This window comes from Acinetobacter sp. CFCC 11171, assembly GCF_003268405.1.
Classification (GTDB): Bacteria; Pseudomonadota; Gammaproteobacteria; order Pseudomonadales; family Moraxellaceae; genus Acinetobacter; species Acinetobacter amyesii.
Genome location: NZ_LQXP01000022.1, coordinates 1 through 57,671, shown reverse-complemented (window position 1 = coordinate 57,671; position 57,671 = coordinate 1). Strand labels below are relative to the sequence as shown.

General features: G+C 40.9%; 54 protein-coding genes, 2 tRNA genes, 2 pseudogenes and 1 riboswitch (1 of these 59 running past the window's edge). Of the genes and pseudogenes, 35 read left to right on the top strand and 23 right to left on the bottom strand.

Annotated elements, in window-relative coordinates; genetic code table 11:
• Both AVJ20_RS11530 and AVJ20_RS11525 read left to right on the top strand, forming a co-directional pair.
• On the top strand, nt 1-807 hold the 3' portion of the coding sequence (locus AVJ20_RS11530; RefSeq protein ID WP_111885311.1) for an outer membrane protein assembly factor BamD. It extends 231 nt beyond the left edge of the window; the window shows 807 of its 1,038 coding nt (coding positions 232-1,038); its start codon lies beyond the left edge, outside the window; its stop codon occupies nt 805-807.
• A 168-nt stretch (nt 808-975) separates the two neighbouring features.
• Complete coding sequence (locus AVJ20_RS11525) at nt 976-2,904, top strand: DNA primase (RefSeq protein WP_078192175.1); 1,929 nt, start codon at nt 976-978, stop codon at nt 2,902-2,904.
• 55 nt (nt 2,905-2,959) lie between these two features.
• Here AVJ20_RS11525 and hemA read toward each other — a convergent pair whose 3' ends face one another.
• Nucleotides 2,960-4,243 carry a glutamyl-tRNA reductase gene (gene hemA / locus AVJ20_RS11520; RefSeq protein WP_111885310.1) on the bottom strand — a complete coding sequence of 428 codons (1,284 nt, stop codon included), beginning with the start codon at nt 4,241-4,243 and terminating at the stop codon, nt 2,960-2,962.
• Between the two features lie 78 nt (nt 4,244-4,321).
• Between hemA and AVJ20_RS11515 the strand changes: the two are divergent.
• The 9 genes and pseudogenes from AVJ20_RS11515 to panD all read left to right on the top strand — a co-directional run bounded on the left by AVJ20_RS11515 (nt 4,322) and on the right by panD (nt 10,248).
• Nucleotides 4,322-6,035 (top strand): annotated as a pseudogene (locus AVJ20_RS11515) (hypothetical protein).
• Between the two features lie 9 nt (nt 6,036-6,044).
• Nucleotides 6,045-6,623, top strand: coding sequence for a lipoprotein insertase outer membrane protein LolB (gene lolB / locus AVJ20_RS11510; RefSeq protein ID WP_111885309.1), 579 nt, complete (start codon nt 6,045-6,047; stop codon nt 6,621-6,623).
• Between the two features lie 28 nt (nt 6,624-6,651).
• Nucleotides 6,652-7,491: a 4-(cytidine 5'-diphospho)-2-C-methyl-D-erythritol kinase gene (gene ispE, locus AVJ20_RS11505; RefSeq protein ID WP_111885317.1), complete on the top strand. Its 840-nt coding sequence runs from the start codon at nt 6,652-6,654 to the stop codon at nt 7,489-7,491.
• 3 nt (nt 7,492-7,494) lie between these two features.
• Nucleotides 7,495-7,569: transfer RNA gene (locus AVJ20_RS11500), tRNA-Gln, on the top strand.
• Nucleotides 7,570-7,660: 91 nt separating this feature from the next.
• A tRNA-Gln gene (locus AVJ20_RS11495) sits at nt 7,661-7,735 on the top strand.
• A gap of 37 nt (nt 7,736-7,772) precedes the next feature.
• Complete coding sequence (locus AVJ20_RS11490; RefSeq protein ID WP_078191360.1) at nt 7,773-8,726, top strand: ribose-phosphate pyrophosphokinase; 954 nt, start codon at nt 7,773-7,775, stop codon at nt 8,724-8,726.
• Between the two features lie 98 nt (nt 8,727-8,824).
• Nucleotides 8,825-9,121, top strand: coding sequence for a 50S ribosomal protein L25 (rplY, locus tag AVJ20_RS11485; RefSeq protein WP_078192179.1), 297 nt, complete (start codon nt 8,825-8,827; stop codon nt 9,119-9,121).
• A gap of 20 nt (nt 9,122-9,141) precedes the next feature.
• Nucleotides 9,142-9,717 carry an aminoacyl-tRNA hydrolase gene (gene pth, locus AVJ20_RS11480; RefSeq protein ID WP_078192180.1) on the top strand — a complete coding sequence of 192 codons (576 nt, stop codon included), beginning with the start codon at nt 9,142-9,144 and terminating at the stop codon, nt 9,715-9,717.
• A 150-nt stretch (nt 9,718-9,867) separates the two neighbouring features.
• Nucleotides 9,868-10,248 carry an aspartate 1-decarboxylase gene (gene panD / locus AVJ20_RS11475; protein WP_078192181.1) on the top strand — a complete coding sequence of 127 codons (381 nt, stop codon included), beginning with the start codon at nt 9,868-9,870 and terminating at the stop codon, nt 10,246-10,248.
• A 133-nt stretch (nt 10,249-10,381) separates the two neighbouring features.
• Here panD and AVJ20_RS11470 read toward each other — a convergent pair whose 3' ends face one another.
• Nucleotides 10,382-10,993 carry a GDYXXLXY domain-containing protein gene (locus AVJ20_RS11470; RefSeq protein WP_111885308.1) on the bottom strand — a complete coding sequence of 204 codons (612 nt, stop codon included), beginning with the start codon at nt 10,991-10,993 and terminating at the stop codon, nt 10,382-10,384.
• Nucleotides 10,993-12,834, bottom strand: a complete 1,842-nt coding sequence (locus AVJ20_RS11465) for a DUF2157 domain-containing protein (protein WP_111885307.1) — start codon at nt 12,832-12,834, stop codon at nt 10,993-10,995. The genes AVJ20_RS11470 and AVJ20_RS11465 overlap by 1 nt, the downstream gene beginning before the upstream one ends.
• Nucleotides 12,835-13,004: 170 nt before the next feature.
• Nucleotides 13,005-13,158: riboswitch (FMN riboswitch) on the top strand.
• 103 nt (nt 13,159-13,261) lie between these two features.
• On the opposite strand from AVJ20_RS11465, the gene ribB reads away from it, so the two are divergent.
• Nucleotides 13,262-13,921 carry a 3,4-dihydroxy-2-butanone-4-phosphate synthase gene (gene ribB, locus AVJ20_RS11460; protein ID WP_078191365.1) on the top strand — a complete coding sequence of 220 codons (660 nt, stop codon included), beginning with the start codon at nt 13,262-13,264 and terminating at the stop codon, nt 13,919-13,921.
• Between the two features lie 87 nt (nt 13,922-14,008).
• Here the strand turns inward: ribB and AVJ20_RS11455 are convergent, their stop codons facing one another.
• Both AVJ20_RS11455 and AVJ20_RS11450 read right to left on the bottom strand, forming a co-directional pair.
• Nucleotides 14,009-14,575, bottom strand: coding sequence for a LysE family translocator (locus tag AVJ20_RS11455; protein WP_111885316.1), 567 nt, complete (start codon nt 14,573-14,575; stop codon nt 14,009-14,011).
• A gap of 107 nt (nt 14,576-14,682) precedes the next feature.
• Nucleotides 14,683-15,171: a DUF1289 domain-containing protein gene (locus AVJ20_RS11450; protein ID WP_111885315.1), complete on the bottom strand. Its 489-nt coding sequence runs from the start codon at nt 15,169-15,171 to the stop codon at nt 14,683-14,685.
• Between the two features lie 188 nt (nt 15,172-15,359).
• Here AVJ20_RS11450 and AVJ20_RS11445 point away from each other — a divergent pair, with 188 nt between their 5' ends.
• The 5 genes from AVJ20_RS11445 to AVJ20_RS11425 all read left to right on the top strand — a co-directional run bounded on the left by AVJ20_RS11445 (nt 15,360) and on the right by AVJ20_RS11425 (nt 18,732).
• On the top strand, nt 15,360-16,292 hold the full coding sequence (locus AVJ20_RS11445) for a rhodanese-related sulfurtransferase (RefSeq protein WP_111885306.1): 933 nt from the start codon (nt 15,360-15,362) through the stop codon (nt 16,290-16,292).
• Nucleotides 16,293-16,486: 194 nt separating this feature from the next.
• Nucleotides 16,487-16,783 (top strand): hypothetical protein, encoded by a 297-nt coding sequence (locus AVJ20_RS11440; RefSeq protein ID WP_078192186.1) that lies wholly within the window; start codon nt 16,487-16,489, stop codon nt 16,781-16,783.
• Nucleotides 16,784-17,147: 364 nt separating this feature from the next.
• Entirely contained in the window at nt 17,148-17,759 is a 612-nt protein-coding gene (locus AVJ20_RS11435; protein WP_111885305.1) for a DedA family protein, read from the top strand.
• A 21-nt stretch (nt 17,760-17,780) separates the two neighbouring features.
• Entirely contained in the window at nt 17,781-18,191 is a 411-nt protein-coding gene (locus AVJ20_RS11430) for an ABZJ_00895 family protein (protein ID WP_111885304.1), read from the top strand.
• 124 nt (nt 18,192-18,315) lie between these two features.
• A complete protein-coding gene (locus AVJ20_RS11425; protein ID WP_111885303.1) occupies nt 18,316-18,732 on the top strand; it encodes an ABZJ_00895 family protein in 417 nt (138 codons plus the stop codon).
• Between the two features lie 80 nt (nt 18,733-18,812).
• Here the strand turns inward: AVJ20_RS11425 and AVJ20_RS11420 are convergent, their stop codons facing one another.
• Complete coding sequence (locus AVJ20_RS11420) at nt 18,813-19,337, bottom strand: YecA family protein (protein ID WP_078191372.1); 525 nt, start codon at nt 19,335-19,337, stop codon at nt 18,813-18,815.
• A gap of 67 nt (nt 19,338-19,404) precedes the next feature.
• Nucleotides 19,405-19,614 carry a PA3496 family putative envelope integrity protein gene (locus AVJ20_RS11415; RefSeq protein WP_078191373.1) on the bottom strand — a complete coding sequence of 70 codons (210 nt, stop codon included), beginning with the start codon at nt 19,612-19,614 and terminating at the stop codon, nt 19,405-19,407.
• Nucleotides 19,615-20,014: 400 nt separating this feature from the next.
• Between AVJ20_RS11415 and rpoD the strand changes: the two genes are divergently transcribed.
• The 6 genes from rpoD (at nt 20,015) to AVJ20_RS11380 (ending at nt 26,581) form a co-directional block, all read left to right on the top strand.
• Nucleotides 20,015-21,904 carry an RNA polymerase sigma factor RpoD gene (gene rpoD, locus AVJ20_RS11410; RefSeq protein ID WP_111885302.1) on the top strand — a complete coding sequence of 630 codons (1,890 nt, stop codon included), beginning with the start codon at nt 20,015-20,017 and terminating at the stop codon, nt 21,902-21,904.
• Between the two features lie 127 nt (nt 21,905-22,031).
• On the top strand, nt 22,032-22,319 hold the full coding sequence (locus AVJ20_RS11405) for a YbeD family protein (protein WP_078192402.1): 288 nt from the start codon (nt 22,032-22,034) through the stop codon (nt 22,317-22,319).
• A 142-nt stretch (nt 22,320-22,461) separates the two neighbouring features.
• Complete coding sequence (gene lipB, locus AVJ20_RS11400) at nt 22,462-23,121, top strand: lipoyl(octanoyl) transferase LipB (RefSeq protein ID WP_111885301.1); 660 nt, start codon at nt 22,462-22,464, stop codon at nt 23,119-23,121.
• 75 nt (nt 23,122-23,196) lie between these two features.
• The gene (locus tag AVJ20_RS11395; RefSeq protein ID WP_111885300.1) at nt 23,197-23,730 is read left to right on the top strand and encodes a hypothetical protein; all 534 of its coding nucleotides are present in this window, start codon (nt 23,197-23,199) and stop codon (nt 23,728-23,730) included.
• Nucleotides 23,731-23,733: 3 nt separating this feature from the next.
• Nucleotides 23,734-24,918 carry an iron-containing alcohol dehydrogenase gene (locus tag AVJ20_RS11390; RefSeq protein ID WP_111885299.1) on the top strand — a complete coding sequence of 395 codons (1,185 nt, stop codon included), beginning with the start codon at nt 23,734-23,736 and terminating at the stop codon, nt 24,916-24,918.
• A gap of 265 nt (nt 24,919-25,183) precedes the next feature.
• On the top strand, nt 25,184-26,581 hold the full coding sequence (locus tag AVJ20_RS11380) for an APC family permease (RefSeq protein ID WP_111885298.1): 1,398 nt from the start codon (nt 25,184-25,186) through the stop codon (nt 26,579-26,581).
• A 64-nt stretch (nt 26,582-26,645) separates the two neighbouring features.
• Here the strand turns inward: AVJ20_RS11380 and AVJ20_RS11375 are convergent, their stop codons facing one another.
• From AVJ20_RS11375 to AVJ20_RS11365, 3 genes are all read right to left on the bottom strand, one after another.
• On the bottom strand, nt 26,646-27,284 hold the full coding sequence (locus AVJ20_RS11375) for a hypothetical protein (RefSeq protein ID WP_078192196.1): 639 nt from the start codon (nt 27,282-27,284) through the stop codon (nt 26,646-26,648).
• Nucleotides 27,262-28,074, bottom strand: a complete 813-nt coding sequence (locus AVJ20_RS11370) for a DUF6502 family protein (protein ID WP_111885314.1) — start codon at nt 28,072-28,074, stop codon at nt 27,262-27,264. The genes AVJ20_RS11375 and AVJ20_RS11370 overlap by 23 nt, the downstream gene beginning before the upstream one ends.
• 66 nt (nt 28,075-28,140) lie before the next feature.
• Nucleotides 28,141-29,337, bottom strand: coding sequence for a cupin-like domain-containing protein (locus AVJ20_RS11365; protein WP_162689762.1), 1,197 nt, complete (start codon nt 29,335-29,337; stop codon nt 28,141-28,143).
• Nucleotides 29,338-29,489: 152 nt separating this feature from the next.
• Here AVJ20_RS11365 and AVJ20_RS11360 point away from each other — a divergent pair, with 152 nt between their 5' ends.
• Nucleotides 29,490-29,885: a hypothetical protein gene (locus AVJ20_RS11360; RefSeq protein ID WP_078192198.1), complete on the top strand. Its 396-nt coding sequence runs from the start codon at nt 29,490-29,492 to the stop codon at nt 29,883-29,885.
• Between the two features lie 70 nt (nt 29,886-29,955).
• Complete coding sequence (locus tag AVJ20_RS11355) at nt 29,956-31,521, top strand: PT dipeptide repeat lipoprotein (protein WP_162689761.1); 1,566 nt, start codon at nt 29,956-29,958, stop codon at nt 31,519-31,521.
• Nucleotides 31,522-31,613: 92 nt separating this feature from the next.
• Here the strand turns inward: AVJ20_RS11355 and AVJ20_RS11350 are convergent, their stop codons facing one another.
• The 10 genes from AVJ20_RS11350 to rplU form a co-directional block, all read right to left on the bottom strand.
• Nucleotides 31,614-32,114, bottom strand: coding sequence for a hypothetical protein (locus tag AVJ20_RS11350; protein ID WP_078192201.1), 501 nt, complete (start codon nt 32,112-32,114; stop codon nt 31,614-31,616).
• A gap of 168 nt (nt 32,115-32,282) precedes the next feature.
• A complete protein-coding gene (locus AVJ20_RS11345) occupies nt 32,283-32,762 on the bottom strand; it encodes a tRNA (cytidine(34)-2'-O)-methyltransferase (protein ID WP_111885295.1) in 480 nt (159 codons plus the stop codon).
• Nucleotides 32,763-32,800: 38 nt separating this feature from the next.
• On the bottom strand, nt 32,801-33,505 hold the full coding sequence (locus AVJ20_RS11340; protein WP_111885294.1) for a hypothetical protein: 705 nt from the start codon (nt 33,503-33,505) through the stop codon (nt 32,801-32,803).
• 3 nt (nt 33,506-33,508) lie between these two features.
• Nucleotides 33,509-34,903: a siroheme synthase CysG gene (gene cysG, locus AVJ20_RS11335; protein ID WP_111885293.1), complete on the bottom strand. Its 1,395-nt coding sequence runs from the start codon at nt 34,901-34,903 to the stop codon at nt 33,509-33,511.
• A gap of 72 nt (nt 34,904-34,975) precedes the next feature.
• Nucleotides 34,976-36,247 carry a serine--tRNA ligase gene (serS, locus tag AVJ20_RS11330; RefSeq protein WP_078192204.1) on the bottom strand — a complete coding sequence of 424 codons (1,272 nt, stop codon included), beginning with the start codon at nt 36,245-36,247 and terminating at the stop codon, nt 34,976-34,978.
• Nucleotides 36,248-36,364: 117 nt separating this feature from the next.
• Complete coding sequence (locus tag AVJ20_RS11325) at nt 36,365-37,156, bottom strand: RsiV family protein (RefSeq protein WP_111885292.1); 792 nt, start codon at nt 37,154-37,156, stop codon at nt 36,365-36,367.
• 161 nt (nt 37,157-37,317) lie between these two features.
• On the bottom strand, nt 37,318-38,013 hold the full coding sequence (gene lolA / locus AVJ20_RS11320) for an outer membrane lipoprotein chaperone LolA (RefSeq protein ID WP_111885313.1): 696 nt from the start codon (nt 38,011-38,013) through the stop codon (nt 37,318-37,320).
• A gap of 232 nt (nt 38,014-38,245) precedes the next feature.
• Nucleotides 38,246-39,637 (bottom strand): YadA family autotransporter adhesin, encoded by a 1,392-nt coding sequence (locus tag AVJ20_RS18890; RefSeq protein WP_111885291.1) that lies wholly within the window; start codon nt 39,635-39,637, stop codon nt 38,246-38,248.
• A gap of 179 nt (nt 39,638-39,816) precedes the next feature.
• Entirely contained in the window at nt 39,817-40,071 is a 255-nt protein-coding gene (gene rpmA, locus AVJ20_RS11310; protein ID WP_067764378.1) for a 50S ribosomal protein L27, read from the bottom strand.
• A 19-nt stretch (nt 40,072-40,090) separates the two neighbouring features.
• Entirely contained in the window at nt 40,091-40,402 is a 312-nt protein-coding gene (gene rplU / locus AVJ20_RS11305) for a 50S ribosomal protein L21 (RefSeq protein WP_078191390.1), read from the bottom strand.
• A 461-nt stretch (nt 40,403-40,863) separates the two neighbouring features.
• On the opposite strand from rplU, the gene sdsA reads away from it, so the two are divergent.
• The 8 genes from sdsA to AVJ20_RS11265 all read left to right on the top strand — a co-directional run bounded on the left by sdsA (nt 40,864) and on the right by AVJ20_RS11265 (nt 51,581).
• A complete protein-coding gene (gene sdsA / locus AVJ20_RS11300; RefSeq protein ID WP_111885290.1) occupies nt 40,864-41,841 on the top strand; it encodes an All-trans-nonaprenyl-diphosphate synthase in 978 nt (325 codons plus the stop codon).
• Between the two features lie 31 nt (nt 41,842-41,872).
• Complete coding sequence (locus AVJ20_RS11295; protein WP_078192207.1) at nt 41,873-43,924, top strand: site-specific recombinase; 2,052 nt, start codon at nt 41,873-41,875, stop codon at nt 43,922-43,924.
• A gap of 152 nt (nt 43,925-44,076) precedes the next feature.
• Complete coding sequence (locus tag AVJ20_RS11290; protein ID WP_111885289.1) at nt 44,077-44,673, top strand: phosphatase PAP2 family protein; 597 nt, start codon at nt 44,077-44,079, stop codon at nt 44,671-44,673.
• Between the two features lie 42 nt (nt 44,674-44,715).
• Nucleotides 44,716-45,981, top strand: a complete 1,266-nt coding sequence (locus tag AVJ20_RS11285) for an efflux RND transporter periplasmic adaptor subunit (RefSeq protein WP_111885288.1) — start codon at nt 44,716-44,718, stop codon at nt 45,979-45,981.
• Nucleotides 45,982-45,993: 12 nt separating this feature from the next.
• Nucleotides 45,994-49,173: an efflux RND transporter permease subunit gene (locus AVJ20_RS11280; protein WP_111885287.1), complete on the top strand. Its 3,180-nt coding sequence runs from the start codon at nt 45,994-45,996 to the stop codon at nt 49,171-49,173.
• Entirely contained in the window at nt 49,173-50,627 is a 1,455-nt protein-coding gene (gene adeK / locus AVJ20_RS11275) for a multidrug efflux RND transporter AdeIJK outer membrane channel subunit AdeK (protein ID WP_111885286.1), read from the top strand. Before AVJ20_RS11280 ends, adeK begins: the two co-directional genes overlap by 1 nt.
• A 150-nt stretch (nt 50,628-50,777) precedes the next feature.
• Nucleotides 50,778-51,134: a YbjQ family protein gene (locus AVJ20_RS11270; protein WP_078192212.1), complete on the top strand. Its 357-nt coding sequence runs from the start codon at nt 50,778-50,780 to the stop codon at nt 51,132-51,134.
• Between the two features lie 3 nt (nt 51,135-51,137).
• On the top strand, nt 51,138-51,581 hold the full coding sequence (locus tag AVJ20_RS11265) for a YbjQ family protein (protein ID WP_111885285.1): 444 nt from the start codon (nt 51,138-51,140) through the stop codon (nt 51,579-51,581).
• Between the two features lie 33 nt (nt 51,582-51,614).
• On the opposite strand, the gene AVJ20_RS11260 is transcribed toward AVJ20_RS11265, so the two are convergent.
• From AVJ20_RS11260 to AVJ20_RS11250, 3 genes and pseudogenes are all read right to left on the bottom strand, one after another.
• Nucleotides 51,615-52,631 carry a hypothetical protein gene (locus tag AVJ20_RS11260; RefSeq protein WP_111885284.1) on the bottom strand — a complete coding sequence of 339 codons (1,017 nt, stop codon included), beginning with the start codon at nt 52,629-52,631 and terminating at the stop codon, nt 51,615-51,617.
• Nucleotides 52,632-52,705: 74 nt separating this feature from the next.
• Nucleotides 52,706-53,512, bottom strand: a complete 807-nt coding sequence (locus AVJ20_RS11255) for an SDR family oxidoreductase (RefSeq protein ID WP_111885283.1) — start codon at nt 53,510-53,512, stop codon at nt 52,706-52,708.
• 44 nt (nt 53,513-53,556) lie between these two features.
• Nucleotides 53,557-54,229, bottom strand: a pseudogene (locus tag AVJ20_RS11250) (hypothetical protein).
• Nucleotides 54,230-54,413: 184 nt separating this feature from the next.
• Here AVJ20_RS11250 and AVJ20_RS11245 point away from each other — a divergent pair.
• Together AVJ20_RS11245 and AVJ20_RS11240 are read left to right on the top strand one after the other, a co-directional pair.
• Nucleotides 54,414-57,308 (top strand): valine--tRNA ligase, encoded by a 2,895-nt coding sequence (locus AVJ20_RS11245; protein WP_111885282.1) that lies wholly within the window; start codon nt 54,414-54,416, stop codon nt 57,306-57,308.
• A 95-nt stretch (nt 57,309-57,403) separates the two neighbouring features.
• The coding region (locus tag AVJ20_RS11240) for an AAA family ATPase (protein WP_162689760.1) at nt 57,404-57,671 on the top strand (268 nt) is incomplete at its 3' end.

Below are 57,671 nucleotides of genomic sequence, written 5' to 3'. Positions count from 1 at the left end.
CAGCAAGCACAACTTGAACTATTGTATGTAAAGTTTCAGCAAAAAGACTATGAAGGTGCGATTGCACTTGCAGACCGTTTTATTCGTATGAACCCACAACATCCGCAAGTTGATTATGCGTACTACGTGCGTGGTGTTTCAAACATGGAGCAAAACTACAACGGTTTGCTTCGCTATACTTCTTTAAAGCAATCGCATCGTGATGTGAGCTATCTCAAAGTGGCTTATCAAAACTTTGTCGATTTTATCCGTCGCTATCCATCGAGCGAATATGCAGTCGATGCCGCACAACGTATGAAGTTCATCAGTCAAGAATTGGCTGAAAGCGAAATGAATGCGGCACGTTTTAATGTGAAGCGTAAAGCATGGTTAGCTGCTGTTGAACGTTCACTTTGGGTGATCGAACATTATCCTCAAGCACCACAAGTTCCAGAAGCTCTAGCGACGGTTGCCTATGGTTATGACAAACTTGGTGATAAAACCACGTCTCAGCAATACATCGAAGTGCTTAAGCTAAACTATCCAAAACTTGTGAAGTCAGACGGTACAGTCAATATGCGTGCTGCACGTAGTGAAGGCAGCTTCCTTAACCGTGCAACTTTGGGTATTTTCGGTAAAGAAGCACAGACGATGTCTGAGCAAACCTCTACAGACGCGGTTGAAACTGATGAAGAAAAACGTAGTTTAACTAATCGTTTAAGCTTTGGCTTATTGGATCGTCCTCATAGCGAAAAAAAACTGAGTCGTCAGAATCAGCTGAATAATATAGTCGCAACGAAGGTCGATTTTTCACAAAGGGCAAGTTAGAATACTTGCCCTTTTATCTTTTCAGGATCTACAGATTCGGTTAGATTAAAAGGTATACAATAGTTCGATGGACGATGCTGTACTGCATCCCCACTGAACTTACAGCATTGCTGATTTCAACATATTTCACGAACTGCCCAAATTCAATAGATAGACAGATAAAACAGCATGGCCATTCCTCAACATACAATTGATCAAATTTTAGATCGCACCGATATTGTCGATGTGATTGGTCAATTTGTGAAATTGAAAAAGACTGGACGCACCTACTCAGGATGCTGCCCATTCCATCAGGAAAAATCGCCATCTTTCCATGTCTATCGTGATAAACAATATTTTCACTGCTTTGGTTGTCAGGCCAATGGTAATGCCATCCGTTTTTTAATGGATATTGGTAGCCGTAACTTCATCGAAGTAATGAAGGATTTATCTAGCCAAACGGGTATTGAACTACCGAAAGACAATAACGATTCCAATAAACTCAAATATAAACGCGAATCTAAACCCAAACCTGTACAAAAACCTCCAATCGAAGCAAAAGCTCTGCCGCCCAAAACAGGCGAAACCGACACAAATCCTGCTGCAGTAAATTTCGAACACGACCCATTTGCTGAGTTTCAAAATAACGAAGATGCGTTTTATGGGAACGATCCCTTTGCTCACTTTGACCAAGTTACCAATGGTTTTGAAGATGTGCCGCAAGACGGAAACTTATATGACTTGCTGGAAAATGTCGCACAGTTTTATGAGCAACAACTACCACTCAGTCCAATCGGGCAAGCTTATTTTAAACAACGGGGTCTCAGTGCAGACACCATCGCCTATTGGCGTTTAGGCTATGCCCCCGAAGATTGGCAACATCTGGAAAAAGCCTTTCCACAAGATATCGAAGGACTCAAACTCCTCGGTTTGATTCGCACCAGTGATAGTGGTCGTGACTTTGACTTACTGCGTGAGCGGGTGATTTTCCCGATTCGAGATGCGAAAGGTCGTGTGGTCGGTTTTGGTGGTCGTGCCCTAAATGATGAAATCAAACCGAAGTACATCAACTCCCCAGACTCTGAAGTTTTCCATAAAAACCAGTTACTTTATGGTTTATATGAAGGCCGTAAACAAAAAGCCCAAGATTGGTTAATGGTCGAAGGTTATATGGATGTTATTGCCCTACAGCAATATGGCATTCATGGCGCTGTAGCGACTTTAGGGACTGCCAGTAATACTGAACATTTAAACATTTTATTTAAGCAAAATAGCCGCATTACCATTGCATTTGATGGTGATGCCGCAGGTCAAAAAGCAGCTCGTCGTACGCTCGAAATTGCCCTTCCATTACTGAATGATGGACGTGAACTTAAATTCTTTGTATTGCCGAATGACCATGACCCAGATTCATTGATCCGTCGTGAAGGTATTGAAAATTTTCGACGGTTACTGCACACCTCACCGCTTCTTTCTGAATTTGTTTTTGCACATTTAACGCAAAATCATAATGTCAGTTCACCTGAGGGTAAAAGTCAGGTGATGGGTGAACTCAGACAGCTCACTGAACTGTTGCCGAAAGGTGGTTCATATCGTTATTTGCTACAACAATATTTCCGTGAAAAATTAGGGTTCAGCCGAAAGTGGCAGCCTCAAGTCAATAATGATGCATCATTGAGCTTTAGTACAAAAATTGATGCTGAAGAATATGTGATTGCGATTTTGATCAATCATCCTTATCTTTACATTCACTTTGAGCCTTTACGTGCCTTAGTGTCACAAGATCTCTTGCTTTATCACGTTTTAAATATTTTCAATGTGATTTTTGATGAATTACCTGATGACCCAGAGTTATCGACCTATTATGTACTCGGTGCATGTGCAGCACATCATCATGAATTACAACATATTTTAGAGCATGCCAATATCAGTGACTATACGTCATCACCTGAACAAGCAGATAAACTTGCGGCAGATTTATCGACAAAATTGCAATATCAATTCTTACAACTCAAGATCAAGTCGAATAAGTTTTCAAGCCTTGCAGAAATGCGTAATTTAAAACAACGTATTTATGATATTGATAAAAAAAGATCGCTCACACTCCTTGAAGATTAAGTTTTAACTTCAAGTTCAAGCTGTGAACAATATACTATTCAATGAATCAGCTTATTTATTTCTTTGGTTTACGGCGATTTTCAGCCACATTAACTAAATCTTGTTCTAACATTTCAAAATAAGCAGGGTCTTCCGCCATCGCTGCATTACGCAGCACGATAGAGGTCGGATGCAATAGTTTTTGGGTTAAACGATGCGACATTTCTTGCATAATCTTCGCAGCATCTTCGCCCTTTTGTAGACGATTCAGCGCCAAAGCCAGTTCTTCTTGACGCAATGACTCACCATGTTCACGGTATGCATGAATCGTCGAGCCAGCCAAATTCACTTTTTGCTGTGTGATTAAATCTGTCGCAAGCTGATTGACCATCACTTCGGCTTCAACTGCCGCCTGACGACGCTGAGCCAAGTTTTCTTCTATGACTGTTTGCAGATCATCTACACCATATAAATAAACGCCATCTAAACTTTCGACTTTGGCTTCAATATCACGGGGTACCGCCAAATCGACCAACAACATTTGTTTATAACGGCGTTTTTTCAATGCTGCTTTGACATCCGTAAAATAAATCACTTGATGCAAGCTTCCGGTACAACTTGAAATTACATCTGCACGATGTAAATTGTCTGCCAAATCTGCAAAATCAATAATTTCGACTTCTACACGATGAGCAATCTCTTGGGATAAAGCTTCGGCACGGGTACGTGTACGGTTACAGATAATAATTCTGCCCACACCCATTTCGGCCAAATGCTTTGCAACCAAGCTATTCATTTCACCAGCAGCAACAATCATGACCGTCAATTTTTCAGGCTGACTAAAAACCTGTAAAGCTAGCTGAGCAACGGCATAGCCCATCGACACCGCATGACTTCCTACGGCTGTTTCAGAACGCACTCGTTTTGCCGCATAAAAGGCATATTCAAAAATACGGTTTAAATTTGGGGAGACAGTTTCGGCATCTTTGGCTAAGGACAAAGCCGTTTTAACTTGACCTAAGATTTGAGGCTCACCAAGCATGAGCGAATCCAAGCCGCTAGCCACACGCATGAGGTGTGTCACCGCCTGTGCATTTTCATAACGATACACATGATTTGACAATTGCTTTACATCAATACCATTTGATTGGGCAAGCCAATTCAATACCATGTCTGCATTTTCAGACATCGCATAGACTTCAGTACGATTACATGTAGATACCACCACCATGTCATTGAGTTCAGGTGCATGGCTTTGCTGTTCAAGCAGCGCTGTTAACTTTTCAGGGTTAAATGCAATCTGTTCGCGCAGTTCTACAGAGGCGGTTTGATGGTTGACACCCAATGCAAAGAAAGACATATCAGATCATCATTTCGCTAAATTTATGCTATTGTGCATTATCGGCGTCATAAAAAGCATTACTTGGATCAAGAAAAATTGCGTCTAACAAATAGCCGACTGAACGGCCAGACAATAAAGCAGTATTCTACCACATTCTTACTTGTTGGTAGCATGGCTTCTACTGCCCCAATTCGGGCCGTGGGAGAAGTTTACCATGCAAATTCAGGATATGATGCAATTAAACAAAGTATGATTGCAGAATTTGCCTTAGCTTATAACGACATCCCAACCGCGCTTCATAATTACACCGTGCTTGCAATCAAAAGTAAATCCACCATGGTCAAACAGCGTGCTTTAAACGTTGCTATTGAGCAAAATGATTTACAAGCAGCCTTAGATATTGCTACACATTGGGTTGTGCAAGAACCTGAAGATGTACCAGCATTATTTTATTTATCACATATTGCTTTGAAAGCCCATGAATATGAGCTTGCCGCCGAAACACTTGATAAAATTTTAACCATTGACCCAAATGCAGATTTAGAACAAATTTTGGCGGGTATTTCCCCTGAATCAGAGGAAGATCGCGCTTATCTGATTCAAGCACTGACCGCTAGCAAAGAAAAAACCAACCCTTCTATTTTGGTCTTAGTCGCAGGTTTACAAGCTCAAAATGGTGCCTTTGCTGATGCCTTAGATACCATTAATTTAGCACTAAAAAAAACGCCCGAAAGTGACTGGCTATATCCTAATGAAAGCCAATTTACTCATGTCGTTGGGTGATGAAGACGAAACCTTAAAATGGTTCGAAAAATCCAGCCGTAAACACCGCAACAATATGGAAGTTCGCTTAGCAGAAGCAAAATATTTAATTAAAATCAATCAGTCAGAATTAGGTCTAGAAAAACTCGAAGATATACTAAAGAAATGGCCATCTGCTGAAGAACCGCTATTTATGGCAGGTTTGACCAGTATTGACTTAGAGCTTTATGAAAAAGCCGAAAAGTATTTGGTGGAGTTACGTTATTCGAGCAAATACCAAAATGAAGCGTATTACTATCTCGCAGTAAATGCTGAACGCAAACAGCATTATGAAACGGCAAAAGCCTATTATCGCCTTGTTGATGGCAGTCTTTATACAGTTTCACGGCGCAATATGATCAGCATTTTTAGCCAGCAAAATAAGCTGCATGATGCACTGCGCTTTTTAACCCAAGAGCGGGTTAATTATCCTCAACATGCCAGTTTCTTATATCTTGCTCAGGCGGATATTTTAAAACGCATGAACAATAAAAAAGCAGCAGTCCGTTTGCTTGATGAAGCGGTAAAAAACTTGCCCGAAGATCCTGAGCTCATTTATGCCGAAGTTCTACTGCTCGACGCCCATCAAGATAAAGATAGACTCGACCAATTACTAAAACAATTACTCGAAATTGAACCCAATAGTCCGACCTATTTAAATGCATATGCCTATACATTGGCGGTACAAAATAGACGCTTAGATGAAGCCCGAAAATACGTCGAACATGCCTTAGAATATGCTCCTGAGCAAGCTTCAATCTTAGATACGTTCGGTTATATTTGTTATTTGCAAAATGATTTTAGTACATCTGCATCTGTTTTGGCCAAAGCGTATGAACTGAGTAATAGTTTAAAAATTGGCATTCGCTATGCACGATCAGTCTTCATGCAAGGTGATATGAATAAATTTGACGCGTTGTTACAACAACTCCAACAAAAACATCCGAATGATCCGCAATTAGAGCAACTACATTCGTTATTGTTACCCCAACCCATGAAAAAGAGTTAGAAAGACTTTATGCAAGTATCTTCAAAATTTGGGGTATCTGCCCTGACCTGCTGCGCTTTATTTTTTACTGGTTGTCAGCAATACGTTAAAACACCCGCTCAACCCAGCCCTGAAGAAGTTGCTGCAAATCAATTCAACTTACAAGGTAAGATTGGTGTGCGCACGCCACAACAGTCAGGAAGTGCTTTTTTTACTTGGGTTCAAGACCGCAATGAATATGATATCGAACTGAGTGGCATATTAGGTGTTGGAAAAACTCAAATCAGCGGTAAACCCGGTCAAGTTCAACTCAATAGTGCAAAAACCGGTTTGATTGAAGCAGAAACACCAGAAGAATTACTCGAGCGTGCTACCGGTTGGCAAGCTCCCATTACCCACCTCGTCGACTGGGTACAGGCGCGCCCTGCAACCACACAAGCAAAAATTCAACGCGATACTGCGCAGCGTCCACAACAGATTATTGAAGATGGTTGGACGGTTGACCTGAGTTATAATGAAACTTCAACGGTACCGAACAAGTTAATTTTAAAACAAGCACTTGAATCCGGTCAGGAAAACCGTATTACAATGGTGATTCAAAATCGTTAATTTGCCTAAAAGCTGAGCTATGACTTCTGTGATTCGTGTACCTTCTCCTGCAAAACTCAATTTGTTTTTGCACATTACTGGCCGACGTCCAAATGGATATCACGAATTACAGACGATTTTTCAGCTCATCGATTTATCTGATTGGATGGAATTTCACCCACTTGCAAATTCTGCTGATGAATATTTTATTCAAATTGAGGGCTTAAACAGCGTCAATCTAGAGCAAAATTTAATTTATCGTGCTGCTCAAATACTCAAACCGTTTGCTAAAGCACTGACTGCACAAAAAATCCACATTGAAAAAAATATTCCGATGGGTGCAGGGCTCGGTGGTGGTTCATCCAATGCAGCCACCACCCTAATCGTGCTCAATCAACTATGGAAATGTGGTCTAAATACCGAACAACTTGCAGAACTCGGCTTACAACTTGGGGCAGATGTTCCCGTGTTTGTACATGGTCTAAATGCATGGGCAGAAGGCATCGGTGAACACTTAACATTCATAGATTTAGCTCAAAAACAGTACATTGTGTTAAAACCTGACTGTTTTATCAGCACTCAACTGCTTTTTTCACAAAAAACGTTGACAAGAGACTCAAAGCCCACTAAATTTTGCGGCTATCAGGAAACGCCATCTGATTTTGGAAATAACTTTGAGCCTGTGGCACGAAGCTTATATCCCGAAGTCGATGAAGCAATGCGGTACTTAGATCAGTTCGGTACAGCAAAGCTTACAGGTACAGGTGCTTGTGTATTTACTGAAGTGACTGAAAATATGAATATTGATGACATATTGAAAAATGCACCATGTAAATCTTACTTGGTTCGCAGTTTGCAAGAATCACCATTACGTCATTTTGAAGTTTGATATAGGGGCGTCGCCAAGTGGTAAGGCACCGGGTTTTGATCTCGGCATCCGTTGGTTCGAATCCAGCCGCCCCTGCCATTTACTTCAAAAAAGACAGAGCATAATTTGCAGTATCTTTGTTGTTTCAACTTGACAAAATACTGTAAAAATATTAAAGTTCTGCCGCATTAGGGGCGTCGCCAAGTGGTAAGGCACCGGGTTTTGATCTCGGCATCCGTTGGTTCGAATCCAGCCGCCCCTGCCATCTAATTCTCCAATTTGCCAACCGCCAAGGGTGCTTCATGCCCAATCTTGTCGTTTTTAGTGGATCTGCACATCCACAATTCGCCCAAAAAGTCGTTAGCCACCTTCACATCCCTCTAGGTGCTGCATCTGTAGGTCAATTTTCTGACGGTGAAATCGCTGTCGAAATTACTGAAAATGTTCGTGGTAAAGACGTATTCATCGTACAACCAACTTGTGCCCCAACTAACGATAACCTTATGGAAATCTTAGTTATGGCTGATGCTTTGCGTCGTGCAAGTGCTGGTCGTATCACTGCTGTCATTCCTTATTTCGGTTATGCTCGTCAAGACCGTCGTCCACGTTCAAGCCGCGTGCCAATTACAGCAAAAGTTGTTGCAGATATGCTCACAACTGTTGGTATTGACCGCGTTGTCATGATCGACCTTCATGCTGACCAAATCCAAGGTTTCTTCGATATTCCTGTAGACAACATCTACGGTACTCCTGCACTTTTAGCAGATCTTCGTCAACAGTCACACGACAACTTAATGGTTGTTTCTCCTGACGTTGGTGGTGTAGTACGTGCGCGTGCTGTAGCTAAGCAAATGGGTGATATCGATCTTGCGATCATCGACAAACGCCGTCAAAAAGCGAATGAATCTCAAGTAATGCACTTGATCGGTGACGTTAAAGGCCGTGACTGTGTCATCGTTGATGATATGGTGGATACAGCAGGTACATTGTGTAAAGCTGCTGACGCACTAAAAACTTTTGGTGCTCGCAAAGTTGTTGCTTACGCAACTCACCCTGTACTTTCTGGTAAAGCTTTAGAAAACTTGAAAAACTCTGTGATTGACGAATTGGTTGTAACAGACACTATTCCGCTTTCAGAAGAAGCTCAAGCTCTTGGTAAGATTCGCCAAGTTTCAGTTGCAAGTATGGTTGCTGAAACAATTCGTCGTATTAACAACGAAGAATCTATTAGCGCAATGTTCGATTCTTATCTATAATATAGCGCTAAATTTAAAAGCCCTGCCTTTTGGTGGGGCTTTCTATCACTAGACTGGTCGAAGGTCTAGTCAATTAAACTTAAATAGGAATGTCTATCATGGCAAACTTCGTATTAAATGCAGTAGCACGTGAAGAAGCAGTACAAGGGAAAGGTTCGAGCCGCCGCCTTCGTCTTCAAAATAAAGTACCAGCAATCATCTACGGTGGTGCAGCTGAACCTGTAGCAGTTACTTTGGAACTTCGCGAACTTGTTAAAGCTTTAGAAAACAACGCATTCTTTGAAGAAGTTGTTGAAATCAACATCGACGGTAAAGCTGAAAGCGTTAAAATCCAAGCTTTACAACGTCACCCAGCTAAAAACACTCCTATGCACGCTGACTTCAAACGCGCATAAGTGTTAAATGGTGTAAATGAGTGAGTAAACTTTCACTGATTGTTGGTTTGGGTAACCCAGGTTCTGAGTATGCCCAAACCCGCCATAATGCAGGCTTCTGGTTCGTAGAACGCCTTGCAGAACAATATGGCATCCAACTCAAAGCTGATCCTAAATATAAAGGCATCAGTGGTCGTGGTAATATCGAAGGTCAAGACGTTCGTCTGCTGTTACCCACAACCTTTATGAACCTCTCTGGTCAAAGTGTTGTTCCCTTCGCCAAATTCTATCAAATTGCTCCTGAAGCAATACTTATCGCACACGATGAACTTGATATGAACCCTGGTGTCATTCGCCTGAAAACTGGCGGTGGTCATGGTGGTCATAATGGTTTGCGCGATATCGTCCCGCATATTGGTCCAAATTTCCATCGTTTACGTATTGGTATTGGTCATCCTGGTTCTAAAGAACGTGTCTCAGGCCATGTCTTAGGTAAAGCACCAAGTAGTGAACAAGGCTTAATGGATGATGCTATTGCACATGCCTTATCACGTACTAAATTGTTGGTAAGTGGTGAGATTCAGCAAGCTATGAACCAGATCAACGCTTACAAATAGAACTGACAATTCCACAAATTGTTGAACAATACTTATTGCCATCTGAATGATTTCAGAGCAAAATGCGCTTGCATTTGACTGCTCACCCAGCATTCAAGAGATTGTTCCACCATAAGATACGATCTTAGGTCTACCAAGGAGACGCTAGCCATGCTATCTCGTTTATTAAAAGCTAAAATCCACCGTTGCGTCGTTACACAAGCAGAATTACATTATGAAGGTTCTTGTGCAATTGACGGTATTCTTCTAGATTTAGCCGGTATACGTGAATATGAAGAAATTCATATGTGGAACGTGACTAATGGTAAGCGTTTTACCACTTATGCCATTCGTGGTGAAGAAGGTTCTGGCATTATCTCTGTAAATGGCGGTGCTGCTCACCAAGCAGATATTGGCGACTTGATGATTATCGCAACTTTTGGCGATTTCACAGAAGCTGAAGCAAATGCACATAAGCCACGTTTAGTCTATGCGAACCCAAACAACACTGTGAACCACACAGCGAACTGTATTCCAGTTCAAGTTGCTTAATTCAAGCATTTAAAGATTCTAAAAAGCCCGCAAAAATTTGCGGGCTTTTTTTATGGCTGAACTATGCATTATTGACTGCAAAAATTCAGTATTAGACGCAAATCACTACATACAACTTAACAGCTCAATTTATCTACCCTGCTCTCGGGCCCTTCCACCATGCTTGGTTTTGTTTACAATCAAAGGGCTGTAAATGCTCTCCTACCAAACCCACCAACAAAGGCTGACCATTTTCTTGCACCTTTAGCTCTGCATATTGCGCATCGCGATAGCACGACTCCAAGCCTTCAGCAAATAAAAAGCTTCTCGCAGCGGGATATAAACCCTCAAATCTATTGTCAGGATTTTTGAGCACCAGTTTTGTGGATGAGCTTGGATACTGCGCTAACAACTCTGGGTTGAAACTGGTTCGAATCACCCTACGCTGTGCATCGAGCTGCACATAACTCACAATACTTTTTTGATCGACAAAATAGTCACGGTGTACATTTTCTTCTGTGTTCGCTTTGGCAGCCTGCCCATTGGCAGATTGCTCTTTTGATGGCTGACCACCAAAATAGAGCTGATAATTCAAGGCCATATAATCCCCTTGAATCAAAGAGCGCGGATCGACAGGTTGCAACTTTACATAAATACTCTGATTGTTTGCCAAATGCCATTCATGACGTGCAATCATCAGCACAAATAAAAGAATACTGAGTACAGCCAAACCAATAGGAAGCATTTTTTTATTGAGTATGGTCATCACACATCTCCCCCTTGTTTATGCTGTATCGCAGATAACATCTTGGTAATGCCAAGCAGCAAAAGGCCAGAGATCAAAATCGTTAAACTTTTCAATAAAAAACTCAGACCCAAATTGTAGTACAGCATCCATAAGCTAAAAATGATCAACACGATGCTCAGGGCTTTAACCAAAGATTGCTGATAGACCTGCGCCCATGCCAATAAAACCAATAATAAGAAAATTTCAAAATAACCCATCGCAATCAGCACAAGACCCAATAGCAGTAACAACCATTTTTCGCTCCCCGCCTGTTTTTTCTGATTTGCGATGTAAAGGCCAAGCCAAACTACAGGCAACAGATAACCAATAAACAGGTCAAGAACACCATGTTGGGTCTGTTCAAACTGTAGAACGTTATTTGACAAAGTTTGCAATACCACACCCGCCAATACGATGCATAACATCCATAACACAATGCTTTTTCGATACATCGAGTGCAACCAAGCTGTTGCACTCCCGAGCAAGAAAATCAGTAGAATATAATTCAATCCAGTCACAGCTAAGATGACATGTTCATCGCTCATAAAAAGATCGGCATCAAATAGTGTGGCCACTGCAAGGCTATATCCTGCAATAAGTTGAATAAAAACAATAAACCAATGCATTCGACTAAATAAACAGAGCAAGATAACGCCAATTTGCAACACTAAAATAAACGAAATGCTATTGGTTAAGCTCTCTGTATGAATGAAGACCGCAGATTGGCCACATACCCATAAGCAGTAAGCAAATTGGCGACTAAAGATACTTTTAGCTCGTCGAATCAACCACCAAGCCACAGCTACAAAAACTAAGCCCATGACGATCGAAAACGCCTTCCAATAGGTCAGCAATAAGCTCGATAAAATAATGCCTGCCAACCATGCCCCAATCGCTAAAGGAATAACCGCAAATTTAGTCTGTGGCAGAAATTTCATCAGTGCCCAACTGATCACCGCAAACCAAGCAAATATCAGCAAGGCAAAAACCAACAATCCTGCACTCGAGTCAGATAAAATATGTTCTGCCCATTGGAAAATCAAAATACTGAAACTCGCGGCAAGACCCGCGGCTTGTAAACTGGTTTCTAATGCACGCTGTTGTCGATAAAAATAGATAATCAGATAAATTGGAAGCAACAAGGCAAAAATTAAATATTGCCATTGATACTGCTCTACCCCATTTCCACAGTATAAAAACATGCAATACATCGACATTAGTGTAATGAATGCAATAAATACAAAGCGCAGCGCAGCATAATATTTCAAACAAAACGTCACACAAATTGCCGTCAATATATTCATGCAAAGTAAATACCACCATGAATGATCAACGATTAAATAGCTTTGTTTAAAATATAAAAATAATGCCAATTGACTGATCAAACACAGTAACGCAAAGACTCCGATATTCGATCGATATAACCAAGGTAAAAGCAGCAAAGCCCAGACTAAAAATAACAGATAACTGTCTGCACCTGTTTGATAGACCTGCCCAATCACAGCCAAACTCAATCCAAGCAACAAACCGCTTAAAGTATCTAAACTTTGCTGAATCCAAACACGACTTGCAACATATACACTCGTCACAGCACTCAGCAGCAACAACAACATTGGAATTGCCAATTGGATGAATTTTGGCAACATCAACCAGTTTGCCGCGATCAAATACACGAAACTGGCTGCTATCAGTGCAACACCGATTACTTGCAGATACCGAATAACCTGTACATCTTGGAACAGATCTGTTGAAAACTCTTGATCTAACTGTGAATGATGCAGCTTTATATTCTGCTGCTGAGAATGCTGAGGAGCGGTCATTTTTTATCATTATGCAATCATGGTTGATTTATCGGCACGATAGCATGCTTTGACACACTTTATATAAATGCTTACAAATCCAATCTTATAACTTTACTTATCTAAAATTTTGCAAATGATTCTAAGCAATAATCCCCCATCATCACTCAAACAGGTCTATACTCAAGACACATCGCTTCAGGGCGGGGTGAAATTCCCCACCGGTGGTAAATTTGCTGGGTTGAAAGCCCTGCAAAAAGCCCACGAGCCAATCGTTTAAACGCGATTCGCAGATCAGGTGCAATACCTGAGCCGACGGTATAGTCCGGATGAAAGAAGACGACGTCACATCTCTATATCATTGATCATTTTCAATATATATCGTAACGCCACTATTTCACATGTCCTGAAATGTTCAACCGTATCTAAAATTTACGCGAGCGTTTCAATGTCTAGTTTAATTCAACCCGAAATTTTCTTTTCTGCCCTTCCACCTGCAGAACAGCGCATGCTGCAAGCCTTAGAAGACATTCGTCAAGGCAAGCCTGTTTTAGTCATGGACGATTTTGACCGTGAAAATGAAGCCGACCTGATTGTTGCGGCAGAAACACTCACTGTAGAAACCATGGCACGTATGATTCGTGACGGTTCAGGAATTGTCTGCCTGTGTTTAACCGATGCTCAAGCCAATCATTTAGAACTTCCACCCATGGTGTCTGATAACTCTAGCCATTTTAAAACTGCCTTTACTGTCACCATTGAAGCTGCGGAAGGTGTTACTACTGGCGTTTCAGCAAAAGACCGAACAACTACAGTCAAAGCCGCAATTAAAGATGGTGCTGTGGCTAGTGACTTAAACCGTCCGGGTCATGTTTTTCCTTTACGTGCGCGTGAAGGCGGCGTATTGACCCGTCGTGGACATACTGAAGGGACTATTGATTTGGCACGTCTGGCCGGTTTAAAACCCGCAGGTGTTTTGTGTGAATTAACCAACCCAGACGGCACAATGGCGAATGGCGTACAAGTTTTAGCGTATGCACAAACCCATCATTTGACTGTACTCACCATTGAAGAAATTGTGCAATATCGTTTACAGCACAATCTCTAGTGCGAATTAATTAAAGCTCTACACATTCATAAAAAGGCTGATTGAATCAGCCTTTTTTATTTTTTACTGCACATTTCAAGTTAAGAATTAAACCGTGAATATGCTATAGATCCCGTAGATGGCAACTACCACTAAAATCAGCCCACACAGTGCCAACAATTTTTTATACCAGCGTGATTTCGACAATCGATGAAAAGACAAATACACCAAAGACATGGTTGCGAAATCTAAAACGATCCAACTCAGGGTCAACACAATTAAACTCAGATTAAGATGAAGAGTAATTCCTACAAACTGCGGAAAAAATGATGCGAAAAAAATAATATCCTTAGGATTTGAAATTCCCACAATTAGTCCTTGCTTAACCCCCCCTTGTGCTGCTTTTAACTGCAGAGATTGTGCAGTGGGCTGTATAGTTACTTCTTTTAAAATATCAAATCCAATATAAGCAATATATAAACAACCCAGTATTTTGATGCCATCGAGCCAATGCGCATTCACATTTAAAATGCCTTTTAAAATACACACTGACAGCACAATCAAAATCAGTGAAGCAAAATTCGTCCCGACAATGGTTTGAAATGCCTTTTTATAGCCGCCTTGTAAACCTGCACTTGCGACCAACAGCATCACAGGTCCAGGTGTTGCAATCATCACAATGACTGCCACACAATATAAAAAGTACTCCGAATAATTTACGCTGAGATTCCTTCACTTATTTTTTTACATCACGATAAATTTCATAAATAAAAAAAGAGGACTTAGTCCTCTTCATCCATGTTTTGCAATAAATGCAAGCGAATAGCATCTGCTCTTAAAAATGCCAAATCATAGCTGGCTGTGGCGAGTGCTAAAACACGACGCTCAAATTCATCCCACAACGGTCGCACCTGTTTGTAATGTATCCCGAGTCCACTTTCATCTGTGAAATGACGGTTTTTTTCGCAGAGCTTGAGTGCGTGATACAGTTTACGGCCTTTACTTGCATCTGGACGTAAGCGAACTCGCTTAGACAAAACAAAACCTTCGACATGGACGATATCTGCTTGCGGCAACATCGGTATTAAAATTTGATCTAATTGTGCATCTAAACGACACCAAATGGCCGTGTGTTGCTCTGCTGTATAGGTATTCCATTTTATGACTTCATGGTTAAAGCGGCGGCAACCACGACAGACTGAATCACCAAATACCGTAGAACAACGCCCTGCACATGGGGTTAACGAGGCAATTCGACGATCAGTACTCAAAACCGGCTCCATTCAATCAATATTTATGGGATAAAAACAACTCGGCATGACTATACACGCTAAAACTACTGAAATGAAGCTATGATCAAATGTGTGGTTAAAAGCCATCGCTTTACTCGCTTATTCATCCAAATCACGGTAGAATGTGCGCCTTAATTTTTATCCTGTTTATTCATTTGGAGTACTCCATGAACGCTACTGTAGAACAGCTTGCACCTGTAGAACAGCAAGCGACCTCTGGTTGGGTTGTTGCCGCACTTTATCAATTCAAAGAAGTTCAAGATCCTGCCGATCTTCAACAACGTCTTTTAGACTTGGTAAAAACCATCAACCTTTGCGGTACTCTAATTGTGGCAGGTGAAGGAATTAACGGTACTGTAGCCGGTGACCGTAAATCTGTAGATATCATCCATCAATTCCTTCTCAATGAAGGCTTTAATGCGATGGAATACAAAGAATCGCATAGTACGGATAAACCATTCCGTAAAATGAAGATCAAACTGAAAAAAGAAATCGTGACTTTAGGTGTGGAAGTGAAACCACGTGATTTAGTCGGTCACTATCTTGATCCTAAAGAATGGAATGAACTAATTACACGTGATGACGTAATCCTAATTGATACACGTAACGACTATGAGTACAAAGCAGGTACATTTAAGGGTGCGATTGACCCGAAAACTGAGACTTTCCGTGAATTCCCTGAATACGTGAAAAAAGAGCTTGAGCAGCATAAAGATAAGAAAATTGCCATGTTCTGTACAGGCGGTATTCGCTGTGAAAAATCAACCTCACTTTTACTTCAAGAAGGCTTTAATGAGGTTTATCACCTTAAAGGCGGTATCTTAAAATATTTAGAAGAAACCCCTGTTGAAGAAAGCATGTGGGAAGGTGAATGTTTCGTATTTGACGGTCGTACTGCTGTCACTCACGGTATGGAAGAAGGCGAAAATATCAAATGTCACGCATGCGGTTGGCCACTGGCTCCTGCTGAAGTTGAACTTCCGAGCTACGAACACGGCGTATCATGCAAATACTGTATCGACAAAACTACTGAACAGCAAAAAGCAGGCTTCCGTATGCGTCAATCACAAATTGTGGCAGCAAAACGTAAGCGTCTCTAAGGAAAATTTGTTGTAACGATATATAAATAAAAGCCCTATTTTTAGGGCTTTTTTTACGCATTCTCAACAGTGACTTAATTTTTTTGACAAAATAACTATATCTGGTTATTTACGAGAATCAGTTCGCGCATTTATGCTTATTCTGATCAATTGATCCGAGAAAATCATTATAGATAATTGAAAAGGAAAGCATTATGCCAAAATTAATCAACTCTCCAATTGCAACCTCAAGGCGCCTTGCTTTACCCGCTCCCCGTGTAAAAGAAAGTGTAGGAGAATTAAAACACCTCCTTAACCAACAGTCGCATATTTTGATAGTCAGTATTGCTACATGCATTGGTGCAATTTTTGCCTTATTTATTGCTTATACATTGCACTTACAACCCACTATGCTCAACATTCTTGGACTGTGTGTGATTCCATTTGCTTTATCTCTAAGCTTACGCCAAGTCTATATTCACACACTGTTAAATATGGAACATGATGATTAATTTACGCACCTTACAACGTCACTTATTGCAACCTAGTCCTACGCTGTTCAGTATATAAAACGATTTTTAAAGCTGCTAAAGCTCCGAAATCTAAATAAAATCCAAACTGAACAGCGTACACTCAGTACTTTAAAAACTATGATCTAAGCCTTTCAATTATTCAGCCTTATATCATTCAGCATTGCTTAATGCCCTCACGCATTGATACATTTTCCTTCTCATTAAGCCTACGTGCTACCTAATACAAGGTGAACTCAATATTTGTTGTTTTTGCTTAGGTGGTTTCAGGAATATTTAAAACGGAACTTTACCCACTGCGCTTTTCAACATAGGATAAATACACCTTTTCTCTGCCTTAGCTACCATGACTTTAACTGAATGGATCATTTCAATCATGGAACAATTGGGTTATCTCGGTATTGCCCTACTCATGTTTCTTGACAATGTCTTCCCCCCAATCCCCTCTGAAATCATTATGCCCTCGGCTGGCTATTCTGCCTCCCAAGGTCAACTACTCCTCATTGGTGTCATTATTTCAGGTTGTGTCGGTTCTTTACTGGCGGCTGCATTGCTATATTGGATTGGTTATAAATTTAAGCATGAATCCATCTTTCACTTCGTCGATCGCTATGGAAAGTATTTATTTATCAAGTCGGCAGATGTAAAAAAATCTCTAGCATGGTTTGAGCAATACGGTCACCGCATTGTATTTTTCGGACGAATGATTCCAGCTGTGCGTTCTCTCATTAGTATTCCTGCTGGAATGAGCCGCATGCCATTTTGGAAGTTTATGTTTTATAGTGGTTTAGGTACGATTATTTGGACCACTTTTTTAGCTTGTATGGGTTTTTATTTAGGTGAAAATCAGCAGTTAATGCAGCAAATATTTAGTAAAGTTGGACATGTGATTATTCTGATCACAGTCATCATTATTGCTTGGATTTTGTACCGTCGACATCAACGTCGACCTCGTTAATTTTTTGTTTTTGGGGCTTAAATGAAACACTATCTCCTACACTTTGCTGCTGTTTATAGCATCGCCTTGGTGCTTTTGATTACCGTATTAATTTTTGGATTAAATCTAGGTGGTATTACATTAATTCCTACATTGGTGGCATGTGCATTAATCAGCGTTGGGCATTTTGTAAAGAAAGAACAACGCGTGCCTAGCAACCATGAAAAGATTCAACTGGTTTGGGGCTCCAGTGCCGTTGCAATCATTATTGGGAGCTTTTTTGTGCTGTTCTTGGTACTAATGAATCCCAATGCCGAAAGCATTATGAAGTCTGTAGATCATGCAGGCATCGGGCTAACTGCTGTGGTTATGCTTTGTTTGGTCGCCATTCATGGCACAATATTTCATATTGCCTATGGTTGGTATGCAGACTATTGCGCTAAAAAATTATAAATTTTTTCAATGTATTGCGTTAAAATTTAAATCATCACCACTTCAATGAAAGTTAAAATTCAGTGAAGACACTTCAGGTAAGTTATACTCGCACTTTATATAATGAAAACATGAACATTAAATAATGAAAAAATACATCATCACATTTAGCATTGCTTATGCACTCGCCATGGTTGCTGTCGCAGCCATCGAATCTTTCTTTGATTTACCTGGTGGTTCATCTATTACCTGTCTCATCATGGGCGGTCTTGCTGCAGCATCTAGCTTTGTTAAAGACCATCAGCGAGTGCCAAATAAGTTAGAAAAGCGAACTTTGATTTGGAGCTGTATTTTAGCTTCGGTTCTCATCAGTGTCGTTGCTACAGTCATTTGTCTCTTGATCTTTCCTGAAACCCAAGCCTTTATTCAAATGGCGCTAACGCAATTACCCGCTTGGGTCTGGCTGCTTGCTATCAGCTTTACCTTATTCATCCATTATCTCATGTTGGCTTTATCTTTTGGATGGATGGCAAAGAGCTTCTTAAAAGCCAAACGTAGTTAAGCCTTTAGACTAACTTTGAATTGAAAAGGTATAGCGCTAAAAAAAGCACCCCAAGGTGCTTTTTTTAAATTTCGTCGAAATTAATTTGGTGTGTGATACATCAAATATAATTCGTTCAAATTGGTTGGGATTTCTTCTGCAAGTTCATCCATCAACTGACCATTACGACGGAAAGATTCCATTTGTGGATCTTCTTCATCAATGCCGCTGAACACCATGATTGGCAAAGTTAAATCTACCAATTGTTCTTCAAACTCGTCGGTGAACCATGCATCTTCGTTTAGGAACATGGCATCAACGAAGCCAACACTCCAGTCACCAAGACTTGATTCAACATCGGCTTCTTCAATTTCAAATGGAAATTCAATACCATCTTCATTGGCAAGATTCTGACGAATCGATTCGAGCCATGCTTTTACTTGTGCTATAATTTCAGCAGGTACTTTTTTCTGATTGTTATCAAAAAGTTCGTCTAGCCATTTATCAAAAGCTGGGCCTACTGCAATTGCACATAAAAAACCATGAGTCGCTGCAAAATCTAGACCATGCTCGTTGTCATCGCCGTCTAGATAGTCACTCAAAAGGTCTAAATCTAAAGCACTCATTTCAAATCCAGAGTTAGAAACTTAATGCGTAAGCATAGCATTTTTAAGCGCTATGCTAAATCGCTATTTAGTCTTCTTCGTCATCAAAATCATCGTCATCGTCGATGTCGTAATCAAAATCTTTAAGCTCACGTTCAAGACGGCGCTGAGCCAGAAGGTCATCAATAAGTCGGCGCTTTTCTAACGATTCTTTCGCGCTAGTTTTTGCACTGGCCTCATCGAAATTCACATCATCATCACCGTAGTTATCATCTAGTTCAAAATCTGTAGAAGACACCAAAACTACCTCATAATGAAAAAAATTGAAGGGGTCTAGCCGCTATTTATATGGGATATAAAATATTGTCAAGTTTTATTTGTTTTTTTAACAACTAAACTTTAAAAATAGGTCTTTTTTTCTTACCAAAACCTGTGGCATGATATAATCCACCCTGCGTCCTTCATTTTTATGACAGTCAAAGATGACTCGTAAAATAAATCGATGCATGGGATGAACTTGAAAACAACAATTTCAGCCCCACCTAAATTACTGAATTTAAATTTTTAATATCTCATTGGACAGCTTGATGCTGTACCGTCCTAATGGGATAAGCCAGCTATTAACAAGATTTAATGAGACGATCGTGCTAAAATGCACGGTTTTTTACTGCCACAGATTCAACGAAGAGTAAGCAAAGATGAGCGATATGACTTCCCCTACTTCTCAAGTAGCGGCTCTGATTAGCCGAGGCAAAGAGCAAGGTTACCTAACTTTCGCCGAGGTTAACGATCATCTCCCGGACTCAATCACTGAAAGTGAACAGATTGAAGACATCATTCAGATGTTGAATGACGTGGGTATTCCGGTACATGATCGTGCACCAGAAACTGACGATACAATGTTTGAAGGTGGCAGCGAAGCGACTGACGAAGTTGCTGAAGAAGAAGCCGCTGCTGTACTTGCATCTGTTGAAAATGAACCCGGTCGTACCACTGACCCTGTGCGTATGTATATGCGCGAAATGGGTACAGTTGAGCTTTTGACACGTGAAGGCGAAATTAGCATTGCAAAACGCATCGAAGAAGGTATTCGTGACGTTTTACATTCAATTGCTTATTGGCCAAATGCAGTCGAAGTTGTATTGCAAGAATATAAAGATTATGAAGCGGGTGAACGCCGTTTAGCTGATATTCTTTCTGGTTATTTAGATCCAGAATCTGACGAAGCCATCCCTGAAGTGATCGACGAAGATGATTCTGAGATCGATGAAGATGAAGCGTCAACCAGCAAGCCAACTAAAGATGTCAAACTTGATGATGACGATGAAGAAGAAGAGGCTGAAGGTGATGATGATTCTGAAGGCGAATCTGGTCCAGATCCTGAAATTGCTAAAGCACGTTTCACTGAGCTTGAACAAGCATGGTTAGTCACTAAAGCTGCAATTGAAAAACATGGGCGTAACAGTAAAGAAGCTGCTGCTGCACTTGAAGCACTTGCAACTGTGTTTATGATGTTCAAATTCACACCACGTTTATTCGACATCATCTCTGATTTGATTCGTAATACCCATGACCAAATCCGTACTTCTGAACGTGAAGTTATGCGCTATGCAGTACGTCGTGGTCGTATGGACCGTACTCAATTCCGTACGTCTTTCCCAGGCCAAGAATCTAACTTTGCTTGGTTAGATGAACAAATTGCTAAAGCACCTGCAGAAATGAAAGGCTATCTTGAAAAAGTCCGCCCTGACGTTCTGGCATTCCAACAAAAAATCGCTGACATCGAGAAAGAACTTGGTTTAGATGTTAAAGGCATCAAAGACATTTCTAAACGTATGTCGATTGGTGAAGCGAAAGCTCGCCGTGCGAAAAAGGAAATGGTTGAAGCTAACTTACGTTTGGTAATTTCGATTGCGAAAAAATACACCAACCGTGGTTTGCAATTCCTCGACTTGATCCAAGAAGGTAACATTGGCTTGATGAAAGCGGTGGATAAATTCGAGTATCGTCGTGGTTATAAATTCTCTACTTATGCAACTTGGTGGATTCGTCAGGCGATTACGCGTTCGATTGCTGACCAAGCACGTACTATTCGTATTCCAGTACACATGATCGAAACCATTAACAAGATCAACCGTGTATCTCGCCAACTTCTTCAAGAAATGGGTCGTGAACCGACACCAGAAGAATTAGGTGAACGTCTAGAAATGGACGAAGTGAAAGTTCGTAAAGTGCTTAAAATCGCGAAAGAACCAATTTCAATGGAAACACCAATTGGTGATGATGAAGATTCGCATCTTGGTGACTTCATTGAAGACGGTAATATCACCTCTCCTATTGACGCTGCAACGTCAGAAGGCTTAAAAGAAGCAACACGTGAAGTTCTTGAAAACTTGACTGAACGTGAAGCGAAAGTCTTGAAAATGCGTTTTGGTATCGATATGCCAACCGACCATACCTTGGAAGAAGTGGGCAAACAGTTTGACGTAACACGTGAACGTATTCGTCAGATTGAAGCGAAAGCATTACGTAAACTTCGCCATCCATCACGTTCAGAGCATTTGCGTTCATTCCTTGAGAATGATTAACCTATAACTAGGACAATGCAGGCTTGAATATGGGGTTTTCCGCCCCATATTATGAGCATGTAGCAAATGATTCCAAATACCTGCTCATTGCAGGTATTTTTAAATAATGAGGTGTCCCATGACTGATATGACTAATCGCGCTCCTTCACGTGAATTGCAAGAGCATCTTTGGGTGTTCCCGATGGATTATCCAATTAAACTGATTGGTCTTGCAGGCGCGGAACTCCGTCAGGCAGTAAATGATATTTTCGTTAAACATTTTCCTGAATTTGACGGCAGTGAAATGACTGTAACGCCTTCACGTACAGGTAAATACCATTCAGTAACAGCAAATCTTCGTTTTGAAGAGCTTGAACAAGTTCACGCAGTTTATGCAGACCTTGCAGCTTGTCCATTAATTAAGACAGCACTGTAAGTACTGAAAAACACGCTTTCGAGCGTGTTTTTTTATGTGAAAATAGAGCATTAAATTACAACTCAAACCGTTCAACGCCCCCATTATTCTGCCAATTCATTATAATAAAACTCTATGTTTGACCATAAAGGACGCAACACGCGTGACTGAAACTGTTCAAAAACTCGAATTAATCATTCGTCAATATAACCACCTTACCCCTTATGCAGACCGCTTTTTAGAGATGAAAACTCTCACTGAACAGCGAGATGAAAACTCACCTGATGAGCTGTGGATATTGCAACATCCCGATGTATTAACTCAGGGGCAAGCTGGCAAACCTGAACATATTTTGGTGCAAAGTAACATCCCTGTGGTACAAACAGACCGTGGTGGACAAGTCACTTGGCATGGACCGGGTCAGTTGGTCGCTTATTTCATGTTTGACTTAAATCGCTTAGGTTGGAACGTGCGAACGCTGGTTTCCTATGCAGAAAACTTGATGATCGAACTGCTGAAAAAGTACGGCATCGACGCTTATGCCAAGCCTGATGCACCCGGTGTTTATGTTGCAGAACGCAAAATTGGTTCTCTCGGTTTTAAAATTCGTAAAGGCCGCAGTTATCACGGTTTGGCACTGAATATCGATTGTGATCTATTTGGTTTTCATACCATTAATCCATGTGGCTATGCTGGATTAGAAATGGTTCGTATACAAGATTTGGTGCAAGATTACCCTAAATTTGAAAACTTATGCGTCGATATCATTGATACTTTGAAAAACAGTGGTTACTTTAAACACGTAACAGTCAAACAACTATAAAAGACTTTGCTTTCTCAAATAAAATAATTTAGAGTAAAAGCTCTAAATCAATAATTATAGATAAGGGATGTACACGTGATTGCAACTAAATCCGTTAAACCCGCGCTCCAGCAGGCCTATGTCAAACTCATGATGGATGTGATTGGCAGAGGTCTGGTCATGGCGAGCCAGGTCGATGAAGAAATTAAACAAGAAGTTGCTAAATTTCCAATTAATTTTATTTTATCTATGAATGTTTTTCCTAATGGTGCTGCATTTGTCGCGCAAGTCACGGAAGACCATCAACTCAAACTCCTCACACCCGGCACTCAAAAGCCTGACTTAACCATTACGTTTAAACATTTGAATCATGCCTTTTTGGTCTTCTCATTTCAAGAAAGTACCGCACAAGCCTTTGCCAATGACCGCATGATCGCCGATGGTGATTTGTCTTATGCCATCCGACTGGTGCGTTGTCTCAACAAAATGGAAGCGTTAATTTTACCTAAATTGGTGGCTGAATTGGCTGTCAAAGAATATCCAACACATTTAAGCCTAAAAGAAAAACTGAGCGGTGCTGCAAATATTTATTTAAAAGTAGCCCAGTCTTATTTAAAACGGAGCGCATAACACATGGCTAAACCATATTACGAATTTTTCTGTCCTGTAAAAGTGATTGCTGGCCATGCTGCTTTAGAACACATTCCATTCGAACTGTCTACTTTGGGTGCTAAACGCCCCATGATCATTACTGACAAAGGCGTTCGCAGTAATCAATTACTTGCACCGATTGAAGCGGCATTTGAAAGTACCGAGACGGTGATTGGCTATATTTTTGATGATGTTCCGCCAGACTCAAGTCTAGAAACCGTACGTAAAGCGGCTCAACTTTACCGCGACAACCAATGTGATGCCATTATTGCCGTCGGTGGCGGTTCAGTGATTGATACCTCTAAAGCAACCAACATCTTGGTATCTGAAGGTGGCGATGACCTACTGAAATACTCAGGTGCGCACAACTTACCTAAACCTTTAAAACCATTTTTTGTGATTCCAACAACCTCGGGTACAGGTTCAGAAGTGACTATGGTCGCTGTGGTTTCTGACCCTGAAAAGAATGTCAAAATGGCTTTTGCATCGAATTATTTGATGCCACATGCGGCAATTCTTGACCCACGTATGACGCAAACTTTGCCACCTCATCTTACGGCGATGACAGCGATGGATGCGATGACGCATGCCATTGAAGCCTATACGTGCATGGCGGCAAACCCTATTTCAGATGCCTATGCTACTGCCGCAATCAAGAAAATTAGCAATAGCTTATTTGGTGTCTTAGATAATACCAGTGATGCACATGGGCGCTTAGAACTTGCACAAGCCTCTACGATGGCAGGAATTGCATTTTCAAACTCAATGGTCGGTTTAGTGCATTCATTAGGTCATGCGCTGGGTGCAGTCGCTCATCTGCCCCACGGCTTATGCATGAACTTATTCTTGCCGTATGTGTTGGAATACAACAAAGAAGTGAATGGCGATAAGATTGCTGAATTGCTATTACCACTGGCTGGTCCTGATATTTATGCACAAACACCGGCCAACCTCCGCGCTGAAAAAGCCATTTCAACGCTTTTAGCCATGCGTGACCGCTTGTTTAGTTTGACCAAATTACCACGTACTTTGAGTGAGACAGGTAAAGTGACTGAAGCTCAATTAGATGAAGTGGCAGAGAAAGCACTGAATGATGGATCTATTATTTATAATCCTAAAGAAGCCAGCTTAGAAGACCTCAAAACTATTCTAAAAAAAGCTTGGTAATTGCTGAAAAATAAGCGAATATAGCGAAAAATTAAGCCTGATGTTTTTTTAAACATCGGGCTTTTCACTTGCAGAACGCAATATCAGTTATTTTTTAATCAAACTGGCATAATTTCTGCTAAAAATAATTTCAAAGTTACTGACAAAATGTACCAATTTGGAGTAGATTGGCGCACTTTTGTTTTAAAACGTAGGGGGGATCGTTCGTCTCAAACGATCCTTAGAATATGACTGATCCTTGATCAACGATAAGAGGATAACGCCGTTGACAAATATCTCTGGGACTCAATCGGCAGCTAAACTGCAAAAAACGCTTGGACTCTGGCACATTATTATTATTGGTTTGGCTTACATCCAACCAATGACTCTATTTGATACTTTTGGTTTAGTATCTGAAGAAAGTCATAGACACGTGCCGACTTCTTACATTATTGCCCTTATTGCAATTCTGTTTACCTCGATTAGTTATGGTCATATGATCCGTCGCTACCCTTCTTCGGGTTCTGCGTATACCTATGCCCAAAAATCTATTCACCCGAACGTAGGTTTCATGGTGGGTTGGTCTTCTTGGTTAGACTACCTATTATCTCCAATGGTGAATATTATTCTTGCAGTGATTTACCTTGAAGCACTATTTCCAACAGTAAACCACTGGGTATGGGTCATTGTGCTAACGGCATTCATGACTGGAATTAACTTACGCGGCGCGCGTTTTGTTGCTAACTTCAACAGCCTGATTGTACTTGTGCAGTTATTAGTAATTGGTATTTTCACGTGGATGGTCTACAGCAAGCTTCAAATGGGCTTCAATGCTGATGGCCCGATTTCTGCGGCAGAACGCTATCAATTATGGAGCCTTGAGCCATTTTGGAATGAGCTGACGTCTGTGGGTGCGCTGATTACAGGTGCAACATTACTGTGCTTCTCGTTCACTGGTTTTGACTCATTAAGTTCATTGGCAGAAGAAACCAAAGATACTGAGAAAACACTGCCGAAAGCGATTTTCTTAACTGCTTTAATCGCAGGGATTATCTTCATTATTAGTACCTACTTCATGCAGCTGTTCTTCCCTGCTGAGCCGGGTAACTATTTCAAGAATATTGCTGAAACACAGCCAGAGATACTCTTGCTCGTCGGCGGCTCACTGTTCCAATCCTATGTGTTAACTTTTGCGATTGTGACAGTAATGGCATCAGGTATTTCTGCACATGCTGGCGTATCACGTCTGATGTATGTAATGGGTCGTGATGGCGTCATTAACAAAAAGATTTTTGGTCATATTAGTCCGAAAAACTTCACACCATCGTACAACATCATGATCGTAGGTGCGGTTGCATTAACTGCGGGCTTTATGAATCTTGATATTGTCATTTCGATGATTAGTTTTGGTGCATTGACAGCCTTTACTTTCGTGAACTTATCTGTGATTTCACGCTATGCACTTCGTGATGGCCGCACAAAAACAGCCAAAGATATTTTTAGCTTCGTGGTTATTCCAATGCTTGGCTTTATCAGTATCTTTGCGATGTGGTTAGAAATTGAAGAAACTGCATTGAAATATGGTTTGTGGTGGGCAATGTTCGGTATTTTATACCTTGGTTATAAAACTAAAGGTTTTAAACACCCTGCACCGCAACATAACGAATTTGATGATAAATTCTAATCAAGTTTATCTCTAAACAAAAAAGGCGCTTAAAGCGCCTTTTTTGTTATTCTAAATATACCAATTAAGGTTGTATTGCTTTTCTAGATTGCTGAAATTGAATTGAAATTTCTTCACACTTGTCTGGTGTATTGCCTTTTAATTCAACCGATGCTCCATCACCGTGTGACCATATACCATCTTCAACAGTCTCTAAATTTACAGCTGCTTCAAATATATGCTGTTGTTGTGGATAGAGTTTGATATCTATAGGTGTATCACATACTTGTTTTGGAAAATATGGTCTAACCTGCTCGAATAATTGCATGGTTAATGGCATATCACATTGCAAATGAATGGTGACTGGTACGCTATTGGTATTTTTTAAGATCAATTGAACATTTTGCGAATTAAGATCCGCTTGGGCAGCAGGTATTTCTACATACGTTTTTGTGTCAATCGACTGACGATCAAATGGATTGAGGAAGGCTAATTTACGTTCCACGCCATAACAAGAATCCTGCACGGAAGCTGAAAACTCTAAATATCGTGTCCCCAAGATAATTGTTCCGCGGCCATCCCCTGCATGACCGATATCAATGATTGGATCACCTGTACCTTCAATTGTAACCCCACCACTTCGAAAAAACTCTATGTCACAACCCGCTAAAACGCTGATCAAGCCACAAAGGGTTAAAGTCTTAAAGTTTAATTTTCGTATCATGTTGATAAACTCCAAAGCGAAATACACGATTTGCTTCAGGATTTCCCTCATCCATTTCGCAACGCTCCGCGGCAAGTTTTAAAAGTTGTAGTGAGTATTTTTGCCAAAGCTCTAAACTCATTTCATGTAATTTATTAATCGAGTCTTCTGTTAATTCGTCAGCACAAATGGCTTGTTCTAAGTATGGCATTTCATCAGGATTCAATAAATTATGCAAACCTGCTTCTAAATGCGCTTGAACGTTTCGCGTTAAAATTTTGCGTGCTTCTAATTGTGAAGGATCTGGAATAAAACGACGCTGTTGTAAATACACCTGCCCATCTTTTTCAGTGGCAATTTCCAAACGAACAAGTTCATTGAGTACCGAACGCGGATGACGTTCTGTTGAAATTCTTTTTACCAGCATTTCAAAGCTATTTTCTGAATCACTGCTAAATGGTAAAGAATCCCCCCAGCCTTCTGCAAGCCACAAACCCATCACACGTGATGGCACACTAATCGGCTCCGAAACAGTCGCTTCGGTCAAATCCTTACCTTCAGAAATCACTTCTTTATAAGCAGTCACGTCTTTACGGTGTAAGCCAGAAAGTAAACTAATCGCGGAAATCGTGGGTTTTTGATCGATACGCTCTAACTCACGTACAGCTTGTTGAAAAAATATAGGCTTCAATGCAGCAGTAAACTCAGTATATCCAACACCTGATCGTATCAACCATTGGCTCAACTCATTCATCAGCACCAATACTTGCTGTAAATTTTGATCTGCCTCATTGGTGAGAAGTTTGCTCATTGAATTGCCATGAAAATTAGACTGCATAAGTGAAATTTTCGCATTATTTAATCTACTTCACAATTTTTATCTGATGAGATCTTGAGGATATTCAGTAAAAAAATGATTATTTACATTAAAATGCGTAAATGACACGCTGATCGATATATCCAAACTTTCAACGCTATGCCACCAGCCAATTGGGATAAATAAGGTTTCTCCTGGATTCAATGTACATTCAATAGGTCTGACCTTTTTCAACGATGGATATTGAGAAAAATTAGCCTTTTTTAAATCTGTAACTTCACTAAATACCCACTGATCGTTATACATATACGGCATTTGCCATGCAGGAATCAAAGTCACTTTCTTACGTCCATAGATTTGTGCCAACATATTATTGGTTAAGTCATAATGCAGTGGTGTAAATGTGCCTGCAGGGCCAAACCATAAAAAATGTCGATTTTTGATCTCTTTTTGACAATAACCATTGGCGAAGTCACCTAAATCTTCACTAATCTTTTGCATAAATTGCTTATTTTGAGCGGCGTTATTCGCAGTTAAATAAATGTCATTGCTGTGCTTAGTGGCTTTAATTTGTGCGACAAAATCTTGCATCAAAATAATACGTTTCAATTGTACCGATTTTTTTTCAAAATCTTGATGCTGCTCACGATGCATCTGGACTTCAACCAACTCATTTTCAAAGTGCTCTGCAAAATAATCAGGACTCCATTTATGCAATGCAGGCCAATGTTGTATCCCACCTTTTAAAATGACCGGTCGCATCTGGCTATAATACCGCTCTATAAATGTTTCAAAATCAGGTGTTTCTATGCAATCGATTGTGGATGAAATGTGGTCGTTCAATTGATTCAATTGACCCATCACCTGTAATAGCCAACGCTGTTTATTCTGCTGTTGCTGTACTTGCTTCAGTTTTTTAAAAATTACGTTATTGTTTACACGCTTTAGAAACTGAATGATCAAATGATTTGAAATATTTTTTTGCTTAATTTTTTCTAAAATTTCATCTGTCTCTAAGCCCTCAAGACTGTATTCCAAAAGTTCATTTTGCAGCTGTTCTGAAAGTTGGTCTGCATCAGAAAATAAGTATTGATCCGCCCTTGGGCTTAATCCATGTGATTGTAAAATTAGAGTTATTTTCTGTACATCGCAACCATTTTCAATATTTTCATTCAACCAATTTTGCCATTCCGTCGGTAAGGACTGATACCAATTTTTACTTTGCTTTAGATGTTCACTCTGGCTTTCTACATTCATCTTCACCACTCCACCCTCTTTACAAGTGAAGTATAAATGATCTATTTTAAAAATGCTAAATTTTCGCATTTTATAATTATTTAAACACCGCGAATGTTATGAATCCGACAAAACTCATGCGGAATGACATAACAAAGTAAAGGAGAAAGTTCATGAAAATTCGTCATTTAGTCATTGTTAGCAGTCTGTCTTTAGCTTCAATACCAGTATATGCAGGTTTTGCCGATACCATGCGTGATTTAAGAAATACGCTGAATCAATTTAATGAAACATCCAAAGAAGTATCGAATACCGCAAAAGAATGGACAGGTAGTCGGGCCACGACTAACTCAAATTATGCTGCAAATGGTTTCAGCATGGGACAGCAACTCAGACCTAAAATTAATAATCTACCGCTTTACCAAACTGCCGATAAATCGAGCCAAGTCATTAATAAACTGTCAAAAAATGCAGACATTATTTTTGCGGGAAACATGACTAAAACAGGTTTGATAGAAGTCACTACAGAACATGGCAATGGCTGGATTGAATCACACCTTGTTCAATAAATCTTGATTTTAAATGTTTATACAACCGCATCAGCCGTACATAACAACTTTACTCTATTGAGCACTAGTCATGAATAATAATCACAAAATCAGCATTATCGCTGCTGTATTTACGACATTGGTGGGCTGTGGTGGATCAAGCTCCAATGATGATGGCGCGACACCTACACCTACACCTACACCTACACCTACGCCAACGCCAACGCCAACGCCAACGCCAACGCCAACGCCAACGCCAACAACTGTAGCGGATAAATTCACAGGAGAATGGATTCAAGGGAATTCTGCCCTCGGTAACAATAATTGCGATTTACCACAAATTTCAATTCATAAAACCAGTGAAAACTCAGTCAGTGCAGTGAACGAAGAACTAAAATATGCGGTACACAATAGTTCAAGTAAAACTTGCAGCGGTGAATTTGTTTCCAAACGCTATCAATTACTTCATGACATGGTTATAAGTGAAATACAGCCGGCTGCAACACTAAATAACTTTGAATATCATTCGATTAAGTTTCAACCAGTCAGAGGTGGCGCGACGAGCAACCGTGTCTTAACTTTTTTAAATAATAATTCTTTCTGTGTAATTAACGCGACGATTTCAAATCCAAGCTATATCATCATGCAACGCGGACTAATTACTGACCCACTCAAGGACAGCCGCTGCTATACAAAAAATTCCAATGAATTCTTCACCAATTTAAAACCGAAAACCAAAATCACAGCTGCGGACTTTAAGTCTGAGAATTTTATTAATACCACCGACACAGTAAACTTCTTAACTCAGCTCAATACAATGGGACAAAGTGGTTATAAGTTAATTGGCTATGATTCTAAAACTTTGGACAATGGTAATGTTAATAGCTACATGAAACTTGCCAATGAAAATACGCGTTTCAATCATATTGTGGCAGACCGTACAGCACCCTCTATCGCTGACATATATTTTACATGGCGTAATCAGTTAAATGAAAAAGGTAAATCAGGCTATCAATACCTGCATAGCGTCAGACCAACCAATGCCCTGAATTTCAAAGATTATTTCATTAAAAAAGAAAACGATACCGCGACATATACTTACGACAGCGGCTATGTTTCCCCGCTCGTAGACCCGGTGCAACTGGAAACTATGCTCAATACACTGGGTGCCCAAGGCTGCCGTATTATTCAATTCAAAAGCTATTTCACAGGTTTTCGTCCTGAAATTCTGAACGGCAATCAAAACACTCCTAAAGTTGCAACCTGTATAAATAGCAGCGCACACCATGGCACTTACAACTATCGCTATAAAACTTACCCAACCGGCAGCAATAGTGTAGAGCGCAGCTTAAAATTACAGGAGTTGATTGATGAGCAAGCAAAAGACGGTTACCGCTTAGTCAGCCGTGCTTTAGATATGAGTTCAACCACCAAAAACGGCATGCTGTTTATGAAAGACAGCGAAAACACTAATGTCGGTGAGTTTAAAGTCTTTAGTGAAACTGTCTTTGCAACGTCGACATTTAACGACGTCTTACTGAAACGTCTTCAGCAGCAAGGTCAATTGGGTTGGTTATACACCAGTGGTCAACTGCTGTTTGCAAATAATCCAAAACATCTACAAACAGAACTGAGTGACTTTAATTTAATTGATTAATTCATGAGGTATCTCGAGCTTTTCCATGTCCTTTATTTTTTACATCAAGGACATGGATCATTCACATAAATCAAAGCAGTGATAAAAATCACTTATTTTAAGCGGCAATTAAAACCCATCTTGGTATCAACGATATTATTTTCATAACCTAAGCTTTGAATAAATTGATTGCGGTCTGATATTTGTTTTTGATCCGCTTGACTCAATCTTGCTTTATTTTTTTGTGCCAACGCATAGGTTTCATTCACTAAACCCTGATAGATCCCGCAAACTTCCTGACGCTTGGACTTTTTCAATTGACGACCACCATACCATGAACGTTCAAAATCGTCGGCTTTTAGTGTTTTTCCCCATTCCTCAATACGCTGATTTTGTCTTTGCTGCATTTCCAGCATGCCCTGCTGGATTTCAGCCTTAGTAAAAGGCTTGATCACCTCAACCTTCGGTACAACTGGAACATTTTCTGTAGTTGCAGTGACGGTCACTGGTGTCTGTTCTGTTGTGTTCGATACGGTTGGATTAGCCCAACTCATTGATGAAATGAATCCGGTCGCAATCACGACACCAAAAGCTTTTAAATTTATAGATTTCAAGTTTTAAGTACCCGTTTTATTTCTTCACAGTGTTCTTATACACATTTTTATATTGATGCTGAAGTTTTTAAGCCCGTATTTTACAAAACTTCATTGCTGTAAACGGTTCACTGTGTTCACTCCCAATAAAAAACCGCTCGATAGAGCGGCTTTTTGAACAGATCACACTTAGACCAATTCTTTAAAGTCTTGCTGACGCCAAGCTTCATATAAAATCACAGCAGTAGCATTAGACAAGTTTAAACTACGCGAATTTGGTGCCATCGGCAGGCGAATCCAATGTTCTTTTGGGAACATCATACGGACATCTTCCGGCAAACCACGTGTTTCTGGCCCCATCAACAGTGCCACAGGACGATTTAAATTAGAGGTATGCGGTGTTTCAAAACCTTTGGTGGTTAATGGATAAATGGCATCCATCTCAATACCTTGCGCTTTTAAGCCCGCAAGGCATTCTTCAAAGTTTTCCCATACTTTCATGTGTGCCCATTCATGATAATCCAAACCGGCGCGGCGGAGTTTTTTATCATCCAGCTCAAAACCTAATGGTTTGACCAAATGCAACTGCGCTCCAGTATTGGCACATAAACGAATGATATTCCCTGTATTTGCAGGAATTTCTGGCTCGTATAAAACAACATGTATCACGTATATTCTCTATATTAAATTATTTGATAAATACATATTTACCAAGATTTGACCAACTTCACTTTTGCAATCCCCCATGGGACTGCTTCAAGTCCTGACGATTCATCATTTAGAAAATCTTCAATTTCAGACTGCCTTGAAGAATCATCAAATAAATTATTGTAGTTAAGGTCTAAATTGAATTTCTCACAAAGCCTATCTGCAAGATGGTGACAATGAAAACTGTGAAAATCTCCACAAGGTTCTATGCCAATATAGTCATAGCCTAAAAGTAATTCATTAGTATCTTCAGGTTCAACAATTACCTTCTTCAAACATGAATAAAGGCCGACCTCTCCTATATTAGGAAAAGCAGGTTTATAAATTTCAAGAATATCCTGTCTATATTCTTCATCAATATACATTGATAATAAGTGAACGTTTTGACAATGCTCAAAGAATTTATGCTTATATTCTAAAGCAGTTTCAATATCGTAAAAGAGGCTGATCCAACCAACCTGATCTTGCAAACTATGTTGATCAGCCCACTTCCGCAAGTTACTCAATTGCAAATTAGACAAATTAAACTTGCTTTGTACATCTTCTATTTTAAAATGAGCATTTTTAACGCATGAATAAGACCAATCGCTAATCAAATGATCATTAATGCAAGAACTGCAAGTACGAATAAATTGATTAGCCCTGTTCAATAATGCATGTTGTTTAAGCCGCAACAAATAATAGCCAGCAAAATAATAGGCCATCCATCAATCCAGCCATTGAAGTTGTTCACGCAGACTCACCACATCACCAATAATCGTCAATGTAGGCGCCTGAATTTGGTATTCACTGACTTTAGATGCAATATCTGCCAATGTACCGACCACGACTTTTTGCTCTGGGGTTGTGCCTTTCGATACCAATGCAACTGGCATATCCGGACGCTGCCCATGCGCGATGAGTTTCTCACAAATTTTTTCTAGACCGACCAAGCCCATATACAGCACGAGCGTTTGATTTTGATAAACCAACTCATTCCAAGGTAGCTCCGGTGAACCTTCTTTGAGATGTCCTGTCAAGAAGCGTACACTTTGCGCATAATCACGATGCGTTAAAGGAATCCCTGCATAAGCCGAACATCCAGAGGCAGCAGTAATTCCCGGAACGACTTGGAAGGCAACGCCTGCCGCAAACAGCTCCTGAATTTCTTCACCGCCGCGGCCAAAGATGAAGGGATCTCCACCTTTTAAGCGGCAGACGCGTTTTCCTTCACTGGCATATTTCACCAGTAAGGCATTAATGCCTTCTTGCGGAACAGCATGATTGGATCTTGCTTTACCTACATAGATTTTTTCAGCATCACGGCGGCAGAGGTCCATAATCGGCTGAGAAACCAAACGGTCATAGATCACCACATCCGCTTGCTGCATTAAACGCAGAGCTTTTAAGGTCAACAGTTCAGGATCACCCGGCCCTGCCCCAACCAAATACACCTCACCTTTCGGCTGTTTCCATTCCAATAAGGCCTGCTCAATCAAACGATTGGCTTCAGTCAAATTGTCATTAAATACCTGCTCTTTGAGCGGACTTGCATACAAATCTTCCCAAAAAATACGGCGTTCATCTGGATTGACGATTTTGGCTTTAACGGCTGCGCGCCATTGACCTGAGAACTCAGCCAGTTTGCCTATGCCATGTGGAATTGAGCTTTCTAACTGGGTACGTATTTGACGTGAAAGCACTGGCGATGTGCCGTTGGATGCAACGGAGATGACCAGCGGAGAACGGTCAATAATTGCAGGAACCATAAAACGGCAATGCGGCGGATCATCGACACTATTGACCAAGACATTTTCAGCTTCGCAGGCTTCAAATACCGCCTGATTGACTGCTTTGTCATTGGTTGCTGCAATCACTAAACGAAACTGACGCAGCGCAATGGCATTTTCTTGATAAACCGATTCGTGATAAATCGAGTTGAGATATTGACCTTGGGTTTTATTAACCAAGGTCAATAAATCATCTTCAATTTCGGGTGAGCAAACTGTCAGCTGAGCGCCCGCTTTTGCAAGCAGCACAGCCTTTCTATATGCAATTCGACCACCACCAACAATCAGACAAGGTTGCTGCTGCAACTTCAAAGAGATTGGAAAAATATCCACACACGACCTCAATAGTTTAAATCTGATTGTCTTAAGCAATTTTTGTGCACAATGTATGCACTTTATCGACTATTAATCGATAAATTCAGCACCGCCCATATATGGACGAAGTACTGCTGGAATTTCAATTGAACCGTCTGCACGTTGATAGTTTTCCATCACGGCAAGTAAAGTACGGCCAACTGCCAAACCTGAACCATTTAGCGTGTGTACAAACTCAGTTTTCTTTTGGTCAGTACGGTAACGTGCTTTCATGCGACGTGCTTGGAAGTCACCCATGCATGAGCAAGATGAAATTTCACGGTAGGTATTTTGACTTGGCACCCAAACTTCTAAATCATAAGTTTTGATTGCACCAAAGCCCATGTCTCCGCCACACAGAACGACTTTACGGTATGGTAAGCCTAATGCTTGAAGAATACCTTCGGCATGACCCGTTAATTCTTCCAAAGCATCCATCGAAGTTTCAGGTTTTACAATCTGAACCATTTCTACTTTGTCAAATTGGTGTTGACGGATCAAACCGCGTGTATCACGGCCATACGAACCCGCTTCACTACGGAAACATGGCGTATGCGCTGCATATTTTAATGGCAAACGTTCTGGATCAATGATTTCATCACGCACGAAGTTGGTTACAGGCACTTCTGCAGTCGGGATCAGGTAGTATTCTTTTTCGCCTTGAAGTTTGAATAAATCCTCTTCAAATTTAGGCAATTGGCCTGTACCACGTAAAGAATCTGCATTAACTAAATAAGGTACATACGCTTCTGTATAGCCATTTTCCAAGGTATGTGTATTTAACATAAATTGGGTAATTGCACGCTGTAAACGCGCCAATGGGCCTTTGAGTACGCTAAAACGAGTACCAGTCAATTTAGTTGCGGTTTCAAATTCTAAACCGCCCATCATTTCACCCAAGTCAGTATGGTCTTTGATCTCAAAATCAAACTGACGTGGTGTACCCCATTTTAAAACTTCAACATTGTCGTTTTCGTCTTTACCTTCTGGCACAGACTCATGAGGTAAATTTGGAATCGATAAAGATTTGGCTTCAAGTTCAGCCTGAAGCTCAGAAAGTGCAACTTCTGCGGCTTTAATTTCATCACCAATAGCAGACATACGTGCCATGATTTCAGATGCATCACCGCCAGCTTTTTTAATTTGACCAACTTGTTTTGCACCAGCATTACGTTCAGCTTGTAACGACTCAGTTTTAGACTGAATTTCCTTACGGCGAGCTTCAAGGTCTGCCCACTCTGCTACGTTAAGTTGAACACCACGTTTTGCTAAGGCTAAGTTTACAGCCTCAATATTATTTCTGAGTAATTTCGGGTCGATCATAGCCAATCTTAAGTAAAGAAAAAAACTGGCTATAGTGTAAGCTCTTAACACTCAAAAATACAGTGACCGAGCTTACAGCTGCCCCTTATTAAACCAATAATCTTGCTTCAAATTGTCTTATTTGGTGTCGTAATTTGGCAAACTTGGTAAATATTCAGGTTTAAATAGTCCTTTAGCCGTAAAATATGGAAGTTTTAGCTCAGGCATGCCCTCTGCATAACTCGCCAATTCATACAGTGGATAAGCAAATACAATCCCGTTCGCACCATAATAAAAATTATCGCTTAACTGAAGTTTTGAACGTTCAATATCATGACTATCTAACCACATATAGTTGGCATCAAAAAGTGCGCTAATCACTTTCGTATCTGCACCTTTGACCAATACATCTTGTAAAGCCAAACGTTTTTTGGCTTTTAAATCAAAATTGACATATTCAACATGGGACATACCATGAGCCGCATGCGCTGCGTAGGTATAGCTTTCGATTGCAAAAGTTGCGATATGTCCCCACTGACTAATATATCGAACAGAAGTTGTACTTTGACTTAAGCCTGCATCCGTCTTGTCTGATAAATCGATTTTTTGATTCGGCTCAGTTGAAAATGCAATCGGGTCTGCTTTTTTAATCCGATCAATAAAATATTGATTAATCCAATCAACATTGGTTTCAACCGTTTGAATCCTATATTGGGTACAACCTTCCGCATCGCAAGCTTGAGCTTTTGGTAATTGCATCTCGACAGATTTAGATTGAATAAGTGGAATCGCATCAGCGACGACCGCTGGCTTCTGTTCCGTTGTTTCACCTTCAACAGGTTCATTTCGAGGATGGCAGGCCGTTAATGACCCGATTAAAACCACAGCTGAAACAGCCCAAGCTATATTATTCATATGATTTTTTTTCATCCCAAAATTCCCTATAGCAACAGTCAAAACCACAAGTCACTTCATTTAAGCAAACTGTGAATATCAGCATACTACTAAATTTCTCTTATATTCAGCTTGCTGGCTTTACATTTCTCCATAAAAAAAGCAGACCGATGTCTGCTTTTTTTCGATTATGAGAATTATTGATCAATAATGTCCGTACCTTTTGGAGGTACAAAATTAAAGGTTGACGCTGGAATAGACGCATTCACCTTCACATTATTGAAACGTACATGGGTTGTTTGACCTAATGAGTCTTGGAGAATCATTAAAGTCGGCGCATTTTTCGCACCAAAACTAATGGTTAAGCTTTGAAACACACCATCATCACTTTTTGGATATAAAGTGTAATAAGTTTTCGTCTTATTCGGCTGTGTAATACGATAAGACTTCATAATTTGAGCCGTATTACCCGACAATAATAATGCAGGCGTATTCGCAACTTGGTCATCTAAGCTTTGGCGTACCGCTTGTTGTAGGTCTGGATCATAGATCCAAACTGTTTTACCTGTAGTCGCAATGGTTTGCTTAGATGGGCTGGTTGTTTCCCAATAGAATTTACCCGGGCGCTGAACTTTCATGACCCCAGTAAAAGTCTGGTTCATATGCTGCGCACTTAAACCTTTCTTTTGAGTTGCTTTGGGGTTAGTCACTTTTGTAGTTTGCTGAAAGTTAGCTGTAAAACTTTTAATACCCGATAATTGTTTCACCAAATTTGCAGTTGCCTGCTGCTCCGACGCTGCAACTGGTGCCGCGAATACTGTCGTACTCATAACCGGTGCCAGTGTCGCTGCACCTAATGCCATAGCACAGATGGTTTTACGAAGCATTTTCATAGATTCACCTTTTATATTTGCATCAACGCAATTTGTTAGATGGCTCCATCTTAAACCACTTTCATTGACTAAATTTAGAGAAAAAAAGAAGTTTTGTATGGTTATTAATGCAAATTGCTGTTTTTTATTCATCATGATGGAGAAATATAAAATAAAAAGGCACTTGATTTGATTCAAATGCCTTTCAAATAGTTAAACAACGATTTAGCAATTTTAATAATCCAATATTGAGTTATTTCCATTGCCAACCGATCGATGCACCAGCGCCAAAGTCACCTTCAGAGTTCCCTATTGCAGCCAATTTATACACATATTTATTGCTCTCAGTTACTCCACTAAAACCTACTGCATAGCCTTGTGAACCTTCCCAAGTCCCCATACCTACACTGAACATATTATATCCAGCATCTGTGGGTTGAGGTAAGGAGGCGATTGCAATACTTGAAGCAACAGCACCGTAAACATTATCTTTAAATTTTTTGAAATTATGATTCAATTCATTCACACGTTGATTGGTATAACTATTGGCTTGATTGAGTACATTTGCCCCATGCTGATCTGTATATGCTTTTGAACTATTTAACACTTCTAGATCTGCTTGACGCATTTGTTTCACGTTTACCGCATCGGTATCTGCCGTACCAGCTGCCACATAGATAATTTGCCGCTCTGCACCAGCCGAGCCAACGGAAACCGTATTATTGCGGTCAGAGCTTGAACCATTGCCAAGTACAACAGCATTATTTGCAGAGGTGTTGATATTGTTACCAACCACATAGGTATTCTTACCTGTGACTGTATTATTTGAACCTACTGCACCAGATCCATCACCACTGACTGTATTGTTTACACCGAGGGCAATAGACTGATTACCATCAGCTTTATTACCTGCACCGACTGCAATCGCATCTTGTCCATTCGCAGTTGGTTTAGATGCTGTATTGGCAACGTTTGATTGTATTTTAATGTACGGATCTGTTCCTTTTAAGCTTAACAACCATTCAACTTCAGTACCGACAAATCCATTTTTTATCGCAAGTTCATACGCACTGAAACCATTTTCACCGGTTAGCCCTTGGGCGCCAACTGCACCACGTAGACTTTCTAGCCATTGGTCTTCATTACCTTCATAACCATTGTTCACCGCAACTTGATAAGCACTTGCACCATCTAAACCATTGCTACCATTCAGACCGTTCAACCCATCCTTACCATCGATGCCGTCTCGGCCATTGAGTCCATCTTTACCAGTAGCACCTATAGCGCCTGTTGCTCCAGTATCGCCTTTGTCACCTTTAGCTCCGGTTGCACCTGTTGCTCCGGTATCACCTTTTTCACCAGCAGGACCTTGAGGACCCATTGGCCCTGCTGGACCAGGAATACCACTATTGCAACGATTACAAGTATGCCCTGGATGTGATGAACCACTCCCACCGGCCCATGCAATTGAACCTAGAGAAATTAAAATACTCACAGCAAGTAATTTTGGTACAGCTTTAATAGCGATTGAAGTTATTTCACCAAGTCCTAGCGTCTTTTCAAATGCAATTTGTTGGCTTTTATCAGGACAATTCCTTTTCTGATAGTCAGCATTGATAAAAACTGTATTCAATATTTTATTCATGTCCTTATCCTTTTTTGTATTTGTACTCCTCTATTACGCTCTTTATATTTTGTGATTTAAATCACTATTTATGGTGATTTATTGCTTCATACATCGTTTGTAACAATCAAGAAAAATACCTCACATTTTCTTCAGACGAAAAAAAACCCGCAAAAATGCGGGTTTTTTTCTATTCAAGCTTACGCTTCAACAGATACGTAGCGACGACCGAATTGGCCTTTCACTTCGAATTTTACAACGCCGTCAGCAGTTGCAAATAAAGTATGGTCACGGCCCATACCTACATTTACACCAGCGTGGAATTCAGTACCACGTTGACGAACGATGATGTTACCAGCAGTCACAGATTGACCGCCGTAGATTTTAACACCCAACATTTTTGGGTTCGAGTCACGACCGTTTTTAGTCGAACCACCGGCTTTTTTAGTTGCCATGTCTACTTACTCCTCGTAATTAGCCTGAAATAGCTGTAATTTTCAACTCAGTGAACCATTGACGGTGACCTTGTTGTTTACGATAGTGTTTACGACGACGCATTTTGATGATGCGGATTTTGTCGTGACGACCATGGCTAACTACTTCAGCAGTTACTTTAGCGCCAGCTACTACTGGTGCACCAATTTGAATGCTGTCACCGTTAACAAGCATCAACACGTCATCAAAAGTAACAGTTGAGCCAGTTTCAGCTTTCAATAATTCTACTTTAAGGGTTTCACCCTCAACTACACGGTGTTGTTTACCACCGCTTTGGATTACTGCGTACATTTAAGTACTCCAAACATGCCCGTGTTGTCGTGCCGGTAAAGGGATATACCGATCTTAAAACGATCGTCACTGGGGGTTTCGCAAAGGCAAAGATTTTAAGGGATAACCCGAAAAACAACAAGTCATTTCCGTAAAATATTAGATGAGTATGCGTTTATTATATAAACAGTGTCATTAAAAGTATTAAAATGAGTGATCTATTTCACTTACCATGTTTTTTTGCAAGGTTTGACATAGATTTTTAGCAACGATTCGCTAATATACTCTGGACTGACATCAACAACATGCTGTTCAAACAACATGCTAAAGATAAAAGTCTGTTAAAAAATAAGTACAATACTTCCGCTTGATGAAAAAAATCACTTAAGATTAAGTCAATTGAGTAAGTTCTTATCTGTTATTCATATAACAAATTGCTAAACTACGTCTGTAATTCAAAAATTATTGAGGTTTCTCTTCATATGACCATCGACTTTAAGCAAGATATTCTCGCGCCTGTTGCTACTGACTTTGCTGCGATGGACAAATTTATTAATGAAGGGATCACGTCTAAAGTTGCCTTGGTCATGGCAGTCAGTAAACATGTAGTTGAAGCAGGCGGTAAACGCATGCGTCCTATTATGTGCTTACTTGCAGCAAAGGCATGTGGCGCAGAAGATTTAGAAAAACACCGTAAACTTGCAGCAATTATTGAAATGCTACATACCGCAACCTTGGTTCATGACGACGTAGTCGATGAATCGGGATTACGCCGTGGTCGCCCAACCGCAAATGCGACATGGAATAATCAAACTGCCGTACTTGTGGGTGATTTTTTGATTTCTCGCGCTTTTGATTTATTGGTGGATCTAGACAGCAAAGTATTACTCAAAGACTTTTCAACGGGTACCTGTGAAATTGCTGAAGGTGAAGTTTTACAACTTCAATCACAGCATCAACCAGAAACCACGGAACAGACCTACTTAGATATTATTCACGGCAAAACATCACGTTTATTTGAGCTCGCTACCGAAGGTGCAGCGATTTTGACAGGTACACCAGAGTACCGTGAACCGCTTAGAAAATTTGCCGGACACTTTGGAAATGCCTTTCAAATTATTGACGATATTTTAGATTACACCTCAGATGCTGAAACATTAGGTAAAAATATTGGTGATGATTTGATGGAAGGTAAACCAACTTTACCTTTAATCTCTGCCTTAAAGAATACCACTGGCGAAGAACATGACATTATTCGCCGCAGTATTGCCACAGGTGGTACGGCAGATTTAGAGCGTGTTATTCAGATTGTACAAAGCTCTGGGGCACTTGATTATTGTAGCAAACGAGCGACTGAAGAAACTGAGGCAGCACTTGCCGCTTTAGCAGCACTACCAGATACTGAATATCGTCAAGCTTTAATCAACCTCGCAAACTTGGCATTACACCGAATTCAATAATTAACAATATTCATCGTAATTCCCCTTGCCTATGCATATAAAACTCAATGATATCTTTTTGACCATGCAGCAACAGCTCGATACCCCTCGGGCTGTGCTGGATGAAAACTTGCTGATCGAATTGGTCAACCGAATTCGACCAGAAGATACAAAAAATACCGACGAAATTAAGAAAAAATTTCAGGCTTTCATCCAAGCTTTACTCATCACGCCAGATGCAGCCTCTACCTTGCAAAGTTTTGTCCTAAAACTCATTAGCCGATATAAACAAACCAGTTTATATGCGGACACAGGTATTTTGTCTCTCGATGGTTTCTGGGGACAACTGTTCCAACGGCTTGGCGCACATTTTCTTCCTCTGATCAATGACGAAACTCAATTACAAGATTTAGTCCGTCGAGTTTTTTATCGTCATAGCGACAAATATTGGCTGGACAGTATTGATGATCAGCAATGGATGCAGCTATTTCGACTGTTTAACCAAGGTCATAGCAATCAGGAAGAAAAAAAGAAAATTCGCCGTGAGTTAATTAAAGCCATTACCGTTTTGTCCTATCGGGTAAGTGGTATTGGCTTATATCCTGAATTTATTAATGCACAGCCTGAACTGACCGAATATGAATCACCTTTTTTGGTGCAAAACCGCGAAATAAACGATTTTATTCAGCAGTATAAAAAGCTCCATCAAAGTGCTGAAGAAATGAGTGCTGTGCTACCGCCAGATGCTTCTCAAGCGTTGGTAATGCTGGAACAATGTCGTGATGTGGTGCTGAAGATTCGGCGTGCGACCAAACGAATTGGTGTAAGTGTCAGCCTGACTTACTTATTGTCGCTTTTAGAACAGTGTTTAGATCGCTTAGAAATCTTACTCAACCTGATTGTTGAAGAAGATGATGTCCGCTATGTGTCTATGGGTAGTTTACTCAGTGATGTGACGTCAGCGATTTATAGCGAGCGCAGTGTGCGCGATTTGCTCGCCACCAATAGTGAATTGGTTGCCCTACAAGTCACCGAAAACGCAAGTAAAACCGGCGAACACTATGTAAGTACGGACAAACAAGGCTTTATGAGCATGTACCGATCTGCGGCAGGTGCCGGTGTGATCATTGCTTGTATGGCAACTTTAAAAGTGCTGATGGCCCGTGTCAGCATGGCACCGCTCATGCAAGCCATTTCATATAGTCTGAACTACTCTTTCGGCTTTATGCTGATTCATGTCTTACATTTTACTGTTGCCACTAAACAGCCTGCGATGACAGCTGCCGCCCTTGCCTCGACGGTTCAGCATCGTAAAGGCTCGAAAATGGCGCAGATTGCCGAACTTGCCGCGCTAATTATTAACATCATTCGAACCCAGTTTATTGCAATCTTAGGCAACATCAGTATTGCGATTCCTGTTGCAGCATTGATCGCATTAAGTTGGGACATGGCTTTACATGAGCCATTAATGAATCATGCAAAAGCAGCTAAAACCTTACACGACCTCAATCCATTTACCTCACTGGCTGTGCCACATGCTGCGATAGCTGGAGTATGTTTGTTTTTATCAGGTTTGCTTGCTGGGTACTTTGACAACATGGCGATCTATCGCAAAGTTGGACCACGGATTCAAGCACATCCAAAGTTAAAACGCATCATGGGTCAAGAGAGACTGGATAAGCTTGCCGCTTACATTGAGCGAAACTTAGGTGCTTTAGCAGGTAACTTCTTATTCGGGATCATGCTGGGCAGTATGGGAACAATTGGATTTATTTTTGGTTTACCTTTAGATATTCGCCATATCGCCTTCGCCTCGGCCAACTTCATTCAAGGCCTCATCAATATTAATGGTTCACCAGACATTGGCTTAATCATTGTGTCATTCTTAGGGGTTATTCTGATCGGTCTGACTAACTTATTCGTCAGTTTCACGTTAACCATTATTGTGGCACTACGGGCACGTCGCGTAAGATTTGAACAATGGAAACCACTGGCTAAACTGGTGATGACTCATTTTCTAACGCGACCAAGTGATTTTTTCTGGCCACCGAAAACCCCACTTGAAGTTGAAGATGGCACACAAGCCAGCAAGAACAATCATTAGCAGATTTGTGTTTTATTTTAGTAAGATGTGAATGAACGCAAAAAATAAAATCAGTATGATTTACACATACTTGAAATAAAGTGTACTGATGAGTACACTTTAGTCCATTAATTAACCGAGCTCAAACCGGTTAAAATGACAAGGAATAAAATATGCCACGAACGCTACTGTTTGTTGGTTTTTTTGCATTAATTATCAGTGTGTTGTCGCTTTATTCTAGCTATTTAAATCTATTAGATTTAAATATCGTGGAATGGATGAGTCAGCACCGTATTGCTGTTTTTAATCAAATTGCCATCGGACTTTCCGCGCTAGGGGGCATGCCTTTTGTATTATTTTTCACCACGCTATGGTGTTTACACTTTGCGTGGTATAAAAAATACACAGAGATTGTTTTTATCAGTATAGGGATCTTTGGAAGTATCGGCCTTGCATGGTTGCTTAAATTTACGTTCACCAGACCGCGTCCCCCAGAAATGTACCATCTTGTAGCGTCTTACGGGAGTTCATTCCCAAGCGCACACAGTTGTTATGCTGCATCGCTTGCGTGTCTGATGATCTTGATTTGCCGACAACATGCTCAACATCGTTTGATCACCATTTTGGCATTGTTATGGATGCTGTGTATGGGTGTTTCGCGAATATATGTTGGGGTTCATTTTCCGACAGATGTCTTATCCGGTTGGAGCATAAGTTTTATTTGGATCGCGCTACTTTATTTGAGTTACATCAAAATCAGTAAAGCGTAAACAAATGAATAATTTAGATAAATATCTAATTGAGGTGGAACAATGATGTCTGCAAAGCTTTGGGCTCCTGCCCTGACTGCTTGCGCATTGGCAACAAGTATTGCACTTGTTGGTTGTAGCAAAGATCCTAAAGATGCACAGCAAGCTGCTGCTGCACAGCAAATGCCACCAACTGAAGTCGGTGTCATTGTTGCCCAACCGCAAAGCGTTGAACAATCTGTTGAACTTTCCGGCCGTACATCTGCCTATGAAATTTCAGAAGTACGTCCACAAACCAGTGGTGTAGTACTGAAACGTCTATTTGCAGAAGGCAGTTATGTTCGCGAAGGACAAGCCTTGTACGAGATCGACTCGCGTACAAACCGTGCTTCAGCTGACAGTGCTCGTGCTGCTTTAAGACGTCAACAAGCAAATTTAGGCGTGTTACGTGTTAAAGAAGGTCGCTACCGTCAGCTTGTGGGATCAAATGCGATTTCTAAACAAGAATATGACGATATTGTTGCGCAAGTAAAACTGGCTGAAGCAGACGTTGCTGCATCTCAGGCAGAACTTAAAAATGCAGAAATTAACTTAGGTTACTCAACTGTACGTGCGCCAATTTCAGGTCAAACCAACCGTTCTACAGTCACAGCGGGTGCATTAGTTACTGCATCTCAGGCTGATCCATTAGTCACAATTCAACGTCTTGATCCAATGTACGTTGACATTAACCAATCAAGTGCTGAACTTCTTCGCTTACGTCAACAATTAAGCCAAGGCAACTTGGACAGCAGTAATAACACCAAAGTGAAATTACGTCTTGAAGATGGTAGCGAATACCCAATTGAAGGTCGTCTTGCATTTTCTGATGCGAGTGTAAACCCAGATACAGGTACGGTTACACTTCGTGCTGTTTTTTCTAACCCGAATCATTTATTACTTCCGGGTATGTTTGCGAATGCTCGCATCGTTCAAGGTGTGATTCCAAATGCTTACCTGATTCCACAAGCTGCCATTACGCGTACCCCTACAGGTCAAGCGATTGCAATGATTGTGAATGCAAAAGGTGCTGTTGAATCTCGTCCTGTAACCACTGTTGGTACGCAAGGTTCGAATTGGATCGTTACTCAAGGCTTAAACACTGGCGATAAAGTGATTGTTGACGGTATTGCGAAAGTTAAGCCAGAGCAACAAGTTGTAGCCAAACCGTATCAACCTCAGGCTGCTGCACCTCAAGGTGCGCAACAACCTGCTGCAGCAAAGCCAAACGCTAAAGCCGCAGAACAAGCAGCGCCTAAAACTGAACAAAAAGCTACTTCAAACGCATAAGGAGTAGACTGAATGGCTCAATTCTTTATTCATCGCCCCATTTTTGCATGGGTGATTGCATTGGTAATTATGCTAGCGGGTGTACTCACGCTATCTAATATGCCAATTGCACAGTATCCGACCATTGCGCCGCCAACGGTTTCAATCTCTGCGACTTACCCAGGTGCGTCTGCAGAAACAGTTGAAAACACCGTAACCCAAATCATTGAACAACAAATGAATGGTTTGGATGGCTTACGTTATATTTCGTCAAACAGTGCGGGTAACGGTCAGGCATCTATTACATTGAACTTTGAACAAGGGATCGATCCAGATATCGCCCAAGTTCAAGTCCAAAACAAACTCCAGTCTGCGACAGCGCTATTACCTGAAGACGTACAACGTCAAGGTGTAAAAGTCACCAAATCTGGCGCAAGCTTCCTACAAGTTGTAGCATTCCACTCACCATCGGGTAAGTTGACTGCGGACGACATTAAGGACTATGTAAACTCGAATATTTCTGAACCTCTCAGCCGTGTGGCAGGTGTAGGTGAAGTCCAAGTATTCGGTGGTTCTTATGCGATGCGTATTTGGCTAGATCCAGCCAAAATGGCAAACCTGAAAGTTACACCGAGTGATGTGGCTGCGGCTATCCGTACACAGAATGCTCAGGTTGCTGTTGGTCAGTTAGGTGGTGCGCCTGCAACTGAAGGTCAAGTACTGAACGCGACAGTTACAGCACAAAGTTTGTTGCAAACACCAGAGCAGTTTAAAAACATTTTCCTGCGTAACAGTAGTGATGGTGCTCAGGTACGTTTAGGTGATGTTGCACGTGTTGAATTAGGTGCTGACAACTATCAGTTCGACTCTAAGTTCAACAACAAACCTGCTGGTGGTGTAGCGATCAAACTAGCAACTGGTGCAAACGCATTAGATACAGCCGAAGCTGTTGAAGCACGTTTAAAAGAACTACGTCCAAACTACCCTGAAGGTTTAGAAGACACGCTTGCATTTGATACGACTCCATTCATTAAGTTATCGATTGAAAGTGTTGTACATACCCTTGTAGAAGCCGTGATTCTCGTATTCTTTGTGATGTTCTTGTTCTTACAGAACTGGCGCGCAACGATTATTCCGACATTGGCTGTACCTGTAGTGGTATTGGGTACTTTTGCTGTCATTAACATGTTTGGTTTCTCGATCAACACACTCACCATGTTCGCGATGGTACTGGCGATTGGTCTCCTCGTGGATGATGCGATTGTTGTCGTAGAGAACGTTGAACGTGTCATGGTTGAAGATCATCTTGACCCCGTGACTGCAACTGAAATCTCAATGAAACAGATCTCGGGTGCCTTAATCGGTATTACCTCTGTGTTAACCGCTGTATTCGTGCCGATGGCATTTTTCGGTGGTACGACAGGTGTAATTTATCGTCAGTTCTCAATCACGCTGGTAACAGCAATGATTCTGTCATTGATTGTAGCATTGACCTTTACCCCTGCCCTATGCGCGACCATGTTGAAACAACATGATCCAAACAAACCTGAAAGCAACAATATCTTTGCCCGTTTCTTCCGTTGGTTTAACAGCTCTTTTGATAAAGTTGCGCATAAATACCAAGGCGGCGTGAACTTCATGACACACCACAAGATTTTCTCTGGTGTGATTTATGCAGTTGTAATCGGCTTGTTGGTACTTTTATTCCAAAAGTTACCATCATCATTCTTACCTGAAGAAGACCAAGGTGTTGTAATGACACTGGTACAGTTACCACCGAATGCCTCACTTGAGCGTACGGATAAAACTGTCACTGCAATGACCGATTACTTCCTGAAAAACGAAGAAAAATATGTCGATTCTGTATTCAGTGTTGCCGGTTTCTCGTTCACAGGTGTAGGTCAAAACGCAGGTCTTGCATTCATCAAGTTAAAAGATTGGGAAGACCGTACATCACCTGAATCTCAAGTGGGTGCGATTATTCAACGTGGTATGGCATTGAACATGATCGTGAAGGATGCTTCATACATCATGCCAATCCAATTACCAGCAATGCCTGAATTGGGTGTAACTGCCGGCTTCAACTTGCAGTTAAAAGCTTCTGCAGGTCAAACCCATCAACAACTTATCGATGCCCGTAATATGGTGCTCGGTATGGCTGCTCAAGATAAACGCCTCATGGGTGTTCGTCCTAACGGTCAAGAAGATACGCCACAGTACAAAATCACGATTGACCAAGCTCAAGCTGGTGCAATGGGTGTGAGTATTTCTGAGATTAACACCACAATGGGTATGGCATGGGGTGGTTCTTACATCAATGACTTCGTTGACCGTGGTCGTGTGAAGAAAGTCTATGTACAAGGTGAAGCTGCGGCACGTATGATGCCTGAAGACCTGAGCCAGTGGTATGTCCGTAACAACCAAGGCACAATGGTTCCATTCTCGACCTTCGCTACTGGTGAATGGACTTATGGTTCACCACGTCTTGAACGTTATAACGGTATCGCATCTGTGAACATTCAAGGTTCACCGGGTGTGGGTGTAAGTTCGGGCGACGCGATGAAAGCGATGGAAGAAATTGTACAAAAACTTCCTTCGATGGGCGTTCAGGGCTTTGACTATGAATGGACTGGTTTATCTCTAGAAGAACGTGAGTCTGGCGCACAAGCACCATTCCTATACGCACTTTCATTGTTAATCGTCTTCCTATGTCTTGCTGCCTTGTATGAAAGCTGGTCTATTCCGTTCTCAGTATTACTGGTTGTACCATTAGGTGTATTGGGTGCGTTATTACTGACTTTCCTTGGAATGGTGTTCTTCAAAAATCCAAACTTGGCGAATAACATTTACTTCCAGGTGGCTATTATTGCCGTCATTGGTTTGTCTGCGAAGAATGCGATCTTGATCGTAGAATTCGCCAAAGAACTTCAAGAAAAAGGTGAAGATCTGTTTGACGCAACATTGCATGCCGCTAAAATGCGTCTACGTCCAATTATCATGACCACTTTAGCCTTTGGTTTTGGTGTACTTCCGCTTGCCCTTTCTTCGGGTGCAGGTGCAGGTAGTCAGCACTCCGTAGGTTATGGTGTATTGGGTGGCGTAATCAGTTCCACCCTACTTGGTATCTTCTTTATTCCTGTGTTCTATGTATGGATCCGAAGTATCTTTAAGTACAAACCAAAACAACAAAATAATCAGGAGCATTTATCGTGATGCAAAATGTATGGTCTATTGCAGGTCGTAGCATTGCGGTTTCTTCACTTGCGCTTGCTTTGGCTGCCTGCCAAAGCATGCGTGGTCCAGAGCCGGTTGTTCAGACCAATATCCCCGAAAGCTACACAGCAAGTGCTTCTGGTACTTCTGTTGCTGAACAAGGATATAAAGATTTCTTTGCTGACCAACGTCTGGTACAAGTTCTTGACTTAGCTTTAGCCAATAACCGTGACCTACGTACGGCTGCTTTAAATATTGAACGTGCACAGCAACAGTATCAAATCACTACCAATGGTCAATTACCAACCATTGGTGCAAGTGGTAGTGTACTTCGTCAAGACACGTTGAATACACAAAAGCCTATCACCTCTTACAATGTCGGTTTAGGTGTCACTGCCTATGAACTTGATTTTTGGGGTCGTGTACGTAGCTTAAAAGACAATGCTTTGGACAGTTACCTTGCAACTGCAAGTGCCCGTGATGCAACACAAATTGCGTTGATCGGTCAAGTGGCTCAAGCATGGTTAAACTACGCGTATGCCAATTCGAACTTGAAGCTTGCGGATCAAACCTTAAAAGCTCAGCTTGAATCTTACAACCTCAACAAAAAGCGTTTTGATGTCGGTATTGACAGTGAAGTTCCTGTTCGTCAGGCTCAAATTTCTGTAGAAACTGCACGTAATGATGTTGCGAACTACAAAACTCAAATTGCTCAAGCGCAAAATTTATTGAATCTATTAGTGGGTCAACAAGTGCCTGCGAACTTGCTGCCGAACCAACGTGTCAATCGTATTACTTCGACCAATACCATTGGTTCAGGTATTCCAAGTGATTTGTTGAACAACCGTCCAGATGTACGTGCAGCTGAATACAAACTGTCTGCCGCTGGTGCGAACATTGGTGCAGCTAAAGCACGTCTGTTCCCTACTATTAGCCTGACAGGTTCTGCGGGTTATGCTTCAACGGACTTAGGTGATCTATTTAAATCAGGCAACTTTGTATGGTCTGCTGGCCCTAGCCTAGATATTCCAATCTTCGACTGGGGTACACGTCAGGCCAATATTAAAGTTTCTGAAACTGACCAGAAAATTGCATTGTCTGATTATGAAAAATCAGTTCAGTCAGCTTTCCGTGAAGTAAATGATGCGCTTGCAGTTCGCCAAAACATTGGTGACCGTATTGCAGCACAGCGCCGTTTAGTTGATGCAACCAATACAACCTACAAACTGTCAAATGCCCGCTTCCGTGCTGGTATTGATAGCTACTTAACTGTACTTGATGCGCAGCGTGCATCTTATGCAGCTGAGCAAGGTTTGTTGTTGCTTGAACAAGCAAATCTCAACAATCAAGTTGAATTGTATAAAACACTTGGTGGTGGTATCAAAGCCAACACTTCTGATGCTGTGCAATACCAACCTTCTACTGCTGAGCGTAAAGCTGCATCAAAACAATAATTTGATTTAGCCTAGCCAGTAATATTTGAAAAGCTCACTTCGGTGGGCTTTTTCATTTTTAGATCGAAGCTTTAAAATAAAAATGAATTTATTGCTTTTTGCTAAAGAGTTTTCTATCTTCAATTCACCTTTTTATATTGATAACTAAAAATGCTTTTAAGTAATCTTGAATCTGTTCCGGGTCATACCATTACACAACAACTTGATGTCGTTTATGGCAGTACTGTCCGCAGTAAACATGTTGGTCGTGACTTTATGGCTGGCCTAAAAAATATCGTGGGTGGTGAACTCAAAGGTTATACAGAACTACTCGAAGAATCTCGTCAAGAAGCCATGAGCCGTATGATTGATAAAGCACGTGCCTTAGGCGCGAATGCGGTCGTCGGCATCCGTTTTTCAACCTCAAATATTGCTCAAGGCGCCTCTGAATTATTTGTGTATGGCACCGCTGTTCGCGTAGAAGCCAACTCAGCAAAACTCCCAGACCCATTTCCAACTCAGGACTAAGTCATGGATGCCTTTATTTTTAAAGTCCTGATCTTTGTGGTGCTCTTTTGTATTGGTTGGGGCTTCGGTCGCCATATCGAACAAAAACATCTCAAAGAACTCGAAGCTCAAGAAAAGCGATTGGCACATATTCGCATAGACAACAACCGCTTTAAAACTACTGAACATTTCGGACAACTGATTTCGAGTAATGTAGTGATTTCACATGATTATTTTAAATATGTGATTGCCAATATTCAGAACTTCTTTGGCGGACGTTTAACCAGTTATGAAAGCATCGTCGATCGGGCACGTCGTGAAGCCGTGGTGCGTTTAAAGCAAGAAGCTGAAAAGATGGGCGCAACGCAAATTATGGGCCTGCGTTTAAGCACCACTGAGTTGGGTATGCAAGGCGGCATGGTCGAAGTCTTTGCGTATGGGACAGCAATTCAAAAGAGAGACATCTGATCTCTCTACTTCTCCCCAATTCATTTTTACTATTTAATTTACTTTACACAATGTGTCTTCAAACTCTTCATAACTCACATTTTCATTGCGACAAATTTTAAAGCAAACCTCATTAAATTTCTTTTCATCAATATTTGGATCATGATAACTAAATGCAACATCTCCAGCATAAGCACGTGCCAGATCTTGCACCACAATGTCAGCTTTACATCCATATAAAGTTGGACATGCCTCTAATGTTCCTTCGTAATACTCTTTACACTGAGTCGGTTCGACATCCACCTTATTGGGTTTTTGCATCGACACATTTAGACCATTTTCATTCATTAGAAGAAAATATTGAAGTTTTCTAAATGGTTTTAAGTCAATCTCGAGTCCCGAATGATTGATACGAGCCAATTGATCTTTGTAAGAATTATGATCATCTGAGATTAACTCTGCATTACCAGCTTTGTCGATTTTGATAAAGCTATAGTTGACAGGCATATATGCGCCACTCCCCTTATGTGCAATCACTTCGATCAAATGATCTTTCGCAATAAATGCTCCCGTAAATACAGTCGATTCAACACTGGTCAGCAACTTACCTTTCACTAAAACACAATATCCAAAACATTGATCTTTGAATCTAGCCTGATCGCCTTTAAAATCATCAACAGGATGAAATTCAGCTCGCCATTTAAAATCACCAATTTTATTCGAGCTATAAGGTAATTTATCAACATCTGAATCTTGAGGATTTTGACTGTAATACTCAGACTTCAATAATCCTTTTTCATCAAATAGTGCTTCGATCGGTAACCACCCCTCGTTCGGTCCTCGTATTACAACTTCTGCACTCGCCGCTTCAACATTAGGTTCAATCTCAACAGATTCAGTAACTGGTTCTGATACAGTTCCTATTTCTTTTTCAGGCTTTTCGAGTGTTGAGTTGTGCTCAATTTTTTGAGTTTTCTGTTTAAAATAAAAATATGCCACTGTACCAATTGCACCAATGATTGCGCACAAAATGATGGCTATTCCCCATTTGTTAAAATTATTCTTTTTCATTTCTTATAATCTCGTTACTCATTAAAAAAGTCACTGTTAAGAGTGACTTTTAAACTATTTAAACTTGATAAAATTTACTTCACTTTGGTTTTACGAATCATTTTATATAACGTTGTCGGTGATAATCGAGATACCCAAACACCGAGCTTTTCTTTAGAACCACCCACCACGATGTATTCTTCCCCACGTTGCAAAGATTGCACCACCGTTTCGGCAAACTCATTGGCTTCTAGACCATTTTCAATGGCTTCATCCTGATGCCCTTGTGGCTTGCCGGCACCATTGAGTGCATTAAATGAAACATTGGTTTTGACAAATCCGGGGAATATCACCGATACGCCCACCCCTTGATCCGCAACTTCCGCACGTAGACTGTTCGCCCACATATGAATGGCAGCTTTTGCAGCAGAATAGGTCGCGCGGTATTGTGTCCCTAATAAGCCTGCAACACTTGAAACAAAAGCAATTCGACCAGACTCTTGTGCTAAAAATGTCGGTAAAACGGTTTTGGTTAAATAGACTTGCGAAAAATAATCTACTTCCATGATGGCACGTTCAGTTTGCATAGTCGTATCCGTGATCAATGCACGCTGACTCAATCCCGCATTATTGATTAGCCAATCAATTCGGCCTTTATGCGCAAGGACTTGTTCATAAGCATGGCGAACTTGTTCTTCATTGGTAATATCGGCACACACTGAAAGATGCTGATCTGGATGTAATAATGAAACCCGGACTTTTTCCAACTCTTCAAAACGACGTGCGGTCAAAATGACCTGCGCCCCTTGCAAAGCACATTCTTTTGCTAAAGCTTCACCCAAACCTGACGATGCCCCAGTAATCCATACCACTTTTCCGTTCAAATCATCACGTTTTGCCATTTTGACATCCTTTTAAATAACTAATTTATTCATTTATATGTATTTTATGCTTTATGTAGTACAGGTTCATTGCTCAAAAACACCATAAAATGGTCAAAGTACTGACTCATCGATTGTGCATCATAAATTTTGCCGAGTTTATCAAAACGTTTATAACCGAGTTGCGTGGTGAGATTGATGACACCGGTTAAAGTTTTATCCACTACCATGTTAAATTTCAGCATTTTTTTCGGTTCTCGCACCAAATGCGTCACCCCGGCATCGACCACTTGTGTAAATGCCTTCAATGCGAGTGGGACATATTGATTCTGCCCTTCTTTCATTTGACTGACATAGGCAAGCAAGTCGGTGGCTAAAGAGGCATCGATCGGGTAATGCATAAAATGCTGACCCTCTTCGCTGTAAAAACGTCCATATAAATAATTCACCATCGGTACAAGGCGGTCATTGCTGAAAAAAGACACCGACCACGGCATATATTTACGGGTCGTTTCACGTATTTGCTGAATAATTTTTTCGGATTCATTGTCTCCAGACTTATTCATGCGCGCCATTTGGCCAAAAACTTGATCTAAAATTTCACATGCAATATCCGCTAAATTATCCCCTAAGGCTTTGGACTGACTTTCTGTTTTCACCCGCGTTGAGTTTTTGATGAATCGTCTCAAAACGTTGATATGTCGTAGGTTGAATCTTTAAAGAAATAGAATAAGTCATTTGATATTGCTCCTTTTATCTTAGTTTTGGGATCAATGGATACTTCTTATCTTAGGTCCTATCATACGGACTCTTTTATTTACTACCAAATCCTAAATGTTAACATTCGCCCAACATCCCTAATTCACCATTTTTTTTGCTACAATAGATCTAATTTTTTATCCACTTTTGATCTGTTTAGACTATGACTGATTCAGCGCAAAATATTGCTACGACCTACGATCCGACCGAGATCGAAAAAAAATGGTACAAGACTTGGGAAGAGAGAGGCTACTTCAAGCCATCTCAAAAAGGTGATTCATTCTGTATTATGATTCCGCCACCAAACGTCACTGGTAGCTTGCACATGGGTCATGGTTTCAACAATGCCATTATGGATGCGTTGACTCGTTATAACCGTATGTCTGGCAAAAACACCCTTTGGCAGCCAGGTACCGACCATGCAGGTATCGCAACGCAAATGGTTGTTGAACGTCAATTGGGTGCTGAAGGCATCAGCCGTCACGACCTTGGCCGTGAAAAGTTCATCGAAAAAGTGTGGGAATGGAAAGAACAATCTGGCGGGAACATTACCCGTCAAATTCGTCGTCTAGGCTCATCTGTAGACTGGTCACGTGAACGCTTCACCATGGATGAAGGTTTATCAAATGCCGTTAAAGAAGTGTTTGTTAAGCTACATGAAGAAGGCTTAATTTACCGTGGTAAACGCCTTGTGAACTGGGACCCTAAACTACAAACTGCCCTTTCTGACTTGGAAGTTGAGTCTGATAAAGAAGAAGCAGGTTCACTGTGGCACTTCAAATACTTCTTTGAAGACAAATCAATCCGCACCCATGACGGCAAAGATCACATTGTTGTGGCGACAACACGTCCTGAAACATTGCTTGGCGATACAGCTGTTGCGGTTGCGCTTGATGATGAACGCTATGCAGCGCTTGTAGGCAAAAACATCATCCTACCTATTACAGGCCGTGCTGTTCCTATCGTAAAAGACGAATATGTAGACAAAGAATTTGGTACAGGCTGTGTGAAAATCACCCCTGCGCACGACTTCAATGACTATGAAGTGGGCAAACGCTGTGAACTTCCAATCATCAATATCTTCAACAAAAATGCTGAAGTTCTTGCTGAGTTTGAATACATCGCGAAAGCGGGCGAGCAAATTTCTAAAACCATTCCTGCACCTGCGGACTACATTGGTTTAGAACGTTTTGAAGCACGTAAAAAATTGGTTGCTCAAGCGGAAGCTGAAGGCTGGTTAGACCAAATTCAACCATATACCTTGAAGCCACCTCGTGGTGACCGTTCAGGCGTGATCGTTGAGCCACTTCTAACAGACCAATGGTACGTAAAAATTGCACCACTTGCTGAGCCTGCAATTAAAGCGGTTAAAGATGGCGACATCAAATTTGTACCTGAGCAATACAGCAACATGTACATGGCTTGGATGAACAACATTCAAGATTGGTGTATTTCGCGTCAATTGTGGTGGGGTCACCGTATTCCTGCTTGGTACGATGCTGAAGGTAACGTATTTGTAGGTCGTGATGAAGCTGAAGTTCGTGCGAAAAACGGCATTGCACCTGAAGTTGAATTGAAACAAGACGAAGACGTGCTTGATACATGGTTCTCTTCTGGTCTTTGGACGTTCTCAACTTTAGGTTGGACTGGTGACGCTGCGAAAGATAAAGAAAACTACTTCTTAAATACTTTCCACCCGACTGATGTACTAGTAACAGGTTTCGACATCATCTTCTTCTGGGTTGCCCGCATGATCATGATGACCATGCACTTCATGAAAAATGAAGACGGCACACCTCAAGTTCCGTTCAAAACGGTGTACGTTCACGGTTTGGTACGTGATGGCGAAGGTCAGAAAATGTCTAAATCTAAGGGTAACGTGCTTGACCCATTAGACTTGATTGACGGTGTTGATCTTGAAACTTTAGTACAAAAACGTACGACTGGTTTGATGAACCCGAAACAAGCGGCGAAGATTGAAAAATCTACCCGTAAAGAATTCCCTGAAGGTATTCAATCTTACGGTACAGATGCGGTTCGTTTCACATTCTGTGCGCTTGCAAATACAGGTCGTGACATTAAGTTTGATATGAAGCGTGTTGAAGGTTACCGTAACTTTGCCAACAAAATCTGGAACGCAACACGTTTCGTGATGATGAACTGTGAAGAGCAAGTGATTGGTCAAGAAGTACGTCAAGACCTTTGGGAATTGCCTGAACAATGGATCGTGAGCCGTCTGCAAAAAGCGGAACAAGCGGTGCAAACTGCATTTGCAACCTATCGTTTAGACTTGGCTGCACAAGCGATTTACGAGTTCATTTGGAATGAATACTGTGACTGGTATGTAGAGCTGACGAAGCCTGTTCTCAATGATGAAAACGTATCAACTGAGCGTAAAGCTGAAGTACGTCGTGTGCTTCTTTCTGTGATGGAAGCGTCTTTACGTTTGGCTCATCCATTGATGCCTTACTTAACAGAAGAAATTTGGCAAACACTTGCGCCGAAGTTAAACATTTCTGGCGAAACGATTATGCTTGCACAGTACCCTGTTGCTGACCAAGCGCTTATCAACGAACAAGCTGAAGCAGATATGCAATGGCTTCAAGGTTTGATTGGTGCGGTACGTAACATCCGTGGTGAGATGGGCTTAGGTAATGCGCGTTTGTTGCCTGTTCTTCTTCAAAATACAACGGATGCTGAAAAAGCACAAATCGCACGTATTGAACCATTGTTTAAAGCATTGGCAAAAGTTGAAAGCATTACTTTCCTTGCTGACAGTGAACAACCGCCATTGTCTTCTTCATCTGTCGTTGGTCACGTGTCTGTCTTCGTTCCAATGAAGGGCTTAATTGACCCTAAAGCGGAATTGGGTCGTCTGCAAAAAGACTTAGACAAGGTTCAAAAACAGCATGACCAAATTGCCACTAAACTTGGTAATGAAGGTTTTGTAGCGAAAGCGCCTGCTGCGGTAGTTGAGGGTGAGAAAGTTAAACTTGCTGAGTTTGCCGATCAGTTAGCGAAGATTAAAGCGAATATGGAGCAGATTGCAGCGCTTTAATGCTGTAGTTTGATTTAAAAAAGCCACCTTAAGGTGGCTTTTTTTTACACATTGAATTATAAATATATACTATAAAATTAAATAGATACTTAATAATGAAAATTTCAAATATACATATCGAAAACTTTCGGGGTCTTAAAAATATTGATTTAACACCTTCACAGATGAATTGTGTCATTGGTGAAAATAATGCAGGGAAATCAACTGCCCTATTGGCTATCAATTTATTTCTAAATGGTACAAGAATTTCAGAATCTGATTATTATGATAAGTCTAAAGAAATTTTTATAGATATAACTTTTAGTGATTTAAATGAAAATGACTTAAACAAAATATCAGATGAAGAAAATAGATCAAGAATTC

Bases quoted from the DNA above. Each gene is read 5' to 3' on its own strand.
- AVJ20_RS11525 (WP_078192175.1), top strand. From the start codon at position 976: ATGGCCATTCCTCAACATACAATTGATCAAATTTTAGATCGCACCGAT.
- hemA (WP_111885310.1), bottom strand. From the start codon at position 4,243: ATGTCTTTCTTTGCATTGGGTGTCAACCATCAAACCGCCTCTGTAGAA.
- lolB (WP_111885309.1), top strand. From the start codon at position 6,045: ATGCAAGTATCTTCAAAATTTGGGGTATCTGCCCTGACCTGCTGCGCT.
- AVJ20_RS11490 (WP_078191360.1), top strand. From the start codon at position 7,773: ATGCCCAATCTTGTCGTTTTTAGTGGATCTGCACATCCACAATTCGCC.
- rplY (WP_078192179.1), top strand. From the start codon at position 8,825: ATGGCAAACTTCGTATTAAATGCAGTAGCACGTGAAGAAGCAGTACAA.
- panD (WP_078192181.1), top strand. From the start codon at position 9,868: ATGCTATCTCGTTTATTAAAAGCTAAAATCCACCGTTGCGTCGTTACA.
- AVJ20_RS11470 (WP_111885308.1), bottom strand. From the start codon at position 10,993: ATGACCATACTCAATAAAAAAATGCTTCCTATTGGTTTGGCTGTACTC.
- AVJ20_RS11465 (WP_111885307.1), bottom strand. From the start codon at position 12,834: ATGACCGCTCCTCAGCATTCTCAGCAGCAGAATATAAAGCTGCATCAT.
- ribB (WP_078191365.1), top strand. From the start codon at position 13,262: ATGTCTAGTTTAATTCAACCCGAAATTTTCTTTTCTGCCCTTCCACCT.
- AVJ20_RS11455 (WP_111885316.1), bottom strand. From the start codon at position 14,575: ATGATTGCAACACCTGGACCTGTGATGCTGTTGGTCGCAAGTGCAGGT.
- AVJ20_RS11445 (WP_111885306.1), top strand. From the start codon at position 15,360: ATGAACGCTACTGTAGAACAGCTTGCACCTGTAGAACAGCAAGCGACC.
- AVJ20_RS11440 (WP_078192186.1), top strand. From the start codon at position 16,487: ATGCCAAAATTAATCAACTCTCCAATTGCAACCTCAAGGCGCCTTGCT.
- AVJ20_RS11435 (WP_111885305.1), top strand. From the start codon at position 17,148: ATGACTTTAACTGAATGGATCATTTCAATCATGGAACAATTGGGTTAT.
- AVJ20_RS11430 (WP_111885304.1), top strand. From the start codon at position 17,781: ATGAAACACTATCTCCTACACTTTGCTGCTGTTTATAGCATCGCCTTG.
- AVJ20_RS11425 (WP_111885303.1), top strand. From the start codon at position 18,316: ATGAAAAAATACATCATCACATTTAGCATTGCTTATGCACTCGCCATG.
- AVJ20_RS11420 (WP_078191372.1), bottom strand. From the start codon at position 19,337: ATGAGTGCTTTAGATTTAGACCTTTTGAGTGACTATCTAGACGGCGAT.
- rpoD (WP_111885302.1), top strand. From the start codon at position 20,015: ATGAGCGATATGACTTCCCCTACTTCTCAAGTAGCGGCTCTGATTAGC.
- AVJ20_RS11405 (WP_078192402.1), top strand. From the start codon at position 22,032: ATGACTAATCGCGCTCCTTCACGTGAATTGCAAGAGCATCTTTGGGTG.
- AVJ20_RS11390 (WP_111885299.1), top strand. From the start codon at position 23,734: ATGGCTAAACCATATTACGAATTTTTCTGTCCTGTAAAAGTGATTGCT.
- AVJ20_RS11375 (WP_078192196.1), bottom strand. From the start codon at position 27,284: ATGATACGAAAATTAAACTTTAAGACTTTAACCCTTTGTGGCTTGATC.
- AVJ20_RS11370 (WP_111885314.1), bottom strand. From the start codon at position 28,074: ATGAGCAAACTTCTCACCAATGAGGCAGATCAAAATTTACAGCAAGTA.
- AVJ20_RS11365 (WP_162689762.1), bottom strand. From the start codon at position 29,337: ATGAATGTAGAAAGCCAGAGTGAACATCTAAAGCAAAGTAAAAATTGG.
- AVJ20_RS11360 (WP_078192198.1), top strand. From the start codon at position 29,490: ATGAAAATTCGTCATTTAGTCATTGTTAGCAGTCTGTCTTTAGCTTCA.
- AVJ20_RS11355 (WP_162689761.1), top strand. From the start codon at position 29,956: ATGAATAATAATCACAAAATCAGCATTATCGCTGCTGTATTTACGACA.
- AVJ20_RS11340 (WP_111885294.1), bottom strand. From the start codon at position 33,505: ATGGCCTATTATTTTGCTGGCTATTATTTGTTGCGGCTTAAACAACAT.
- serS (WP_078192204.1), bottom strand. From the start codon at position 36,247: ATGATCGACCCGAAATTACTCAGAAATAATATTGAGGCTGTAAACTTA.
- AVJ20_RS11325 (WP_111885292.1), bottom strand. From the start codon at position 37,156: ATGAAAAAAAATCATATGAATAATATAGCTTGGGCTGTTTCAGCTGTG.
- lolA (WP_111885313.1), bottom strand. From the start codon at position 38,013: ATGAAAATGCTTCGTAAAACCATCTGTGCTATGGCATTAGGTGCAGCG.
- AVJ20_RS18890 (WP_111885291.1), bottom strand. From the start codon at position 39,637: ATGAATAAAATATTGAATACAGTTTTTATCAATGCTGACTATCAGAAA.
- rpmA (WP_067764378.1), bottom strand. From the start codon at position 40,071: ATGGCAACTAAAAAAGCCGGTGGTTCGACTAAAAACGGTCGTGACTCG.
- rplU (WP_078191390.1), bottom strand. From the start codon at position 40,402: ATGTACGCAGTAATCCAAAGCGGTGGTAAACAACACCGTGTAGTTGAG.
- sdsA (WP_111885290.1), top strand. From the start codon at position 40,864: ATGACCATCGACTTTAAGCAAGATATTCTCGCGCCTGTTGCTACTGAC.
- AVJ20_RS11295 (WP_078192207.1), top strand. From the start codon at position 41,873: ATGCATATAAAACTCAATGATATCTTTTTGACCATGCAGCAACAGCTC.
- AVJ20_RS11290 (WP_111885289.1), top strand. From the start codon at position 44,077: ATGCCACGAACGCTACTGTTTGTTGGTTTTTTTGCATTAATTATCAGT.
- AVJ20_RS11285 (WP_111885288.1), top strand. From the start codon at position 44,716: ATGATGTCTGCAAAGCTTTGGGCTCCTGCCCTGACTGCTTGCGCATTG.
- AVJ20_RS11280 (WP_111885287.1), top strand. From the start codon at position 45,994: ATGGCTCAATTCTTTATTCATCGCCCCATTTTTGCATGGGTGATTGCA.
- adeK (WP_111885286.1), top strand. From the start codon at position 49,173: ATGCAAAATGTATGGTCTATTGCAGGTCGTAGCATTGCGGTTTCTTCA.
- AVJ20_RS11270 (WP_078192212.1), top strand. From the start codon at position 50,778: ATGCTTTTAAGTAATCTTGAATCTGTTCCGGGTCATACCATTACACAA.
- AVJ20_RS11265 (WP_111885285.1), top strand. From the start codon at position 51,138: ATGGATGCCTTTATTTTTAAAGTCCTGATCTTTGTGGTGCTCTTTTGT.
- AVJ20_RS11260 (WP_111885284.1), bottom strand. From the start codon at position 52,631: ATGAAAAAGAATAATTTTAACAAATGGGGAATAGCCATCATTTTGTGC.
- AVJ20_RS11255 (WP_111885283.1), bottom strand. From the start codon at position 53,512: ATGGCAAAACGTGATGATTTGAACGGAAAAGTGGTATGGATTACTGGG.
- AVJ20_RS11245 (WP_111885282.1), top strand. From the start codon at position 54,414: ATGACTGATTCAGCGCAAAATATTGCTACGACCTACGATCCGACCGAG.